Annotated in this window: 21 protein-coding genes and 2 pseudogenes (2 of these 23 running past the window's edge); 8 read left to right on the forward strand and 15 right to left on the reverse strand. The window is 70.1% G+C overall.

The features are described from left to right. From ACFFQA_RS36075 to ACFFQA_RS36090, 4 genes and pseudogenes are all read right to left on the reverse strand, one after another. A pseudogene (locus ACFFQA_RS36075) lies at positions 1 to 8190 on the reverse strand (type I polyketide synthase); its annotated part reaches 1884 nt to the left of the window's first position; the annotation flags it as partial. A 31-nt stretch (positions 8191 to 8221) separates the two neighbouring features. Next, the gene (locus tag ACFFQA_RS36080) at positions 8222 to 13120 is read right to left on the reverse strand and encodes a type I polyketide synthase (protein WP_377862323.1); all 4899 of its coding nucleotides are present in this window, start codon (positions 13118 to 13120) and stop codon (positions 8222 to 8224) included. A gap of 285 nt (positions 13121 to 13405) precedes the next feature. Continuing rightward, positions 13406 to 18226: pseudogene (locus tag ACFFQA_RS36085) on the reverse strand (type I polyketide synthase); the annotation flags it as partial. A gap of 21 nt (positions 18227 to 18247) precedes the next feature. After that, positions 18248 to 31375 (reverse strand): type I polyketide synthase, encoded by a 13128-nt coding sequence (locus tag ACFFQA_RS36090; protein ID WP_377862294.1) that lies wholly within the window; start codon positions 31373 to 31375, stop codon positions 18248 to 18250. Positions 31376 to 31931: 556 nt separating this feature from the next. Between ACFFQA_RS36090 and rfbA the strand changes: the two genes are divergently transcribed. From rfbA to ACFFQA_RS36120, 6 genes are all read left to right on the forward strand, one after another. Next, entirely contained in the window at positions 31932 to 32807 is an 876-nt protein-coding gene (gene rfbA / locus ACFFQA_RS36095) for a glucose-1-phosphate thymidylyltransferase RfbA (RefSeq protein WP_377862295.1), read from the forward strand. Between the two features lie 12 nt (positions 32808 to 32819). Continuing rightward, positions 32820 to 33812, forward strand: coding sequence for a dTDP-glucose 4,6-dehydratase (rfbB, locus tag ACFFQA_RS36100; protein WP_377862296.1), 993 nt, complete (start codon positions 32820 to 32822; stop codon positions 33810 to 33812). 54 nt (positions 33813 to 33866) lie between these two features. Next, positions 33867 to 34457 carry a dTDP-4-dehydrorhamnose 3,5-epimerase family protein gene (locus ACFFQA_RS36105; protein WP_377862297.1) on the forward strand — a complete coding sequence of 197 codons (591 nt, stop codon included), beginning with the start codon at positions 33867 to 33869 and terminating at the stop codon, positions 34455 to 34457. A gap of 199 nt (positions 34458 to 34656) precedes the next feature. After that, a complete protein-coding gene (locus ACFFQA_RS36110; RefSeq protein ID WP_377862298.1) occupies positions 34657 to 35598 on the forward strand; it encodes an NAD-dependent epimerase/dehydratase family protein in 942 nt (313 codons plus the stop codon). A 161-nt stretch (positions 35599 to 35759) separates the two neighbouring features. Beyond that, positions 35760 to 37229: an NDP-hexose 2,3-dehydratase family protein gene (locus tag ACFFQA_RS36115; protein WP_377862299.1), complete on the forward strand. Its 1470-nt coding sequence runs from the start codon at positions 35760 to 35762 to the stop codon at positions 37227 to 37229. Positions 37230 to 37814: 585 nt separating this feature from the next. Continuing rightward, entirely contained in the window at positions 37815 to 38390 is a 576-nt protein-coding gene (locus ACFFQA_RS36120; protein ID WP_377862300.1) for an endonuclease domain-containing protein, read from the forward strand. 63 nt (positions 38391 to 38453) lie between these two features. Here ACFFQA_RS36120 and ACFFQA_RS36125 read toward each other — a convergent pair whose 3' ends face one another. The 11 genes from ACFFQA_RS36125 to ACFFQA_RS36175 form a co-directional block, all read right to left on the reverse strand. Further along, entirely contained in the window at positions 38454 to 39704 is a 1251-nt protein-coding gene (locus ACFFQA_RS36125; protein ID WP_377862301.1) for an activator-dependent family glycosyltransferase, read from the reverse strand. Positions 39705 to 39768: 64 nt separating this feature from the next. Next, positions 39769 to 40878: a DegT/DnrJ/EryC1/StrS family aminotransferase gene (locus tag ACFFQA_RS36130; RefSeq protein ID WP_377862302.1), complete on the reverse strand. Its 1110-nt coding sequence runs from the start codon at positions 40876 to 40878 to the stop codon at positions 39769 to 39771. 73 nt (positions 40879 to 40951) lie between these two features. Next, a complete protein-coding gene (locus tag ACFFQA_RS36135; RefSeq protein WP_377862303.1) occupies positions 40952 to 42649 on the reverse strand; it encodes a 3-hydroxyacyl-CoA dehydrogenase family protein in 1698 nt (565 codons plus the stop codon). 27 nt (positions 42650 to 42676) lie between these two features. After that, positions 42677 to 44026, reverse strand: coding sequence for a crotonyl-CoA carboxylase/reductase (ccrA, locus tag ACFFQA_RS36140; RefSeq protein WP_377862304.1), 1350 nt, complete (start codon positions 44024 to 44026; stop codon positions 42677 to 42679). Between the two features lie 379 nt (positions 44027 to 44405). Next, a complete protein-coding gene (locus ACFFQA_RS36145) occupies positions 44406 to 45011 on the reverse strand; it encodes a response regulator transcription factor (RefSeq protein WP_377862305.1) in 606 nt (201 codons plus the stop codon). Continuing rightward, positions 45008 to 46201 (reverse strand): sensor histidine kinase, encoded by a 1194-nt coding sequence (locus ACFFQA_RS36150; protein WP_377862306.1) that lies wholly within the window; start codon positions 46199 to 46201, stop codon positions 45008 to 45010. The genes ACFFQA_RS36145 and ACFFQA_RS36150 overlap by 4 nt, the downstream gene beginning before the upstream one ends. Positions 46202 to 46214: 13 nt before the next feature. Beyond that, positions 46215 to 46961, reverse strand: coding sequence for an ABC transporter permease (locus tag ACFFQA_RS36155; protein ID WP_377862307.1), 747 nt, complete (start codon positions 46959 to 46961; stop codon positions 46215 to 46217). Between the two features lie 14 nt (positions 46962 to 46975). Then, on the reverse strand, positions 46976 to 47920 hold the full coding sequence (locus ACFFQA_RS36160; protein ID WP_377862308.1) for an ABC transporter ATP-binding protein: 945 nt from the start codon (positions 47918 to 47920) through the stop codon (positions 46976 to 46978). A gap of 175 nt (positions 47921 to 48095) precedes the next feature. Continuing rightward, positions 48096 to 50969 carry a helix-turn-helix transcriptional regulator gene (locus ACFFQA_RS36165; RefSeq protein WP_377862309.1) on the reverse strand — a complete coding sequence of 958 codons (2874 nt, stop codon included), beginning with the start codon at positions 50967 to 50969 and terminating at the stop codon, positions 48096 to 48098. Positions 50970 to 51838: 869 nt separating this feature from the next. Continuing rightward, complete coding sequence (locus ACFFQA_RS36170; protein WP_377862310.1) at positions 51839 to 51985, reverse strand: aldo/keto reductase; 147 nt, start codon at positions 51983 to 51985, stop codon at positions 51839 to 51841. A 325-nt stretch (positions 51986 to 52310) separates the two neighbouring features. Next, the gene (locus ACFFQA_RS36175) at positions 52311 to 52973 is read right to left on the reverse strand and encodes a hypothetical protein (RefSeq protein ID WP_377862311.1); all 663 of its coding nucleotides are present in this window, start codon (positions 52971 to 52973) and stop codon (positions 52311 to 52313) included. 388 nt (positions 52974 to 53361) lie between these two features. On the opposite strand from ACFFQA_RS36175, the gene ACFFQA_RS36180 reads away from it, so the two are divergent. Both ACFFQA_RS36180 and ACFFQA_RS36185 read left to right on the forward strand, forming a co-directional pair. Further along, complete coding sequence (locus ACFFQA_RS36180; RefSeq protein ID WP_377862312.1) at positions 53362 to 57108, forward strand: S8 family peptidase; 3747 nt, start codon at positions 53362 to 53364, stop codon at positions 57106 to 57108. Between the two features lie 195 nt (positions 57109 to 57303). Continuing rightward, positions 57304 to 57671, forward strand: partial view of a LuxR C-terminal-related transcriptional regulator gene (locus ACFFQA_RS36185; RefSeq protein ID WP_377862313.1) — the 5' portion only. It continues 997 nt past the right edge of the window; 368 of the gene's 1365 nt are visible here — the first part of the coding sequence; it begins with the start codon at positions 57304 to 57306; the stop codon falls past the right edge of the window.

Consider the following 57671-nt stretch of genomic DNA (forward strand, 5'->3'; position numbering starts at 1 on the left):
GTCCGAAGTGGACAGTGGAGTCCAGTCCAAGGTGTAGAGACCCGAGCCGTCGGCAGCCGATGCGGCCTTGATGCTGTCCGTGGAGACCGGGCGCAGGACCAGGGACTCCACCGACACCACGGGCTGACCGGCCGGATCGGTGACCTCGACCCGCACGGAGTCCTTGCCGTTGGCGGTGATCCGGACCCGCAGCTCGCGGGCGCCGACCGCGTGCAGCGCGACACCGGTCCACGAGAACGGCATCAGGCCGCCCTCAAGTCCTTCGAGGCCGCCGAAGGCGAGGGTGTGCAGTGCCGCGTCGAGCAGAGCCGGGTGCAGGCCGAACTTGGCCGCCGCCGACCGCTGCTCCTCCGGCAACGCCACCTCGCCGACGATGTCCGAGCCGTCGCGCCACGCCGACTTGAGGCCCTGGAAAGTCGGACCGTAGCCGAAGCCACCGGCCAGCATGCGGTCGTACAGGCCGTCGGTGTCCAGCTTCTCCGCACCGGTGGGCGGCCAGGCGCCCGTCATGCGCTCGGCGGGCTCGGACTCGGTGGTCAGGGTTCCGGTGCCGTGCCGCAGCCAGGTGTCACCGGATCGCGAGTGCACGGTCAGGGAACGGTTTCCGCGCTCGTCCGGGCCGCTCACGGAGAGCTGGAGAGCCACAGAACCCTTCTCCGGCAGCACGAGCGGCGCTTCGAGCGTCAGCTCGTCGACGACCGGCGTTCCGACCTCGGCGGCCACGTGCAGCGCAAGCTCCAGGAATCCCGTGCCAGGGAAGAGAACCGAGCCCGCGACCGCGTGGTCGAGCAGCCACGGGTGGGTCTTCGCGGAGATCGTTCCGGTGAACAGGTAGCCGTCGCTGTCGGCCAGCTCCGTCACCGCTCCGAGCAGCGGGTGCTCTGTGACGCTAAGCCCGACGCTGGCGACATCGGCGGTCTGCTGCGACGCGTCCAGCCAGTAGCGCTGCCGCTGGAAGGCGTAGGTCGGCAGGTCCACGCGGCGGGCACCGTCGAAGAGCACGTCCCAGGTGATCGACGCCCCACGCACGTGCAGCTCGGCGAGCGCGGTCAACAGGGACTCTGCCTCGGGGCGGTCCTTGCGCAGAGCGGGGGCCAGAACCGCTTCCCGCTCAAGGCAGTCGCGGGCCATCGACGCCAGCACTCCGCCGGGGCCCAGCTCCAGGAAGGTCCCGACGCCGTTGTCCTCCAGCCAACGGATGCCGTCCTGGAACCGCACGGCCTCGCGGACGTGCCGGACCCAGTAGTCGGCGTCGATCTCCTCGACCAGCTCACCGGTCAGGTTGGACACGATGGACAGTCGCGGGCTGCCGTAGGTCACCGACTCGGCGACCTCTCGGAACTCGGCGAGCATCGGCTCCATCAGCGGTGAGTGGAACGCGTGGGAAACTGTGAGCTGCTTGGTCTTCACCCCGCTTGCGGCGGCGACCTTGAGAACGGCCGCCTCGGCTCCGGCGATGACCGTCGACAGTGGACCGTTGAGCGCGGCGATGCTGACCTCGTCCTCGAAGCCTTCGAGCAGCGGCAGCACGTCCGCCTCACCGGCCTGGACCGAGACCATGGCGCCGCCTGCGGGCAGAGCCTGCATGAGGCGGCCACGCGCGGCGACGAGCTTGGCGGCGTCGGCGAGGCTGAGCACACCGGCCACGTGGGCGGCGGCGATCTCGCCGATGGAGTGACCGACGAGGTAGTCCGGCTGGACGCCGAAGCTCTCCGCGAGCCGGTACAACGCCACCTCGACCGCGAACAGGGCGGGCTGGGTGTACCCCGTCTGGTCCAGGTCCTCACCCTCGAAGATCACGTCGCGGATGGGTCGGTCCAGATGCGCCTCAAGGTGCGCGCACACAGCGTCGAAGGCCGACGCGTAGACCGGGAACGCGTCGTACAGCTCGCGTCCCATGCCCGTGCGCTGCGAGCCCTGGCCGGTGAACATCACCGCGAGGCGACCGCCCTGGCCGACCAGACCGCTGGCGACGCCACGCGCCTCGCTGCCCTCCGCGAGGGAAGCGAGGCCGGCGCGCATGGCCGCGAGGTCCTGGCCGACGACGACCGCGCGGTAGTCCGAAGTGGACCGACTGCTCACCAGTGAGTACGCGGTGTCGACCAACGCGTCGTCAGGGTTGGCGTCCACATGGGACAGAAGCTGCTCGGCCTGACCGCGCAGACCGGCGCTGCTCCTGGCGGAGAGCACCCACGGCGTGGCGGGGAGTTCGGGAGCGACCCGGTCCTCCTCGACGACGGCGGGCGCCTCCTGGAGGATCACGTGCGCGTTGGTGCCGCTCACCCCGAAGGCGGAGACACCCGCGGCGCGCGGGTGGCCGTTGCGCTCCCACTCCACCGGCTCGGTCAGCAGCGCGATCTCTCCGGCCGACCAGTCGATGTGCGGCGACGGCGTCTCCGCGTGCAGCGTTCGCGGCAGCAGGCCGTTCTGCAACGACAGCACCATCTTGATGACACCGGCGATGCCGGAGGCCGCCTGAGTGTGCCCGATGTTGGACTTCAAGGCGCCGAGCCACAACGGCTTCTCACGGTTCTGACCGTAGGTGGCGAACAGCGCCTGCGCTTCGATCGGGTCGCCGAGCGAGGTTCCGGTGCCGTGGGCCTCGACCGCGTCCACCTCCTGCGGGGTCATGCCCGCGTCGGCGAGCGCGGCGCGGATCACGCGCTGCTGGGCCGGACCGTTCGGCGCCGTGAGGCCGTTGGAAGCGCCGTCCTGGTTGATCGCCGAGCCCTTGAGCACCGCGAGGACGGGGTGGCCGTCGCGCTGCGCGTCGGAGAGCCGCATCAGCAGCAGCATGCCGACGCCCTCGGACCAGCCCGCTCCGTCGGCCTTGTCGGAGAACGCCTTGCAGCGACCGTCCGGGGACATGGCGCGCTGCCGGGAGAACTCAATGAAGCTGTCCATTGTGGACATAACGACGACGCCGCCCGCGAGTGCGGAGTCGCACTCGTTGTTGCGCAGGGCCTTCGCCGCGAGGTGCAACGCGACCAGCGACGAGGAGCACGCGGTGTCCACCGACACTGCCGGGCCTTCGAGGCCGAAGGTGTAGGAGAGGCGGCCGGAGGCGACGCTGCTGGAGCTGCCGAGCGCGAGGTAGCCCTCGAACTCCGGCGGTGCGGTGTCGAAGCGCGAGCCGTAATCGTTGTAGCTGGAGCCGATGAACACGCCGCCCCTGCTGCCCTTGACCGACATCGGGTCGATGCCCGCGCGCTCGAAGGTCTCCCACGCGGTCTCCAGCAGCAGCCGCTGCTGCGGGTCCACTGCGAGGGCCTCGCGCGGGCTGATGCCGAAGAACGCGGGGTCGAAGTCGGCCGCGTCGTGGAGGAACCCTCCGCCCGTTGCGTAGAAGGTCCCGGGCTTGTCGGCGTCCGGGTCGAAGCGGCCGTCGAGGTCCCAACCACGGTCGGTGGGGAACTCGCCAACCGCGTCGCGCCCTTCGACCAGCAGCTCCCAGAACCTCTCGGGAGTGCTCGCACCACCGGGGTAGCGGCAGCTCAAGGCGATGATCGCGATCGGCTCATCCGTGTCCACACTGGACACGACCGGCGCGGCGGATTCGGCGACCGCGCCGACGAGCTGGGAAGCCAGGTGCTCGGCGAGCGCCGTCACGGTCGGGTAGTCGAAGACCAGGGTGACCGGCAGCCGCAGGCCGGTGGCCTCGGCGATCCGGTTGCGCAGGTCCACGGCGGTCAGCGAGTCGAAGCCGAGGTCGCGGAACGCCTTGGCGGGCTCGATCTGGTCGCCGCCGGAGTAGCCCAGCACGGCGGCCACCTGACCGGCGACCACGTCGATGAGGGCCTTACGACGGTCCTCTTCGGACAGTGCTCCCCACCCGTCGGCACTCGGTGCCTCGGCGGCCTGCGGAGCCGCCTTGAGCGCCCGGACCTCGGCCAGGTCACCGAACACCGGGTTGGTCTTCACCGTCGGCGAGCTCTGCGCGAGGGTCGGCCAGTCGATGTCCACAACCGCGACGTAGGCGTCCTCGTCGTCCAGCGAACGTTGGATGGCGGCGACCGCGAACTCGGGCTGCATCGCGGGAATGCCGCCGCGCTTCAACCGCTCGGCGGTCGCGGCGTCCACCAGACCACCGCCCGCCCAGGCACCCCACGCGATGGAGGTCGCGGGCAGTCCGTCGGCACGCCGCTGAAGTGCGAGCGCGTCAAGGAAAGCGTTGGCGGCGGCGTAGCTGCCCTGCCCGGAACCGCCTGCGGTACCGGCGAAGGACGAGAACAGCACGAACGCGTCGAGTTCCTTGTCGAGGGTCAGCTCGTGCAGGTGCTGCGCGGCGGCGACCTTCGGCGCGAACACGACGTCGGTCCGCTCCGGCGTCAGGGTGTCGATCAGCCCGTCGTCGAGCACACCGGCGGTGTGCACCACGGCTCGCAGATCGTCGATCCCGTCGATCAGGGCCTTGAGGGCGTCCCGGTCCGACGCGTCGCAAGCCGCGACGGTGACCTCGACGCCCAGCCCCCGCAGCTCCTCGGCCAGCTCAGCGGCTCCGGGCGCATCGCTCCCACGCCGACTGGTGAGCACGAGGTGCTCCGCCCCACGCCCCACCACCCACTTCGCCACATGCGCGGCCAACCCACCAGTCCCCCCAGTGACCAACACGCTCCCCCGCGTGGTCCACCCCTGGCCATTCGCGGGCTTATGGACGCTTTCAGAGGCGCTGAGAGGTCCATTAGCCCGCGAATGGCGGACAAGGCGGCGGGTGAAGGTTCCGGAGGGGCGGACGGCGGACTCTGGGGAGAGGGCGGGGGTGGTGAGCAGGGTGGTGATGCGGCGCAGGGCTCGCGAGTCGAGGGTGTCCGGGAGGTCGATGAGGCCGCCCCAGCGGTGCGGGTACTCCAGGGCGGCGATGCGGCCGAGGCCCCAGATCGTGGCCTGGACCGGGTTCACGACGCGGTCGGCGCGGGAGACCGAGACAGCGCCGCGCGTGGCGAACCACAGCGGCGCGTCCACAGCGGCGTCGCCGAGGGCCTGGGTCAGCGTGACCGTGAGCGCTACGCCGACGGTCTGGCCGGAGGCGGAGTGCGGGCGCTCGTCCAGGGCCAGCAACGACAACACACCGTCTACTTCGGACAGCTCGGCCAGCTCGGTGATGCGGGCGGCCAGGCGGGCGCGGTCGATGTCGGCGGTGTCGAGCTCAAGGGTGATCACCGTCGCGTCCAACCCACCGAGGAGGTCGCTGCGGTGTCCGGCCGGAACCACGGCGAGCCAGGTCCCAGCGGACGCGGGCGCGGCATCCGCGAGCGGCTCCCAGGTGACCTTGTACCGCCAGGAGTCCACGGTGGAGGACTCCTGCTTCGCCTTGCGCCACCTGGCCAGAACGGGCAGCAGCGCACCGAGCGAGTCCTCGGCCTCGATGCCCAGAGTGGCGGCGAGAGCGTGCAGGTCCTCACCCTCGACGGCGGACCAGAAGTCGTCGTCCGGAGCACCGGAGGTCACCGCCGAGACGGTGGCGGAGGACTCCATCCAGTAGTTCTGCCGCTGGAAGGCGTAGGTGGGGAGCTCGACCTTGCGCGCCAACGTGTCGGCGAAGATCGGGTCGAAGTCCACGGAGCCGCCGCGCACGTACAGCTCGGTCAGCGAGGTGAGGAACCGGTCGAAGCCGCCCTCGTCGCGCCGCAGCGAGCCGACAACGACGCTGGAGGAACCCTTGTCCGTGGTGAAGAGCGTTTCCTGGATCGCCGGCAGCAGCACGGGATGCGCGCTGGTCTCGACGAACGCCTCGTGACCGTGCTCGATGAGCAGGCGGGTGACGTCCTCCAGCTCCACGGTCTGGCGGAGGCTGCGGTACCAGTAGTCGGCGTCCATCTCCGGACCGGCGATCACCTCGCGGGTCACCGTCGAGTACAGCGGGACCGCGGGCGTGCGCGGCTGAACCGGCGCCAGGACTTCGAGGATCTGGTCGCGGATCTCCTCCACGTGGGCGGAGTGCGACGCGTAGTCCACGTTGACTCGGCGAACACGGATCGAAGCGGCCTCAAGGGCTGCCTGGAGTTCGTCCAGCGCGGAGGTCTCGCCCGACACCACAACGGAGTTCGCACCGTTGACAGCGGCGAGGGAGACATCGGAACCACGCTCGTCGAGCCACGGCTGCACGTCCGCACGGGACAGTGCGACCGACATCATGCCGCCACGGCCCGCGATCGCGCTGATGGTCTTGCTGCGCAGCGCTACGACCCGCGCACCATCCTCAATGGACAGAGCACCGGCGACAACGGCAGCGGCGATCTCGCCCTGGGAGTGGCCGACGACCGCCGAGGGCTCGACACCGTGCGCCTGCCACAGCGCGGCGAGGGAGATCATGACCGCCCACAGCACCGGCTGGACGATGTCGACCCGGTCCATCCAGGACGTGTCAGGGCCATCGAGCACGTCCAGCAGACGCCAGTCGGCGAAAGGCGCGAGAGCGTCGTGACATTCGCGCATCCGTGCGGCGAAGACCGGCGAGGTGCTCAGCAGCGAGCTGGCCATGCCCGCCCACTGCGAGCCTTGGCCGGGGAAGACGAAAACGGTGCGGTTGATGTCGGTGACCGATCCGCGCACCACGGAGCCCGCGGGCTCACCCTTCGCCAGTGCGTCCAAAGAGGACAGAACGTCCTCGCGGGTACTGCCCAGAACGACCGCGCGGTTCTCGAAGCGGGCGCGCGTGGTCGCCAGAGAGAAGGCCACGTCCAGCGGCTGGATGCCGGGGTTGTTCTCGATGTGGTCGCGGAGGCGCTGAGCCTGCTCGCGCAGGGCGGCCTCACTGCGGGCCGACAGCAGCCACGGGATGTGCTCGGGAGCGTTGCGCTCGGCCGAGGGCTCCTCAACTGCCGGAGCCTGCTCCAGGATCACGTGCGCGTTGGTGCCGCTGAGGCCGAAGGAGGAGACGGCGGCGCGGCGGGGCTCGCCGGTCTCCGGCCAGGACCGCTGCTCGCGCAGGACCTCGACGTTGCCGGTCTCCCAGTCGATGAACGGGGACAGCTCCTCGGCGTGCAGCGACTTCGGCAGGACGCCGTGCCGCAGCGCCTGCACCATCTTGATCACACCGGCCACACCCGACGCGGCCTGCGCGTGCCCGATGTTGGTCTTGACCGAACCGATCCACAGTGGACGGTTGTCGGCGCGGGCCTGGCCGTAGGTCTCCAGCAGCGCGTGCGCCTCGATCGGGTCGCCGAGCTTGGTGCCGGTGCCGTGCGCCTCGACCACGTCGATCTGCTCGTGCTTCAGCCGCGCGTTGGCCAGCGCCGCGTTGATCACCTTGCGCTGCGCGGGACCGCTCGGCGCGGCGAGCCCGTTGGACGCGCCGTCCTGGTTGAGCGCGGAGCCCTTGATGACCGCGAGGACCTCGTGCCCGTTGCGCTCGGCGTCGGAGAGCCGCTCCAGCAGGATGACCGCCGCGCCCTCACCGAGGCCCATGCCGTCGGCACCCGCGCCGAAGGCCTTGCCGCGCCCGTCCTCGGCGAGGCCGCGCTGCCGGGCGAAGCCGACCAGGGAGATCGGCGCGGAGATGATCGCGGCACCGCCTGCGACGGCCAGCGAGCAGTCCCCCTGGCGCAGCGCCTGGATCGCCATGTGGATCGCGACCAGCGAGGACGAGCACGCGGTGTCGATGGTGACGGCGGGGCCCTCAAGGCCCAGCGTGTAAGCGATCCTGCCGGAGATGATGCTGGTGGACATGCCGGTGACGAGGTGGCCTTGGAGCCCGTCCGGCGCGTCCCGCCAGCTCTCGCCGTAGCCCTGGTAGGCCGCGCCGATGAACACCCCGGTCGGGGTTCCCTTGAGCGCCTGGGGAGTCAGGCCCGCCCGCTCGAACGCCTCCCACGAGGTCTCCAGCAGCAGCCGTTGCTGCGGGTCCATGGTGGCGGCCTCGCGCGGGGAGATCCCGAAGAACGCCGGGTCGAACCGGTCCGCCTCGTAGATGAAGCCGCCCTGCGTGGTGTAGCAGGTGCCCTGCACGTCCGGGTCCGGGTCGTACATGGCGTCCAGGTCCCAGCCGCGGTTGGCGGGGAAGGAGCCGACGACGTCGCGGCCATCGGCGACGATGTCCCACAGGTCCTCGGGCGAGCCGACCCCGCCCGGGTACCGGCAGCTCATGGCCACGATCGCGATGGGCTCGCGGGAGGCGGCACTGAGCTGCTGGTTGGCCTTGCGCAGCCGCTCGGTCTCCTTCAGGGACGCGCGCAGCGCGTTGACGACCTGCTGGTTCGAGTCCGACATCTTCCGCTCCGAACTAGTTGTCGGTGTCGAGGGCCATGGCGACGAGAGCGCTCACGTCCATGTCGTCGATGGAGTCGCTCTCCTGCTCCTCGTCGGGAGCGCCGTTCGCCATGCGCAGCAACGTGTCCAGCAATCCGGCTTCGCGCAGCCGGTCCAGCGAGATGGTGGACAGCAGCGCCAGCGTCTCGTTGCTCTCCACCGGGGCGATCGCAGCTTCCGGCAGCAGCTGCTTCTCGACGTGCTTGGCCAGCTCGACCACGTTGGGGTGGTCGAAGACGACGGTCACCGGGAAACGCAGCCCCGTCGCCTCACCGAGGCGGTTGCGCAGGTCAACGGCGGTCAGCGAGTCGAAGCCCAGCTCGCGGAAGGCGCGCCCGGTCTCCACCGACTCCGGCCCGGGGTACTTCAGCGACGCCGCGACCTGGGTCCGCACCACGGAGGCGATGGTCAGCGACCGCTCGGCCGGGCTGAGCGTGGCGATGCGGTCCTTCAGCGAGGCCTCACCGGTGCCGACCTTCGCCGCGGCGGCCTGTTCCCGTTGCAGCGCGGCGCGAACCTCGGGAACCGTCTCCAGCAGCGGGCTCGGACGGGCCGCGGTGAACACCGGGACGAACTTCGTCCAGTCCACCTCGGCGACGACCTCGACCGCGCGGTTGTCGTCGCTGAGCACGCGGTGGAAGCCGTCGATGGCCAGGCGCGGGTTCATGAACGGGATGCCCCGGTCGCGCAGCGCCTGCTCCACGAGGTTGGCCGCCATGCCGCCGCCCTCCTCGGGGTCCCAGATGCCCCACACCAGCGACAGCGCCGGGCGGCCGCGACCGCGCCTGCACTCCGCGAGCCCGTCCAGGTAGGCGTTCGCCGCGGCGTAGGCGCCGTGGTCACCGGAGCCCCACACCGCGGAGATCGACGAGAACAGGATGAACTCGGCGACCTCGTCGGTGTCGAACACCGCGTCCAGCACCGCGGCACCGGCGATCTTGGCGTAGGCGGTGTCGGCGAACTCGTCGAGATCGGTCGCGCCGAGTCCATTGAGGACACCGGCACCGGCGATGTGCATGACCGAGGTGATCGGCCAGCCATCGGCTTCCATCCGGCGCTTGAGCTCGACCAGCGCCTGCTCGTCGCCGACGTCGCACGCCACGACGATGGCCTCGGTGCCCAGCTCGGCGAGCTCGGCGACCAGGTCGCGGGCGCCGGGGGCGTCGATGCCGCGCCTGCTGGTCAGCACCAGGCGGCGCGCGCGGTGCTTGGCCAGCCAGCGGGCGATCTGCGCGCCGACCCCGCCCGTGCCACCGGTGAGCAGCACGCAGTCCTGCGGCTTCCACGACGCCGGGGTGCTCTCCGACTCGACGCGGACCAGGCGGCGAGCGAACAGCCCGCTCGCGCGGACCGCGACCTGGTCCTCGTCGCCGTGTCCGGCGAGCACTCCGGCCAGCCGGTTCACCGCCGACTCGTCGAGCTGCTGCGGCACGTCCACCATGCCGCCCCACCGCTGCGGGTACTCCAGCGCCGCGACCCGGCCGAGGCCCCACACGGCGGCCTGGGCGGGACTGGTGAGCTTGTCCTGTCCGGCAACGGAAGCGGCTCCGTTGGTGACCAGCCACAGTGGAGCGTCGATCTCCGCGTCACCGAGCGCCTGGACCAGCGCGAGCGTCGCGGCGAGACCGTTGGGCAGGCCGCGGTGGGTCATGTGCCACCGTTGGTCCAGCGCGAGCAGCGAGAGCACTCCCCGGAACGGGGCGCCGCCCGCGTCGCGCAGCCGCTTCGCCAGCAGCTCGCGGTCGGCGTCCGCCTCGGCGAGGTCGAGTACGACGGCACGGCCACCGTGCTGCTCCACCGTGGCGCGAACACGGGCCCGCAGCGAGTCGTACCCGGCGTCTACCGGGGCGAGCACGAGCCAGGTGCCGTCCAGCTTCGCCGGGGCGGGCTCGTCGATCGGCGTCCAGTCAACGCGGTAGCGCCACGAGTCCACAATGGACTGCTCGCGCCGCTTCGCCCGCCAGTCGGCGAGGTCGGGCAGGAGCGCGCTCAGTGGCTTGTCGGTGTCGAGACCGACCGTGCTGGCCAACGCGGCGAGGTCACCCTGCTCCACGGCCTGCCAGAAGTCGTTGTCCAGCCCGGACTCCGCCGCGGCGGCCTGCTCAACCGGCTTCTCCGGTGCTTCGAGCCAGTAGCGGCGGCGCTGGAACGCGTAGGTCGGCAGGTCGATCACAGTGGCGTCGTGCCCGGCGAAGACCGACGTCCAGGCCACGGAACCGCCGCGCGCGTGCACTTCGGCGACCGACGCGAGGAAACGGTCGAGCCCGCCCTGGTCCCGGCGCAGTGAACCGACGGTCACTCCGTCGCGCCCCATCGCGTCCAGGGTCTCGCCCAACGCGGGCAGCAGAACCGAGTGCGGGCTGACCTCGATGAAGACGTCGTGTCCGTGCTCCACGAGCAGCCTGGTCGTCTTCTCCAGCTCCACGGTCTGCCGGAGGTTGCGGTACCAGTACTCCGCGTCCACGGAGGTGGTGTCGATCTGCTCGCCGAGAACCGTGGAGTAGAAGGGGATCTCGCTCTGCTTCGGGGTGATCGGGCCCAGCACGTCCAGCAGCTCGGAGTGGATCTTCTCCACGTGCGCGGAGTGCGAGGCGTAGTCCACCGGAACCCGCCGCACGCGGACCCCTTCGCCTTCGAGCTGAGCCTGAAGCGCGTCGAGGGCCTGGTTGTCGCCGGAGATCACTACGGAACCGGAGCCGTTGACCGCCGCGAGGGACAGGCCCTCCTTCACGTAGGACAGGGCCTGCTCACGGGGAAGCTGAACGGACATCATGCCGCCCACTCCGGCGATCGCCCTGATCGCCTTGCTGCGCAGAGCCACGACGCGCGCACCATCCTCAATGGACAGAGCACCGGCGACAACGGCGGCGGCGATCTCGCCCTGGGAATGGCCGATGACCGCTGCGGGCTCGACACCCGAGGCACGCCACAGCGACGCCAGCGAGACCATCACGGCCCACAACGCGGGCTGGACCATGTCCACCCGCTCCAGCCACGTCGCGTCGTCCTGGTTGCGCAGGACATCCAGCAGCGACCAGTCGGTGAAGGGCGCGAGCGCGTCATGGCACTGCTGAAGCCGCTCCGCGAAGACCGGCGAGGTCTCCAGCAGCTCCACCGCCATTCCCGCCCACTGCGCGCCCTGGCCGGGGAAGACGAACACGGACTTGCCCACATCGGCCGCGACCGCGCGGACGAGACCGTCGCGCTCCTCGCCGAGCGCCAGCGCGTCAAGTCCAGCGAGCATGTCGTCGCGGTCAGAGCCGACGATCACGGCGCGGTGCTCGAAGCTCGACCGCGTCTTGGCCAACGAGTAGCCGACGTCCGCGACGCTCTCTTCACCGTCCAAACGGGACCGGAGGCGACGGGCCTGCGCACGGAGGGCGTCCGCGCCGCGCGCGGAGAGAACCCACGGCAGGGCACCGGCGCTGACCTTGGTGGCCGGCTCGGCGACGACCTCGGGCGCGTCCTCGTCCGGCACGACCTCCGGAGTCTGCTCCAGGATCACGTGCGCGTTGGTGCCGCTCGCGCCGAACGCGGAGACACCGGCACGGCGCGGGTGTCCGTCACGGGTCCACGGCCGCGCCTCGGTCAGCAGCGACACCGCCCCGGAGGACCAGTCGATCTTCGGCGAGGGCTCGTCGACGTGCAGCGTCTTGGGCAGCACCTCGTTCCGGAGGGCCATCACCATCTTGATCACGCCGGCGACCCCGGCAGCGGCGGCGGCGTGCCCCAGGTTGGACTTCAACGATCCCAGGAACAACGGCCGCTCCGCCGGGCGGGCCTTGCCGTAGGTGGCGAGCAGCGCGTGCGCCTCGATCGGGTCGCCCAGCGTGGTGCCGGTGCCGTGCGCCTCGACGACATCGACCTCGTCGGCGGGCACCCGCGCGTTGGCCAGCGCCTGCTGGATCACCTTGCGCTGCGCGGTGCCGTTCGGAGCGGTCAGGCCGTTGGACGCGCCGTCCTGGTTGATGGCGGAGCCGCGCACCACGGCGAGCACGTTGTGGCCGTTGCGGCGCGCGTCGGACAGGCGCTCGACCACGAGCACCCCGACGCCCTCGGCCCAGCCGGTGCCGTCGGCGGCTGCGGAGAACGCCTTGCAGCGGCCGTCGGAGGCGAGCGCGCCCTGCCTGCTGAACTCGGTGTACCCCTCTGGGGTTGACAGGACGGTGGTGCCGCCCGTAACGGCCATCGAGCAGTCGCCGCGCCGCAGCCCCTCGCACGCCAGGTGCAGCGCGACCAGCGACGACGAGCACATGGTGTCGATCGTGACGGCGGGCCCGTGCAGGCCGAGGAAGTAGGCGATGCGGCCGGAGGAGATCGCGCCGGAGCGGCCGATCATCACGTTGCCTTCGAGCTCCTCCGGCAGCTCGGTCATGCCGCGGCCGTAGTCGTGGTCGGTGGCGCCGAGGTAGACGCCGGTCTGGCTGCCGCGCAGGGTGGCGGGGTCGATCCCGGCGCGCTCGAAGCACTCCCAGGCGGTCTCCAGCAGCAGCCGCTGCTGCGGGTCCATCGCCAGCGCCTCGCGCGGGGAGATGCCGAAGAACCCGGCGTCGAAGAGCGCGACGTCGTCGAGGAACGCGCCCTCGTTGACGTAGCTGCTGTTGCGGCGCTCGCCGGTCGGGTCGTAAAGAGCGTCCAGGTCCCAGCCGCGGTCGCTGGGGAACGGGCCCATCAGGTCGCGGCCATCGGCGACGGCGGCCCACAGGTCCTCCGGACCGCGGACACCGCCGGGGAAGCGGCAGGCCATGCCCACGATGGCGATGGGCTCACTGGCCTGGTCCTCGACCTCGCGCAGGCGGCGCTTGACCGCGCGCAGGTCGGCGGTGGCCCGCTTCAGGTAGTCCCGGAGCTTCGCCTCGTTGTTGTCCATCAGCCCGCCAGCTCCTTCCTGTCCGGCCGCCTACGACCGCGCCCCTATAGCACCGCCTCTCCCCCGCCCGCCGCTACGGAACCGAGCCAAGTGAGGGGTGCAATCAGGGGTGCCTGGGGTCCCCACCCGGAACCTCCCCATCCCCGGTTTCGCGTTTTGTAGGCTTAATGCGATTGGGAGCGCTCCCATTGCGCATCAAGCCTACAAAACGCGAGGTCAGGACCCCGCCGACGCGCGAATAGCGCACCCGTCGCGGTGAGTGCGACGAATGCGCTATTGGCAAGTGGGTCAGGCGAATCCGAGTTCTTTGTCCAGAAGGTCGAATACTTCGTCGTCCGTTGCCGCGTCCAGCTCGTCCGCTTCCGTGGCCGACGTGCCCTTGACAGCCGCGCTCTGGGCGGCCGTGCCCTCCCACTTCCACATCAGCGTGCGCAGGCGGGCGGTGATCGCGTCGCGGGCTTCGGCGTCGTCGGCGGGGACCGAGGTCAGGGTCGCTTCGAGCTTGTCCAGCTCCTCGCGGACCAGGTCGGCGACGCCCGACGAGCTCGGGGCCAGCTCCTCGTAGAGGTGCTCGGCGAGGGCGGCCGCATTGGGGTGGTCGAAGGCCAGCGTCACCGGCAGGCGCAGCCCGGTGGCATCAGAGAGCCGGTTGCGCAGCTGCACGGCGGTCAACGAGTCCACACCCAGCTCCTTGAAGGAGCGCGACGCGGGCAGCGAACCGCCCTCGTAGCCGAGCACGGAGCCCGCCTGCGCGATCACCACGTCCTGCAGCATCCGCAGACCGGCCACCTTGTCCACAGTGGACAGCTTCGTGCGCAGCTCACCAGCGGACGTGTCCTCTGCCTCTTCGCTGACCGTGACCACCTCGGAGAGCAGCGGGGTCGCCGTGACGGCACCGCTGTCCAGGAACTTCTCCCAGGTGATGTCGGCGACGACGAGGAAGGTCTCGTCGACGTCCAGCGCGCGCTGAAGGGCGGCCGTCGCGAGGTCGCGGGACATCGCGGGGATTCCCCTGCCCTTGAGGACCTCGGCGGTGGCCTCGTCGACCATGCCGGAGCCCTCCCAGGCGCTCCAGGCGACAGTGGTCGCTGGAAGTCCCTGCGACCGGCGGTGCTGTGCCAACGCATCCAGGTAGGCGTTGGCCGCCGCGTAGTTTCCCTGTCCCGCAACACCGATCGTGCCTGCGACGGCGGAGAACATGACGAACGCGGACAGCTCCATCGAGGCGGTCAGCTCGTGCAGGTTGCGCGCGGCCGTGGCCTTGTTGCGCACCACGGCTTCCAGGCGCTCCGAGGTGAGCGCGTCCACCGGCGAGTCGTCCAGCACACCGGCCGCGTGGATCACAGCCGTGATCGGAGTGGGCGCCTGCTTCAGCGCCGTCTCAAGCTGATCGCGCTCGGCGGCGTCGCACGCCACGATCGTCACGCCGACGCCAAGCCGCTCCAGGTCCGCACGAACCTTGTCCGCGCCAGGGGTTTCCTGCCCACGGCGGCCCAGAAGCAGCACGTGTTCGGCGCCAGCGCCCGCGACCCACGTGGCCAGGTGACCGCCAAGAGCTCCGAGACCACCAGTGATCACAACGGTGCCGGAGGGCGTCCACTCACGCGACCCACGCCGGGCCGCCGCACGGACCAGACGGCGGGCGAAGACACCCGACTGCCGGACGGCGTACTGCTCACCGGGCTCGGAACTGCCAAGGGCCGCGACGAGCTGGCTCAACGACCGCTCATCGACCTGCTCCGGCAGGTCCACCAGGCCACCCCACCGCTGCGGCCGCTCAGCGCCGTAGGAACCGGCGAAGCCCCACACCATGGCCTGGTCGGGGTTGGCGATGGGTTCGGCGGCGCTCAACGCCACCGCGCTCTGCGTGACACACCACAGTGGAGCGTCGATCTCCGCGTCACCAAGGGCCTGCGCCAGGGTGACCGTGGCGGTGAGCCCGGCCGTCCGCGCCGAGTCGTCCAGAGCGAGCAGCGAGAGCACGCCGTCGAAGTACGGGTTGGCGTCGCGGATGCGCTCCGCGAGGGCCGCACGGTCAGCGACGTCCGTCGCGTCCACGTCGATGCGGGTGACCTCGGCTCCCGCAGCGGTGAGCAGACCGAGGACGTCCTTGACCGACTCCGCACCGCTTGCGGGTGTGACGACGAGCCACTCACCGCCCAGTGCGACCGGCGAGTCCGCAGAACTAACTGTGCGCCAACCGATCTCGTAGCACCAGTTGTCCACTGCGGACACTTCGAGACGACGGCGGCGCCAGCTGGACAGGCTGGTCACGACCTCGCCGAGCTGGGCGTTCTCGCCGACCCCCAGGGTTTGCGCGACCGACGTGAGGTCTTCGGCGTCCACCGCGTCCCAGAATCGGGTCTCCACCGGGCTGACCGTGGACCGAGCGGGCGGGGTGTACCAGAAGCGCTGCCGTTGGAAGGCGTAGGTCGGCAACGCGATCTTGCGCGCGGGCAGCTCCGCGAAAGCCGCCGACCACGTCACCGGCGCACCGTTGACGTACGCCTCGGCGACCGAGCGCAGGAATCGCGCCGGACCGCCTTCGTTGCGGCGCAACGATCCCACGACCACAGCATCGGCGTCGGCGGACTCGGCTGTTGACTGCAGCGCCATCCCGAGCACCGGGTGCGGGCTGGCCTCCACGAACAGGCGGTGCCGCCGCTTAAGGGCCGCGCGGGTCGCGGTCTCCAGCAGGACGGTCTGCCGCAGGTTGGTGACCCAGTACTCGGCGTCGAGCTTGGCGGTGTCGATCGGCTCACCGGTCACCGTGGAGATGAACGAGATGTCCGAGGAGCGCGGCTTGATCGGCGCGAGCACGTCGAGGAGCTCGGCGCGCAGCTCCTCCACCTGGGCGGAGTGCGACGCGTAGTTCACGTCGATCATGCGGGCGCGGACGTCCTGCGCCTCGGCCGCCTGCTGCACTCCGACGAGCGCCTGCGGCTCACCGGAAACGACCACGGAGGACGGCCCGTTGACTGCCGCCACGGAGACCTTCTCGCCCCACTTGGTGATCAGCTGCTCCGCGTCGGAAAGCGGCATGGACAGCGACAGCATCCCGCCGCGGTCGGACAGCGCGATCAACGACCGGCTCCGCAGGGCGCACACCCGTGCGGCGTCCGAGAGCGACAGCGCGCCGGAGACAGCGGCGGCGGCGATCTCGCCCTGCGAGTGACCGATCACCGCGGAGGGCTCGACACCGAAGGAGCGCCACAGCTCCGCGAGGGAGACCATGACCGCCCACAGCAGCGGCTGGATCACATCGACGCGGTCAGTCGACGGCGCGCCCGGCTTGCCGCGCAACACATCGACCACCGAGAAGTCCACGAACTCCGACAGCGCCGCGTCGCATTCCTTGATGCGCTTGGCGAAAACCGGCGAGGAGTCGATCAGCTCGACCGCCATGCCCGCCCACTGCGACCCCTGGCCGGGGAAGACGAAGACCGGGCGCGGGTCACCGACGGCTTCACCCACGACGACGTCCTCGGCGGACTCGCCCTGGGCGAGCGCCGCGAGTGCGGTCGTGAACCCGGAGTTGGTGCCGGTCAGCACGACGGCGCGGTTCTCGAAGGCCGACCGGGTGGTGGCCAGGGAGTAGGCCAGGTCAACCGGCTCCTGACTGTCCACAAAGGACCTGATGCGGTTCGCCTGCGCCTTCAACGCCTCCGCACCACGACCGGAGACTACCCACGGCATCACCGCAGGGGCCTCGACCACGCGGTCGGTGGGCTCGTCCGGCGCGGGAGCTTCCTCCAGGATCAGGTGCGCGTTGGTGCCGCTGACACCGAACGCCGAGACACCGGCGCGGCGGACGCGCTCACCGGCTGTCCACGGCACCTGCTCGGTCAGCAGCGAGACGGCGCCCGCCGACCAGTTGATCTCCGAGGACGGGGCGTCGACGTGCAGGGTCTTCGGCAGCAGCCCGTGCCGCAACGCCATGACCATCTTGATGACCGAGCCGGAGCCCGCGGCGGCCTGGGTGTGCGCGATGTTGGACTTCAGCGACCCGAGCCACAGTGGACGGTCGGTCGGACGCTCCTTGCCATAGGTGTTGATCAGCGCGTTGGCCTCGATCGGGTCGCCGAGCGTCGTGCCGGTCCCGTGCGCCTCCACGACGTCGACGTCCTCGGCCTTCAGGCCCGCGTTGGCGAGGGCCTGCCTGATCACGCGCTGCTGGGCGCGGCCGTTGGGGGCGGTGAGGCCGTTGGAGGCACCGTCCTGGTTCCAGGCGGATCCGCGCAGCACTGCCAGAACCGGGTGACCGTTCTTGCGCGCGTCGGAGAGCTTCTCCAGCAGGACCAGCCCGACGCCCTCACCCCAGCCGGTGCCGTCGGCGGCCTCGGCGAAGGACTTGCAGCGCCCGTCGGCGGCGAGGCCGCGCTGACGGCTGAACTCCACGAACACGCCCGGCGTCGACATGATCGCGGCGCCACCGGCGAGCGCCATGGAGCACTCGCCGCGCCGGAGCGCCTGTGCGGCGAGGTGCATCGCGACCAGCGACGAGGAGCACGCCGTGTCGAAGGTCATCGACGGGCCTTCGAGGCCGAGGGTGTAGTTGACCCGGCCGGAGAGCACGCTGGTCACGTTGCCGGTGATCAGGTGCCCGCCGAGCTCCTCGGGCGCGCCGAGGTAGTCGCCGCCGTAGTTGAACGAGGTCGCGCCGACGAACATCCCGGCCTTGGTGCCGCGCAGGGAGAGCGGGTCGATGCCCGCTCGTTCGATGGCCTCCCAGGCGACTTCGAGCACGAGCCGCTGCTGCGGGTCCATGGCCAGCGCCTCGCGCGGGCTGATGCCGAAGAACGCCGGGTCGAACTCACCCGCGTCGTAGATGAACGCGCCCTGCTGGGTGTGCGAGCCCTTGACGTCGCTGTCCCCCGCGTCGAGCAGGGAGCCTTCCCAGCCGCGGTCGGTCGGGAAGCCGCCGACCGCGTCCCGGCCTTCGACGACGAGGTCCCACAGGTCCTCCGGCGAGCGAACGCCCCCGGCGAAGCGGCACCCCATCGAGACGATGGCGATGGGCTCGCTCTCGGCGGCTTCCTTCTCCTGCAACTGCTCGCGCGCCTTGGCGAGATCGCCGGCTACCCGCTTGAGGTATGCGAGAAGTTTCTCGTCGTCGCTCATCGTGGCTCCCTACGACCCCAACTCGTCAATGAACCTGAAGACGTCATCCGCGCTCGCGTCCTCGCTCAATCGGTCATCCACAGTGGACTGACCACCGCCGAGGCGGCTTGCCAGGTCGGCGAACCTGGCCGCGAGCTCGGCGCGCAGCTTCTCGTCGGCCTCGATGCCGGGCAACGCGGACTCGATGCGGTCGAGCTCGGCGAAGACCGACGGCGTCGCCTCGGGCTGCTCCGGCAGCAGCTCACCGCGGACGAACTCCGACAGCGACTGCGGATCCGGGTAATCGAAGATCATCATTGCGCTCAGCCGCAGCCCGACCGCCTTGTGCAGCCGGTCCCGCAGCTCCACGGCCATCAGCGAGTCGAAGCCCAGCTCCTTGAAGGCCCGATCCGCCGCGACCGCGTCGGCCGACGAGTGCCCGAGCACCGCGGCGGCCTGCGCCCGCACCATGTCCAGCAGTTCCCTCGCCTGCTCGGAGCGCGGCAGCCCGGCCAGGTGCTTGGCGAAGTCGAACGCGTCCGGAGCGGGCTCCGGCCGCGCCGCCTCGGCCTGCATCGCGCGCACCTCGGGCAGCTCGTCGAGCACCGGCCGCGCGCTGCCCGCGGTGAAGCCGGGGACGAAGCGCTCCCAGTTCATGTCCGCGACGGCGAGGCACACGTCGTCGTTGTCCAGAGCCACCTTCAGCGACGTCACCGCCAGCTCCGGCGCCATCGGCACCAGGCCGCGGCGGGCCAGGTGCTCCTCGACGCCCTCGCCCCGGATCATGCCGTCGTCGGCCCACGGGCCCCACGCGATGGAGGTCGCGGCCTGCCCCCGTGCCCGGCGTCGTTCGGCGAGGCCGTCCAGGTAGGCGTTGGCCGCCGCATACCCACCCTGTCCACCGCTGCCCCACAAAGCGGCGACAGAGGAGAACAGGATGAAGGCGTCCAGGTCCCGCTCGGCGAACAGCTCGTCCAGGTTCACCGCGCCGATCACCTTGCCCTCGGCCACTTCGGCGACCTCGTCGAGCCCCGTCTCCGCCAACGGAGCGAACCGCACGACACCGGCGGTGTGCACGACAGTCCTAATAGGACCGTCCTCCTCCACCTCCGCGACCAGCGCGGCCAGCTGCTCCTTGTCGGCGGCGTCGCACGCGGCGACGGTCACCCGCGCTCCGAGCTCCTCCAGCTCCGCCACCAGCTCGGCGGCTCCCGGCGCCTCCGCGCCCCGCCGGCTCGTCAGCACCAGGTGCTCGGCCCCGTTGCCCGCCATCCACCGCGCGACATGCCCGCCGAGTCCACCCGTGCCACCCGTCACCAACACCGTCCCCCGCGCACTCCACTCGCCATTCGCGGGCTTATGGACGCTTTCCGGGCTTCCGACAGGTCCATTAGCCCGCGAATGGCGGGGGGTGTCGGCGTGGGTGAGGCGCTGGGCGAAGACGCCGGAGGGGCGGATCGCCAGCTGGTCGTCGTCGGTCGGGGCGGACAGGACGCTGGCGAAGCGGTAGAGCGTGCGCTCGTCGAGGTCCTCGGGCAGGTCGATCAGCGCGCCGAGGCGGTGCGGCTGTTCCAGCCCGAGAACCCGGCCAAGGCCCCAGAGCGTGGCCTGCTGCGGGTTGATCGGCTCGTCGGCTTCGCCGGTCGCCACCGCCCCCGAGGTCGCCAGCCACAGCCGGGCGCGGGCGTCCATGTCGTGCATCGCCTGCACCACACCGATCGTCACCGCGAGGCCGACCGACAGCGAGGGGTGCGCCGGATGCGGCCGCTCGTCCATGCCCAGCAGGGACAGCACGCCGCTGATCGGCTCGACCGCCGTCGCCTCCTTCAGCTTGGCAGCGGCCAGGTCGCGGTCGGAGTCCGCCGCGCCGAGCTCCACAGTGGTCACTCGCGCACCGAAGGTCTCCAGCGTCTTCACCGCGGCGGAGACCGCGTTCCCGGCGATGCCCGGCTCCGGGGTCAGCACGACCCAGGCCCCCGGCAGCGCGGGCTCGTGCTCCTCCGGCTGTGGCCGCCACACCGCGCGGTACCGCCAAGAGTCCACAGTGGACCGGTCTTGGTTGCGGCGGCGCCACGTGGACAGCGCGGGCAGCAGCTCGGAGAGCGGACGATCACCGTCGATGTCCAGGGAGGCGCGCAGCGCGTCGGCGTCGCCGTTCTCCACGATCTCCCAGAACTCCGCGTCGGTCGAGCCCGCGGCGAGCGAGACCTCCTCCTTCGGCGGCTGGTACCAGAACCGCTCGTGCTGGAACGCGTAGGTGGGCAGGTCGATCCAGTGCGCGCCGGTGTCCGCGAAGAACGCCGTCCAGTCCAGTTCGGCTCCGCGCCCGTACAGCTCGGCGACACCAGTGATCAGGGTCCGCGCCTCGGACCTGTTGCGGCGCATGGTGGACGCGGTGACCACCTTGTCGTTGTCGTTGGCGAGGCAGTCCCGCGCGGCGGGCGTGAGGACCGCCTCCGGGCCCAGCTCCAGGTAGCGGGTCACACCGCGCTTCTCCAGGAACCGCACCGCGTCGAGGAACCGAACCTCGTTGCGGACGTGGGTGACCCAGTACTCCGGGTCGGCGGGCTTCGCGATGTCGCCGGTGACCGTGGAGACGATCGGGATGTTCGGCTCCGAGTAGGTCAGCGAGGCGACCACCTCGCGGAACTCCGCGATCATCGGCTCCATCAGCGGCGAGTGGAACGCGTGGGAGACGTTGAGCTGCTTGGTCTTCACTCCCTCTGCGGCGAAGAGCCCGGCGATCTCCAGCGCGACCGCCTCGGTGCCCGCGATCACCGTCGACAGTGGACCGTTGAGCGCGGCGACGCCGACCTGGTCCTCTCGCCCGGCCAGCAGCGGCAGGATCTCGGACTCGGAAGCCTGGATCGAGACCATCGCGCCACCGGCGGGCAGAGCTTGCATCAACCGGCCGCGCGCCGTGACGAGCTTGGCCGCGTCCTCAAGGGACAGGACACCGGCCACGTGCGCGGCGGCGATCTCACCGATCGAGTGCCCTGCCAAGTAGTCCGCTTCGATGCCCCACTCGGAGACCAGGCGGAACAACGCGACCTCGACCGCGAACAGCGCGGGCTGCGTGTAGCCGGTCTGGCCCAGCTCCTCGCCGTCGGCGATCACGTCGGCGATCGGCTTGTCGATGTGCTTGTCCAGCTCTGCGGCGACCTCGTCGAAAGCCTTGGCGTAAGCCGGGAAGGCGTCGTACAACGTCCGCCCCATACCGGCCCGCTGCGCCCCCTGGCCGGTGAACAGGAAAGCCGTCTTGCCCTCGTTCACCACACCCACAGCGGTGTTCGGCGTGGGTTCGCCCTCCGCCAGCGCGGCCAGCGCGGTCAGCAGCTCGTCGCGCTCGGAGCCGATCACCGTGGCCCGGTGCTCGAAGGCGGTACGCGTCGTGGCCAGCGAGTACGCGAGGTCGAGCATGCTCTCCTCACCGGAGGAGACCCGCTGGTGCAGCAGGGAAGCCTGCTCCCGCAACGCCTTCTCCGACCGGGCCGACAGCGTCCACGGCAGCATCGGTAGCTCGCGCCCGGCCACGACCTCGGCAGCGTCGTCGGCGGGCGCCTGCTCGATGATCGCGTGCGCGTTGGTGCCGCTGATCCCGAAGGCGGAGATGCCCGCGAGGCGGGTTCCGTTGCGCTCCGGCCACTCCACCGGCTCGGTCAGCAGCGACACGTCTCCCGCGGACCAGTCCACGTGCGTGGACGGGACCTCGGCGTTGAGGGTCTTCGGCATGATGCCGTGCCGCATCGCGAGCACGAGCTTGATCACGCCCGCGACGCCCGACGCCGCCTGGGTGTGGCCGATGTTGGACTTCAGAGCGCCCAGCCGCACCGGCACGTCGCGGTCCTGGCCGTAGGTGGCCAGCAGCGCCTGCGCCTCGATCGGGTCGCCCAGCACCGTTCCGGTGCCGTGCGCCTCGATGAGGTCCACTTCGGACGGTGCGACGCCCGCGTTGGCCAGCGCCTGCCGGATGACCCGCTGCTGCGAGGGGCCGTTCGGCGCGGCGAGCCCGTTGGACGCGCCGTCCTGGTTGACCGCGGAGCCCTTCACCACCGCGAGCACGCGGTGACCGCGGGCGCGGGCGTCGGAGAGCCGCTCCAGCAACAGCATTCCCGCGCCCTCGGACCAGCTGGTGCCGTCCGCGGCGTCGGAGAACGCCTTGACGTGGCCGTCGCGGGCCAGGCCGCGCTGCCGGGAGAACTCGACGAACAGGCTGGGCATGGACATCACGGTCACGCCACCGGCGAGCGCCAGGTCGCACTCGCCCTGCCGGAGTGCCTGGCACGCAAGGTGAATCGCGACCAGCGAGGACGAGCACGCCGTGTCCAGCGTGATCGACGGGCCCTCGGTGCCGAGGATGTAGGAGATCCGGCCGGACACCACGCTGGCGGCCTTGCCGGTGAGCAGGTAGCCCTCCAGGTCGGCGGGCATCTTCGTCAGGTGCCCGGCGTAGTCCTGGCCGTTGGTGCCGACGTAGACGCCGACCTGCTCCCCGCTGACCGACGACGGGGCGACCCCGCCGCGTTCCAGGGCCTCCCACGCGGTCTCCAGCAGCACCCGCTGCTGCGGGTCCATGGCCAGCGCCTCGCGCGGGCTGATCCCGAAGAACGCCGGGTCGAACTCCCCCGCGTCGTAGAGGAAACCGCCGAGCCGCGAGTAGGTCTTGCCGTGGCTGTCCGGGTTCGGGTCGTAGAGGTCGGCGTCCCAGCCGCGGTCGGTCGGCAGCAGACCCATCGCGTCGCGGCCCTGGGTCAGCATCTCCCACAGCTGCTCCGGCGACCGGACACCACCGGGCAGGCGGCAGCTCATCGACACGATCGCGATCGGGTCGTCGTCCTGGACCACCCTGGTGACCGTCGCCGGGGCGGCGGCCGCCTTGCGCTCGCCGAGAGCCTGGCTCCGCAGGAACTCCGCGAGCACGGCGGGCGTCGGGTAGTCGAAGAGCAAGGTGGTCGGCAGCTTCAGGCCGGAAGCCTCGCTGAGCCGGTTGCGCAGCTCCACTGCGGTCAGCGAGTCGAAGCCGACCTCCTTGAACGCGCGCTTGGGCTCCAGGGCGTCCGGGTCCGGGTGCGCGATGACAGCGGCGGCCTGCGTGCGGACCAGGTCCAGCAGCGCGCGGTCCTGGTCCGCGGGCGACAGACCGGCGAGGCGGTCGGCCAGCGCGGACCCACCGGCGGCGGGCTTGCTGATCGCCGTCGCGGCGTTGCGGCGCTGCGGAACCTTGACCAGGCCGCGCATCAACGGCGACATGGCCGGGTCGCTGATGCGGTTGCGCAGGGTCGCGGTGTCCAGGCGGACCGGCAGCAGCGCCGCGTCCTCGGCACCGGCCGCCGCGTCGAAGAGCGCGAGACCTTCTTCCGAGGCGAGCGGAACGACACCGGACCGCGCCATCCGCTGGACGTCGGCGTCGGTCAGGTGGTCGCTCATCCCGCTGCGCTGCGCCCAGAAACCCCAGCCGAGCGAGACACCGGAGAGGCCGTTGGCCCTGCGGTGCGTGGCGAGGGAGTCCAGGAAGGAGTTGGCCGCCGCGTAGTTCGCCTGCCCGGGGTTGCCGAACGAGGCGACCATCGAGGAGTACAGCGCGAACAGCGGCAGGTCCAGGTCCTTGGTCAGCTCGTGCAGGTTCAGCGCGGCATCGACCTTGGGGCGCAGCACCGTGTCCACCCGCTGCGGGGTGAGCGCGGAGAGGATCCCGTCGTCCAGCACACCCGCCGTGTGCACGACACCGGTGAGCGGGTGCTCCGGGTAGATGGAGTCCAGCAGCACCTCGACCGCGTCCCGGTCCGAGGTGTCGCACGCGGCGAACCGCACCGTGGCGCCGAGTTCGGCCAGCTCCAGCGCGAGCTCGACGGCTCCCTCGGCGACCAGGCCGCGACGGCTGGCCATGAGCAGGTGCTTGACGCCGTGCTCGGTGACCAGGTGGCTGGCCAGCAGCCCGGCGAGCACACCGGTCGCACCGGTGATCAGGACCGTGCCCTCGGGGTCGAGCCCCAGCTTCGCCGGCTTCGCCTCGACCCTGGCGAGCCTCGGCACCAGGAGCTTTCCGCCGCGCAGAGCCACCTGCGGCTCGTGCACCGCCATGACGCGGCGCAGCGCCTGCCGGGACTCGGAGGTGCTCGTGGTGCCGTCCAGGTCGACGATCACGATGCGGCCGGGGTTCTCCGACTGCGCCGACCGCACGAGGCCCCACAGGGACCCACCGGCGAGGTCGGTGACGTCGGCGCCCGGCTCGGTGGCCATCGCGCCCTTGGTGACCAGCAGCAGCCCCGAGTTCTCGAACCGCTCGTCGGCCAGCCAGCTCTGCATCAGCTCCAGCGCGCGGTAGTTCACCGTGCGCACGGAGGTGGCCAGGTCACCGTCGTCGAGCGGGTCCGGTCCGAACTGGACGACCACGACGTCGGGAACGTCGGCACCCGCGTCCACCGCCGCGACCAGATCGTCCAGAGTGGACAGATCCCCGCCCGTGCCGAGCACGGCGTCCAAGCCGAAGCAGTCCGCGCCGATCCGGGACCAGCGGCCACCGGCGGGCTCGGACGGAAGCGGGACCGGCTGCCACGCGGTGCGGAACAGCGCGTCGTCGGCGGGCGAACCCGCGGTGCGCAGCAGGTCGATGTCCAGTGCGGCGAAGCGAACCGAACGCGCGGTCACCACCGGGAGACCGGTCGGGTTGGCCACGGTCATCGAGTACGTGTACTCGCCGGTCGGCACGAGCCGCACGCGCAACGCGGTCGCGGCGGTCGCGTGCACTACAACGCCCTGCCAGCCGACCGCGAGCATCGGCTCACCGGGATCGGCGGGCATGTTGACACCCGCCGCGTGCAGTGCCGCGCCCAGAAGTGCCGGGTGCAGGACGAACTCGGCGGCGTCCGCGTGGTGCTCGGCGTCGATGGCGACCTCGGCGAAGACCTCCTCACCGCGCCGCCACACCGTCCGCAGGCCCTGGAGCGCCGGGCCGCAGCCGAGGCCGCGTGAGGTCAGGTCGGTGTAGACGCCGGTGACGTCAACGGGCTTCGCGTCCGAGGGCGGCCAGCTGGTCATGTCGAAGTCGGGCTGCTCGGCGCCGACCGCCACGACGCCGGTGGCGTGCTGCGTCCACTGCTGGTCGTCGACCTCGACCTCGGTGTCGGGCCGCGAGTAGATGCTGATCCTGCGGCGACCGGAGTCGTCGGGTCCGCCCAGCACGACCTGGACCATGCGCGCGCAGGAGGGCTGCACGACCAGCGGATGGTCCAGCGTCAGCTCTTCGACCTCGTCGCACCCGAGCAGATCCCCCGCGGCGACGGCGAGCTCCACCAGCAGCGACGGCGGCGCGACGACCACGCCCGCGACCTGGTGGTCGGCCAGCCACGGCTCCTCGCGGAGCGAAAGCCTTCCGGTGAACAGGAATCCGTTGCTGGCGGGCAACGCGGTCCCGGTGCCCAGCAGCGGGTGGGCGGTACCGCTGAGACCGGCCGCGCCGAGGTCTCCCGCGGCCTGGGTGCCTTCCAGCCAGTAGCGCTGCCGCTGGAACGGGTAGGTCGGCAGGTCGACGGTCGCGCCGACGCCGAAAGCCTCGGGCCACAGCACGTTCACGCCACGCGCGTAAGCGTCGCCGAGCGAGAGCATCAACCGCGTGCGGTCGCCCTCCTCACGGCGCAGCGTGCCGACGGTGACCGCGTCGGTTCCAGTCGCCTCAATGGTTTCCTGCATCGCCATGGCGAGCATGGGGTGCGGGCTGACCTCGATGAAGGCGGTGTGCCCTGCGGCGAGCAGGGCGCGGGTGGCGCGCTCGAACTCCACCGGCTCGCGCATGTTGCGGTACCAGTAGTCGGTGTCCAGCGCCTCGCTCGCCAGCAGGTCGCCGGTGACCGTGGAGTAGAACGGCACGCTCTTCGACGTGAGCGGCTCGATGCCCGCCAGCTCGGTGTAGAGCTGCTCGCGCAACCCGTCCACCTGCGGCGAGTGCCCGGCGGTGTCGACGCCGGGAACGCGGCGGCACTTCACCCCGAGCTCGGTCAGCTCGGCGGCCAGCGCGTCGAGCGCCTCGACGTCGCCGGAGATGGTCGCCGAGCTGTGGCTGTTGACCGCCGCGACGCCGAGGACCTCGCCCCACTGTTCGAGGTGCGGCCGGATCTCCTCGACGGGCAGCAGGATCGAGAGCATCCCGCCCTTGCCGCTGAGCCGGGACCACGCCTGGCTGCGGCGGGCGATGATGCGGCAGGCCTCGTCCAGGCTGAGTGCGCCCGCGATGAACGCGGCGGCGACCTCGCCCTGCGAGTGGCCGACCACGGCAGCGGGCTGGACGCCGTGCGCCCGCCACAGCTGCGCGAGGCCGGTCATCATCGCGAACAGCACGGGCTGGATGACGTCGATGCGCTCCAAGGACGGCGCGCCGTCCTTCTTGAGCAGAACGTCCACAAGGGACCAGTCGATGTAGGGCCGCAGCGCCTCGTCGCAGGCGAGGACCTGGTTGCGGAAGGACGGGTAGTGCTCCCACAGGTCCAACGCCATGTCGAGCCACTGGGAGCCCTGGCCGGGGAAGACGAAGACGACCTTGCGCCCGTCGGCGCCACCTGCGCGCACCACGGAGGCCGACGGCTCACCGCTGGCCAGCGCGTCCAGGCTCTGCAACAGGCCCTTGCGATCGTCGACGACGACCGCCGCCCGCTGCTCGAAGGAGCTGCGGGTGGTGGCGAGCGACCGGCCGAGGTCGATCAGGTCCAGATCGGGATTTCCGTCCACAAAGGACCGCAGCTGCGCGGCCTGGGCCTTCAGCGCCGCCTCGGACTTGCCGGAGAGCACGAACGGCACCGGGCCGCCGGGCTCCAGGTAGGAGTCCGGCTCCGGGGCGGGCGGCGCCGGCGGCGCCTGCTCGATGATCGCGTGCGCGTTGGTGCCGCTGATGCCGAAGGAGGAGATGGCCGCGCGGCGCGTGCGCTCGCCCTCCGGCCACGGCTGCGCCTCGGTCAGCAGCCGGACGGACCCGCTCTCCCAGTCCACGTGCGGGGTCGGCTCGGTCACGTGCAGCGTCTTCGGCAACGTGTTGTGCCGCATGGCCATGACCATCTTGATGATGCCGCCGACACCGGCTGCGGCCTGGGTGTGCCCGGTGTTGGACTTCAGCGAGCCCAGCCACACCGGGCCCTCGCGGTCCCTGCCGTAGGTGTTGATCAGCGCGTTGGCCTCGATCGGGTCACCGAGCTTGGTGCCGGTGCCGTGCGCCTCCACCGCGTCGATGTCCCCGGCGGTCAGGCCCGCGTTGGCCAGCGCCTGCCGGATGACCTTCTCCTGCGCCAAGCCGTTCGGCGCGGTGAGCCCGTTGGACGCGCCGTCCTGGTTGGTCGCGGTGCCCCGGATGACCGCGAGCACCTGGTGACCGTTGCGCTGCGCGTCGGAGAGCTTCTCCAGCACCAGCATGCCCGCGCCCTCGGCCCAGCCGGTGCCGTCGGCGTCGGCGGAGAACGCGCGGCATCGGCCGGTCGGCGACAGCGCCCGCTGGCGGGTCAGCTCGATGAAGATGCCCGGGTTCGGCATGACCGTGACACCACCGGCCAGCGCCAGCGTGCATTCGCCGTTGCGCAGCGACTGCACGGCCATGTGCACGGCCACCAGCGACGACGAGCACGCGGTGTCCACAGTGACCGCAGGGCCTTCGAGGCCGAGAGTGTAGGCGATGCGGCCGGACGCGACACTGGTCGTCGTGCCGGTGAGCAGGTAGCCCTCGACGCCTTCGCCCGCCTCGTACATGCGGGGGCCGTAGTCCTGCGGCATCGCGCCGATGAACACACCGGCCCGGCTGCCGCGCAACGACTGCGGCGTCAGCCCAGCGCGCTCAAGGGACTCCCACGCGGTCTCCATGAGCACCCGCTGCTGCGGGTCCATCGCCATGGCCTCGCGGGCGGAGATCCCGAAGAACGTCGGGTCGAACTCGTGGGCCTGCCGGAGGAACCCGCCCTCGCGGACGTAGCTCTTGCCGAGCTTGTCGGCGTCCGGGTCGTAGATCGAGTCGATGTCCCAGCCGCGCTCGGCCGGGAACTCCCCGACCAGGTCCCGGCCGCCCGCGAGCACCTCCCACAGCTGCTCCGGCGAGTTCACGTCACCGGGGAAGCGGCAGCCCATCGACACGATCGCGATGGGTTCGCTGTGCGCCACAACCACGTCAGCCGCTTCGTGGTTCTCGGAGTGGCCGAGGATCGCGGCGAGGGTGTGCCGGGCGAGCAGCGTGGGCGTCGGGTAGTTGAACAGCAGCGAGCTGGGCAGCTTCAGCCCGGTGGCGGCGGAAAGCCGGTCCCGCAGCTCCACGGCGGTGAGCGAGTCGAACCCGAGGTCCTTGAACGGCAGGTCCGGGTCGATCGCCTCGGGGTTGGCGTAGCCGAGCACCGCGCCGATGAGCGCCCGCAGCATGTCCAGCGAGATCCGCTGCTGCTCGGCCTCGTCGAGGACGTCGGCGACCTTCTGCCACAGGACCGGGCGGTCCTCGATCTTCGGCTCCTCCGCCAGGACTGCGGTCTCGTCCCCGGTGGGTACGTCGCCGGTCGCGACGACAGCGGCGTCCAGCCAGCAGCGCTGCCGCTGGAACGCGTACTTCGGCAGCTCCACGCGACGAGCCCCGGTGTTGGCGAAGAACGACTTCCAGTCGATCGCGACACCGTTGACGTGCAAGGAGACCAGCGCGCTCAGCGCGGCCTCGTCCTCCGCGCGGTCCTTGCGCAGCAACGGAACGAGGGTGATGCCGTCCGTGTCCCGCAAGGACTCCTTGGCTGCCGCGGTCAGCACGCCGTGCGGGCCGAGCTCCAGGTAGCGGGTGACCCCGTTGGCTTCGAGGTGGTGGACGCTGTCCAGGAACCGCACGGTGTCGCGCACGTGCTGGACCCAGTACTCGGCGGTGAACTCTTCGACCTCGCCGGCCGACACGACGGGAATGCTCGGCGCGGAGTACGTGATCGACGCGGCGACCTCGTGGAACTCGGCGAGCATCGGCTCCATCAGCGGCGAGTGGAACGCGTGGGAGACCGTCAGCCGCCTGGTCTTCACGCCCCGCTCGCCGAACTCGGCGGCGACCCGGAGGACGCTGTCCTCGTCACCGGCGATGACCGTCGACTGTGGACCGTTGAGGGCCGCGACGCTGACGTGCTCCTCGCGCCCTTCCAGCAGCGGCAGGACGTCGGCCTCGGAAGCCTGGATCGACACCATGGCGCCGCCAGTCGGTAGCGCCTGCATCAGCCGGCCGCGCGCGGCGACGAGCTTGACGGCGTCCGGCAGGGAAAGGACACCGGCAACGTGCGCCGCGGCGATCTCACCGATCGAGTGCCCCGCCAGGTAGTCCGGCCGCACACCCCAACTCTCCACGAGGCGGAACAGCGCGACCTCGACCGCGAACAGCGCGGGCTGGGTGTACGCGGTCTGGTCGAGCTCCGCGCCGTCGGCGATCACCGACGCGAGCGGCTTCACCAGGAGCTTGTCGAACTCAGCGGCGATCTCGTCGAAAGCCGTTGCGAAGACCGGGAAGTTCGCGTGCAGCTCGCGGCCCATACCGAGACGCTGAGCGCCCTGCCCGGTGAACAGGAACGCGGTCTTGCCCTCACCGGCACGCCCCTCAACGAGACCCGCTCCCGGCATCCCGTCGGCGTAGGCCCGCAGTCCACGGAGCAGCTCGTCGCGATCCCGACCGACAACACCGATCCGGTGGGTCAGCGCGGCGCGCGTCGTGGCGAGCGAGTTGGCGACGTCCAAAGCGGACAGATCGCTGTTCTCATCCACATAGGACAGAAGACGGGTCGCCTGCGCACGGAGAGCCTGCTGCGACTTGGCGGAGAGCAACCACGGCTGGACACTCGGCGCGGCTCCGGTCTCGGCCGCTTCGCGCTGGGGCGCTTCAGTGAGGACGATGTGGCAGTTGGTGCCGCCCATGCCGAAGGAGGAGACACCGGCGACGATGTCCTCGCGCGGCCACTCGCTCAGCTCGGTCTGCACCCGCAGGTTCAGCCCGTCCAGGTCGATGTCGGGGTTGGGCGTCTCGAAGTTCAGGCTCGGCGGCAGCTCACGGTTGCGCACCGCCAGCGCCGCCTTGATCAGACCGGTGACACCGGCCGCGCCTTCGAGGTGACCGACGTTGGTCTTGGCCGAACCCACCAGCAGCGGCGCGTCGGCCGATCGGGCGGCACCGAGGACCGCACCGAGCGCACCGGCCTCGACCGGGTCACCGACGCGGGTGCCGGTCCCGTGCAGCTCGACGTACTGGACGGCGGACGGGTCGACACCGGCGCGCCGGTAGGCCGCCCGCAGCAGCTCTTCCTGGCCTGCGCGGTCCGGCGTGGTGAGCGTGTCGCCACCGCCGTCGTTGTTGACCGCGCCACCGGCGACGACGCAGTAGATCGGGTCACCGTCGGCCAGCGCCGCGCTCAGCGGCTTCAGCACGACGACACCGCCGCCCTCACCACGGACATAGCCGTTGGCGCGGGCGTCGAAGGTGTAGCAGCGGCCGTCCGGTGACAGCGCGCCGAACGCGGCGGCGCCGAGCGTGCTCTCCGGCGCCAGGTTCAGGTTGACACCTCCGGCGATGGCGATGTCCGCCTCACCGTTGCGAATGCTCTCGCACGCCAGGTGCACGGCGACCAGCGATGACGACTGTCCACTGTCGACAACCATGCTCGGCCCGCGCAGACCGAGCAGGTAGGACACCCGGTTGGCGATCAGGCCGCGGTTGAGCCCGGTCAGCGTGTGCTGGCCGATCGCCCCGGCCCCCGCGCGGTGCAGCAGGGTCGCGTAGTCGTCGCCGATCGCGCCGACGAAGACACCGGCCCGCCGCCCGGCGAGCGCGTCCGCCGGGACTCCCGCGTCCTCCAACGCCTCCCAGCTCAGCTCCAGCGCGAGCCGCTGCTGCGGGTCCATCGCCGCGGCCTCCCGCGGCGAGATGCCGAAGAAGGCGGGGTCGAAGCGGTCCACGTCGGCGAGGGTCCCCGACCGGCGCGGGGCGCCGGTGCCCGGCCCGGTCGCGTCCTCGCCGAGCCCCCACCGTCCCGCGGGCGTCTCGGTGATCGCGTCGGCACCGGCGCGCAGCAGCCCCCAGAACGCGCTCGGGTCACCCGCCTGTGGCAACCGGCACGCGATGCCGACGATGGCAATGCCCTCGAATCCCTTGCCGGTCCGGGTCTGGTCCTTCGCGCCTTCAGCCACCATCGCCCCTAGTCCCCACATACTCGGTCGATCGAGAAGGAGAACAACCTCGGTGTTGTCCCGCCCTACGCCCTAAAGCGAGACTCGTATCAAGAAAACTGATTCGCCCAGCAGTTGTTGTTCACAGTTGTGTGTCCACGCGCGGTTGAGTCTGAAACTAACTGCCGCCCCACCCCTAGCAACAACCCCTAACGTTCCGCCTGACAGGCGATCGACACACCTCGCGACGAGGGAAAAGGTTCTGAACACGATCCACCGGACGGTGGACCCGAAAGGGCGCGACAAGCCGCCGTTCGGAGCAATCTCGAACGCCACCGGAAATGCCTCGCTTTACCTCGGTTCAGGAGCGGTGAATCGGGTGTTTCACGACCTCACAGGGGCTGTGAAAATACGCCGTCCACCCGGGCCGGGACGGAAAAGTCCGGTCAAGTACCCACCCCTGACCCTTCCGGGCGCGGCCCCTTAATTCGTGGAAGAGCCTGGCCCGCCGCCCGGCCTCCGACATAGCTTGCTGGCGGGGCCGCGCTGACGGGCAGCCGAACCCCGGGAGGTGCTCACCGTGAAGGGAATCGTGCTGGCCGGAGGGTCGGGCACCCGCCTGCACCCGGTGACGCTGTCGGTGTCCAAGCAGCTGTTGCCGGTCTACGACAAGCCGATGATCTACTACCCGCTGTCCGTGCTGATGCTGTCCAACATCCGGGACATCCTGCTCATCTCCACCCCGCAGGACCTTCCGCTGTTCCAGCGGTTGCTCGGCGACGGCGCGCAGCTCGGGCTCACCATCACCTACGCCGAGCAGGCCGAGCCGCGCGGGCTCGCCGACGCGTTCGTCATCGGCGCCGACCACGTCGGCGACGACACCGCGGCGTTGATCCTCGGCGACAACATCTTCCACGGCCAGCGGTTCTCCGAGATCCTGGAGGTGACCGCGAAGGACGTGCGTGGCTGCGTGCTCTTCGGCTACCCCGTGCAGGACCCGCACCGCTACGGCGTCGGCGAGACCGACGCCACCGGCAGGCTGATCTCCATCGAGGAGAAGCCGGAGAACCCGCGCTCCAACCGCGCGATCACCGGTCTGTACTTCTACGACAACGACGTGGTGGACATCGCCAAGAACATCCGGCCCTCCGCGCGAGGGGAGCTGGAGATCACCGACGTGAACCGGGTCTACCTGGAACGCGGTGACGCGAGACTGATCGACCTCGGCCGCGGATTCGCCTGGCTGGACACCGGAACCCACGACTCGCTGCTGCAGGCGGGCCAGTACCTCGCGACGCTGGAGAACCGGCAGGGCGTGCGCATCGCGTGCCTTGAGGAGATCGCGCTGCGCATGGGTTTCATCGACGCCGACGCGTGCCACGCGCTCGGCGAGAAGCTGGCGAAGACCGGATACGGCCGCTACATCATGGACGTGGCAAGGGAATTCCGGAGCTAGAAGGGTCTCAGCGTGCGAATCCTGGTCACCGGCGGCGCGGGCTTCATCGGCTCGCACTTCGTCCGCGAACTGCTCGGCGGGCGCTACCCCGCGCTGTCCGGCGCGGAGGTCATCGTGCTGGACAAGCTCACCTACGCGGGCAACCTGGCCAACCTGGCGGAGGTCACCGATCGGCCGGAGCTGCGCTTCGTGCGCGGCGACATCTGCGACCCGCAGCTCGTGCGCGAGCTGATGACCGGCGTCGACCTGGTCGTGCACTTCGCCGCGGAGTCCCATGTGGACCGTTCCATCACCGGCTCCGCGGAGTTCATCCGCACCAACGTCCTCGGCACGCAGACCCTGTTGCAGGGCGCGCTGGACGCGTCGGTCGGCAAGTTCGTCCACGTCTCCACCGACGAGGTCTACGGCTCGATCGACTCCGGCTCGTGGCCCGAGGAGCACCCGCTGCTGCCGAACTCGCCGTACTCGGCGTCGAAGGCGTCCTCGGACCTGCTCGTCCGGTCCTACCACCGGACCCACGGCATGCACACGTGCGTCACGCGCTGCTCCAACAACTACGGGCCGTACCAGTTCCCGGAGAAGGTCATCCCGCTGTTCGTCACGAACCTGTTGGAAGGCATCAAGGTTCCGCTCTACGGCGACGGCGGCAACATCCGCGACTGGCTGCACGTCGACGACCACTGCCGTGGCATCGCGCTGGTGGCCGAGGGCGGCAGGCCGGGCGAGGTCTACAACCTCGGCGGGGGAACGGAGCTGAGCAACCGCGAGCTGACCGAGAAGCTGCTGGAGCTCATGGGCGCCGACTGGTCGATGGTGCGCCAGGTGCCCGACCGCAAGGGGCACGACCGGCGGTACTCGGTGGACATCGCCAAGGCCGAGCGCGAGCTGGGCTACGCGCCGCTGAAGGACTTCGCCACCGGCATCGCCGAGACGGCCGCCTGGTACCGCGACCACCGCGAGTGGTGGGCCCCGCTGCGGGACGGCGCCGCGCTGCCCGCGAGCTGAGAATGCGTTTTTGGCCGCATTTTCCGAGCGACCGGAAATATGTAGTCTACGGTCATGCAAACACGTGAGCTGGCCGTCGAAGGTGCATTCGAGTTCACCCCGACGGTCTACCCCGACAGCCGTGGTGTCTTCGTTTCCCCGTTCCAGGAGCCCGCATTCGAGGCGGCGGTCGGGCACAAGCACACGGTGGCGCAGACCAACCACAACCGGTCCTCGAAGGGCGTGGTGCGCGGCATCCACTTCACCAGGACGCCGCCCGGCCAGGCGAAGTACGTCTACTGCGCGCGCGGCAAGGCGCTGGACGTGGTCGTCGACCTGCGGCTGGGCTCGCCGACCTTCGGCAAGTGGGACGTGGTGGAGATGGACGACGTGTCCTTCCGGGCCATGTACTTCCCGGTCGGCGTGGGTCACGCGTTCGTCGCGCTTGAGGACAACACGGTGATGTCGTACGTGGTGACCAGCTTCTACAACCCGGCGAACGAGCTGTCGATCGACCCGCTCGACGCCGACCTCGCGCTGCCGTGGCCGAAGGACCTCGACTACCTGCTCTCCGACCGCGACACCGCCGCGCCGAGCTTCAAGGAGGCACAGGCGCAGGGCCTGCTGCCGAAGTACTCCGACTGCCGCGAACTAGGGCATGCCTGAGGGGTCTCGTTCGATGAGAGCCGGGATCCAGGTCGTTCCTGGGAAGACAGCGGGTAGTCCGCGTACCGGTGCCGGTGGCACAGCCAGGGGCGGGCTGGGCGCGGCTGTCGCGAACACGGACTCCACAGGCGCGCCCTAGCCCCCTGACCTGCATAGTTAGGGGTTGTCGGCCGGTTTGGGGAGTGGTTGCCTCTCCCGCATGACCAGAACCGACCGATTCGCCCGCCCGCGCGTGGCGGTGCTGGGCGCGACGGGCTGCGTCGGCAGGCAGGTCTGTGCGGCCTTCGCCGACGCCGACTACGAGGTCATCGCGGTGGCCAGGCGCTTCGCGCCGCAGATCGCGCGCTACCGCTACCGGTCCCTGGACGTCGGCAACCCGGACGTGCCGCGGCTGGCCGACATGCTGGCCGCGGAACGGGTGAAGGTGGTCGTCAACGCCACCGGCGGCTGGGGCAGCACCGAACACGAGATGACCTACTCGCACGTCGACCTGGTCAAACGCCTGATCGAAGCGCTGACCGAGGTCCCGGAGCGGCCGCGCCTGGTGCACGTGGGCACCATCCACGAGTACGGCCCGGTCGCCCCGGGAACCGCGATCGACGAGCACGTGGTCCCCGCGCCGCGAACCATGTACGCCAGCACCAAGCTGGCCGGTTCGGAGGCCGTCCTGCGGGCGACGGAGGCCGGCGACATCGACGCCGTGGTGCTGCGGCTGGTGAACGTGTTCGGCCCGCATCCGTCGCCGGAGAGCTTCCTCGGTTCCCTCTCGGCAAGGCTGCGCGCGGTTTCCCCAGGCCAGCAGCTTGAGCTGAGCATCGCGGAGGCCCGGCGGGACTACGTGGACGCCCGCGACGCCGCCGAGGCGGTGCTGCGCGCGGCGCACGCCAGGGTGACCGGCGAGGTGATCAATGTGGGGCGCGGCGAGGCGATCGAGCTGCGCGAGCTGGTGTACGCGCTGGTCACTGCGGCGGGACTGGAGCCGTCGGCGGTGCGCGAGCTCGGCTCCACAGTCACCAGCAAGGGCGGAGACTGGACGCAGGCGTCGATCACGAAGGCACGCGCGGTGCTCGGCTGGGAACCGGAGCGCACGGTGACGGAGTCGGTACGGGCGATGCTCGGCGCGGCCGAGGTGCCCGCCTGAGCGCAATTTCGCCCCCTAACCCCACCCCTATTCTCCGCACCATCGGGTTCCCCGATTATGAATTCACCCTAGGGTGTGGGTCGAACCGTCACGAATCGCATTCCTGATAATGGCGCTATCGCTTCTTCGGGCGTCATCGCCAGCGGACGAAGGACTATCCCGTGACCGAGACTTCGACCCACTCCGCCGTGCCGCTGCGAACCGCGGACGCCACCATCGCGCTCCGGATCGCCGAGTCCGCGCTGGCCGTGGACGGCGTGACGCCCATGGCGGAGTTCCGCACCTGGTTCGACGACTGCGGCTCCCGCAACTACACCGAGGTGGAGCTGGTCCCGCTCGACAAGCTGGCGAGCTGGTCCGCCGACCCCGTGACGGGCAACATCGGCCACGCCAGCGGCAAGTTCTTCACCGTGGAGGGCCTGGAGATCTCCCGGCCGGGCCACTGGGTCGAGCGCTGGGCGCAGCCGATCATCAACCAGCCGGAGATCGGCATCCTCGGCATCGTGGTCAAGGAGTTCGACGGCGTCCTGCACTGCCTGATGCAGGGGAAGGTGGAGCCGGGCAACTGCAACGGCGTCCAGCTCTCGCCGACCGTCCAGGCCACCCGCAGCAACTACACCCGCGTGCACAAGGGAAAGCCGGTCCCGTACCTCGAATACTTCATGGACACCAAGCGGCACAAGGTGATCGCGGACGTGCTCCAGTCCGAGCAGGGCTCCTGGTTCTTCCAGAAGCGCAACCGCAACATGGTCGTCGAGGTCACCGAGGACGTCGAGCTGCTCGAAGACTTCTGCTGGCTGACCCTGGGGCAGCTGCACCAGCTGCTGCGCGAGGACGACCTGGTGAACATGGACGCCCGCACGGTGCTGTCCTGCCTGCCGTTCTCCGGGACCGACCTCGCCACCATCCTCCCGGCCGCGGAGCGCGACGCCTTCACCACCTCGATCATGCGCTCCTGCACGGAGAGCGAGGGCGCGGTGCACACCACCGACGAGATCCTCAGCTGGATCACCGGCGCCCGCACCCGCCACGACATCACCGCGAACCGCGTGCCGCTGAAGAACATCGACCAGTGGAAGCACACCGACTCCGGCATCTCCCACGTGACGGGCCGTTTCTTCAGCGTGATCGGCGTGGACGTGCGGGCGGGCGGCCGCGAGGTCCTCCAGTGGTCCCAGCCGATGCTGGAGCCCAGCGGCGACGGCCTGTCCGCCTTCCTGGTCAAGCAGATCGGCGGAGTCCTGCACGCCCTGGTGCACGCCCGCGTCGAACCGGGCTACCTCGACGTGGTGGAGCTGGCCCCCACGGTTCAGTGCACAGTGGACAACTACACGCACATGCCGCCGAGCGACCGCCTCCCGTTCCTCGACGCGCTCCGCACCGCCCCGGAGTCCCAGATCCGTTACGACACAATGCTTTCCGAAGAAGGCGGCCGCTTCTACCACGCCAGGACCCGCTACCTCGTGGTGGAGACCGAAGAGGACGTGGACCTGGAGAACCACCCGGACCACCGCTGGCTCCCCCTGCACCAGCTGGTGGGACTCCTGCGGCACAGCCACTACGTCAACGTCCAGGCCCGCAGCCTCGTGGCCTGCATGCACTCCCTCTTCGCCCCCCACCCCACCACCTAACCCTCTCCCCCTCTCCCCCTCTCCCCCCTCCCCTCACCCCTCCTCCCCCCACCCCTCCTCATCCCGAGCCGGCGTGGTCCCGTTCTCGCGTTTTGTAGGCATGATGTCCATAGAGAGCGCTCTCTTTCGCATTATGCCTACAAAACGCGAAGTCAAGGGGGCCAGCGGAGGTTGTGGACAGCGAGGTTCGATGTGGACAACTCGCGCTGAGTACACGTGGTCGGACGGAGTCGTCGTGTCGCTCGGGGCACTGTTGACAGCATGCGAACCTCCAGACCGAAACTCGAAGTCGAACTGTTCCGTGGCAGTGACGCTGTGGCCGCTGGCGTGCTGACCAAGGCGGACCTGCGTACGGATCGCTTCGTTCGCTTGTTCCGAAACGCTTACGTGGTCCGAGGCGTCCCGATCACCCACGAGTTGCGTTGTCGTGCCGCGGCGTTGGTCTTGCCGAAGAACACCGTCCTCACAGGACGGTCAGCCGCGACCGTCCTCGGGGTCCCACTCACTGGGCCGAACGATGCCATCGACATGGTGTCCCCGGAGATCCATCGTGGACACTGGCGTCCTGGGCTCAGGATCCGCCGGGTGCGCATCGGGGATGAGGAGTCGGAGCCCTGGGAAGGGATTCGCATCGCGACCCGGTTGCGGATCGCCTTCGACCTTCTCATCGGCAGGTTGTCTCTGGCGCAACGAGTCGCTTACACCGACGCTTGGCTGCGCTCCGGCGCGGTCGACGTGGACGAGCTGCACGAGCTGGTGTCACGACGGCACGACCACGGCGTCCGGTTGGGTCGACAGGCCATGGAACTCGTGGATCCGCGGGCAGAGTCGATCCCCGAGTCGGAGCTCCGAGTCCTGCTGCGCATGGCGGGCTTCTCCCCGGTCCCGCAGTTGGTTGTCCGTGCGGGAACGAAGTTCGTGGCACGGGTGGACCTGGGCTTCGAAGAGGAACGGGTAGCCGTGGAGTACGACGGCGCATGGCACGGCGAGACCGCTCAGCTCACCCGTGACCGCCAGCGCCTCAACGACCTGCAGGAGGCAGGCTGGCGCGTCGTCTCGATCACGGCTGCCCTGCTCCGCAAGAACCCTGGCTGGGTCGTCGCGGCCGTCCGCGACGCACTCCTCCAGTCCCGCGACTACCAGCGCGTTTTGTCACCTTGATGCGAAATGGAGCGCTCCCAAATCACATCAAGGTGACAAAACGCGAGAAACGACCACGGTGGCTCAGGTGCGGTGGGCGGCGGTGAGGTCCTCAAGGGTGGGGACGATGTCGTTGACCGTGGGGGTTTCGAGGATGCCGTGACGGAGGTTCTTCGCGCCTTCGGCGAACTCGGATTCGTCCAGGAGGCGGCGCACGCCCTCGCGAAGGCTCTCCGCCGTGGTCTGGGTGGGGTGGGAGTAGAGGCCCGCGCCGACCTTCGCGGTCTGCTCCGCCTTGATCCACATATCCGCCATGCGGATCGGCAGGATGAACTGCGGCACACCGTAGAGCGCCGCCGTTGACCACGTGCCGAAGCCGCCGTGGTGCACCACGGCGGAACAGGTCGGCAGCGCCGCGTGCATCGGGACGAAGTCCACAACGCGGGCGTTGTCCGGGAAGGTGCCGACCGCTTCGCGCTCGCGCTCGCTCAGCGTCGCCACCACTTCGACGTCCAGTTCGGACAGTGCCTCGAAGGACTCCTTCAGCGGCACGAAGGTGCTGCCGAGCGCCTTGCCGAAGGACATGCCCGGGGTGAGCAGGACACGACGGCGCTCCTGCGGCTCGTTGAGCCAGGAGGGGATCACCGAGCGCCCGTTGTACGGGGTGTAGCGGACCGGGACGCGCTTGACCGACAACGGGATCTGGATGCTCGTCGGGACCTGGTCGACCGTCCACTGGCCGTTGACCACGTCCTCGTGGAAGTCCGATCCGTAGCTCTCCAGCTGCGCGCCGAGCCAGTCGGCCATCGGGTCGCTGCGCTGCTCCGGAGGCTGCTGCGCCGCCAACTGGTGGAAGACCTCGCGCATCGTCGAGTAGATGTCCAGGCACCAGTTCAGCCGCGCGTGCGCCGCTCCGACCGCGCGCGCCGCCACACCGCCCGCGAAAGTGATCGGGTCCCACAGCACCAGATCGGGCTTCCACGACCGCGCGAAGGACACCAGGTCGTCGACGATCGTGTCGTTGTACGGCTGGAACGCGTAGCCAACCGCCACCTGGTACTTCAGCAGCAGCATCTCCCAGTTCTGCTTGTCCAGGAACGGTTCGCTCCAGTCGGAGAACTCGTTCTCGACCGTGTCCTCCTGCGCGAGCGCGTCGTGCAGGGCGTGGTCGGTGCCGACCGGGACCGCGGACAGGCCCGCGTTCGTGATGGTGTCCGTCATCGCCGGGGCGCTCGCCACGCGCACCTCGTGGCCGGCGTTGGTCAGCGCCCACGCCAGCGGTGCCATGGTCAGGACGTGCGACTTCTCCGAGACGGTGGTGAGCAGAACGCGCATGGGGAGCCTTCTCCGCGATGAGATAAGGAAAACGGGGGTGGCCTGAACCACCCCCGTCACGGGGTCAGACGGTGGCGAGGACCTCGCGCACCGCCGCGATGACCTTCTCCTGCGTGCCGACCGGCAGCGACGGGTACATCGGCAGCGAGAAGATCTCCTTGGCGAGCTTCTCGGTCACCGGGAGCGAACCCTCCTCGTAGCCGAGCTTGTGGAAGCCCGACTGCCGGTGCACCGGCCACGGGTAGCTGATGTTGAGGTGGATGTCGTAGGCCTTGAGCGCCTCGATGATCGCGTCACGCTTGGGGTGCCGGACGACGTAGACGTAGTACACGTGCTCGTTGCCCTCGTTGACCTTCGGCAGGACGAGGTCGGTGTCGCCGAGGCCTTCGAGGTAGCGCTGCGCCACGTCGCGACGGCCCTGCGCGTACTGGTCGAGGCGGGTCAGCTTGCGGCGCAGGATCTCCGCGTGCAGCTCGTCCAGGCGCGCGTTGTGGCCGGGGGTGGAGACGACGTAGTAGGTCTTCTCCATGCCGTAGTAGCGCAGGCGCCGCAGGTTGGCCGCGGTCTCCTCGTCGGAGGTGATCGTGGCACCGCCGTCGCCGTACGCGCCGAGGACCTTGGTGGGGTAGAAGGAGAACGCGGCCGCCTTGCCCATGGTGCCCGCGATCTTGCCGTGGTGCCGGGCGGCGTGGGCCTGGGCGCAGTCCTCCAGGATCGGGATGCCGTGCTTGTCGGCGATCGCCTGGAGCGGAGCCATGTCCACGCACTGGCCGTAGAGGTGCACCGGCAGCAGCACCTTGGTCTTGTCGGTGATCTTGGCTTCGACCTGGCCGACGTTCATCAGGTAGTCGTCCTCGTGGACGTCGACGAACACCGGGGTCGCGCCGATCTGGTCGATCGCGATGACGGTGGGCGCCGCGGTGTTGGACACCGTGATCACCTCGTCGCCGGGGCCGACGCCCAGCGCGCGCAGACCGAGCACGAGCGCGTTCGTGCCGTTGTCGACGCCGATGGTGTGCTCGACACCGTGGTAGGCCGAGAACTCCTCCTCGAAGCCACGCACGCTGTTGCCGAGAACCAGCTGTCCGGAGCGGAAGACGGTCTCCACGGCGTCGTGGATGTCCTCCCGCTCCTGCTCGTACTCGGGCATGTAGTCCCAAACGCGAGTAACCATGGGTACGCAGAACCTCCAAGCCAGCGAGAACCGCCGCGATCAGCCAATCTCAGCGGGTGGACGACAACAACCCCTAGGCACCCCAGAAACCGGCACCGGTCTTGCGCCCCAGGCGGCCGAGCTCGACCAGGCTGGTCAGCAGCGTCGCGGGCTTCACGTCCGGGTCGTAGTTGATTTCGTGCAGCCGCCACTGGATCGCCTCGGAGATGTCGAGGCCGATGGTGTCCAGCAGGGTGAAGGGCCCCATCGGATATCCGAAACCGCTCTCGATCGCGGCGTCAAGACCCGGTACCGTCGCGGCCCCGGACTCCACCAGCCGGATGGCGTCGTTGAGGTACGGGAACAACAGGTAGTTCACGATGAACCCGGCGCGGTCCGAACAGTCCACAGTGGTCTTCCCGAGCCGGGACGCCAAGGCGTGCACGGAGGTCAGCACGTCGTCGCCGGTGAACTCGGTGCGCGAGACCTCGACGAGCCTCATCGCGGGCGCCGGGTTGAAGAAGTGCATGCCGATCACGTCGGCGCGCCGCGAGGTGGCCTCGGCGCACGCGGTCACCGACAGGCTGGACGTGGTGGTCGCCAGGATCGCGCCCGGCTTGCAGATCTCGTCCAGCTCGGCGAAGACCTCCGTCTTGACGTCGATCTCCTCCGCGGTGGCCTCGATGACCAGGTCGCACTCGGCGACAGCGATCCGGGAGGCGCTGGGGATCAGCAGCGCGAGCGCGTCGCGGCGCTGGTCCGGCGTGACCCGGCCCCGGCGCACCGCGCGCACCAGCGAGTCGTCGATGGCCCGCGCGGCGGCGTCGGCCTTGTGCTCGTCCCGTGCCACGAGCACGGTCTCCAGCCCCGCCTGCGTCGTCACCTGGGCGATGCCGCGCGCCATGGTTCCCGAGCCGATGACACCGATGCGGTTGACGGTCCTGGCCGGCACGGTGCCGCCACGGTCGCAGCGCTCCGGTTCCGAGTCGATCCCACCGGAGGCGGAGTAGGTGTAGAAGCCTTGCCCCACCTTGCGTCCGAGCAGTCCCCCGTCGACCATCCGGTTCAGCAGGCCGGTGGGCGCGTGCGTGGCGATGTCCGTGCGGGCGTGCAGGTCGGCGAGCGCCTTCTGCGCCACGTCGAGCCCGATGCGGTCCAGCAGCGCCAGCGGTCCGGTGGGCAGGCCGCAGCCGAGGCGCATCGCCGTGTCGATGTCCTCGCGCGTGGCGTAGCCCGCCTCGTAGAGCGCGACGGAGCGGTTCAGGTACGCCAGCACCAAGTCCCACGCGAGCCCGCGCGCCGCACCGAGGTCCTTCTGCGCGATGGGCAGGAGTCCCAGCAACGCCTTGGCCTTCGCGGTCGTCTCCGCGGTGGACATGGCCGTGGTGACCAGCTCGACGCCGATGCGCTCCGCGGGCGGAGCCAGGAACCCGAGGCCGACGACCTGGCCGGGGCGGCCGGAGGCGACCGCGAGCGAGGCCAGCGACAGCGACGCCGTGGTGCTGACGAGAACGGTGTCCGACGGGCAGACCTCGGCGACCGCGCGCAGCACCGCGGCCTTGATCTCGTAGTGCTCCGGCACCGCCTCGATGATCACGTCGGCGGTGCGCAGGGCCGCGTAGTCGTTGCCCGGCAACACCGATCCGGGGGCACGGCCGCGGGCGCGGGTCACCGCGCCGGGGTCGCAGTCGAGACCGGCCACGGTCAGACCCGCCCCGCTGAGCAGTTCGACAAGCGCCTGGCCGACCGAGCCGAGGCCGACAACGGCGACCGTCGAGATCTGAGCTGTCATGGCGTGGCTCGCCTCTTCCTGGTGCGGTCAGGAGCTGGGGTTGTGGTTCTGGAAGCGGGTGATCTCCGGCAGGTGCCGCTGGCGCAGCTCCGGGTCGGTGACGCCGAGACCGGGCTCGGGGGCGAGGCCGAGCACGCCGACCTTGCCGCTGTGCTGGTTGGCGTGCACCTCGCTGGCCGCGCGCCCCGTCTCCGCGAGCGGGTACACAGTGGACAGTGTGGGGTGGATCATTCCCTTGGAGATCAAGCGGTTCGCCTCCCACGCCTCGCGGTAGTTCGCGAAGTGCGAGCCGACGATCTTCTTCAGGTGCATCCACAGGTACCGGTTGTCGTAGCTGTGCTCGAACCCCGAGGTGGACGCGCAGGTGACGACCGTGCCGCCGCGCCGGGTCACGAACACGCTGGCGCCGAAGGTCTCCCTGCCCGGGTGCTCGTAGACGATGTCCGGGTCGTCACCGCCGGTGAGCTCACGGATCTTCGCTCCGAACCGCTTCCACTCGCGCGGATCCTGTTCGCGCTCGTTCTTCCAGAACCGGTAGCCCTCCTCGGAGCGGTCGATCACGCACTCGACCCCCATCGAGCGCACCAGATCCGCCTTCTCCCGGTTGGAGACCACGCACACCGGGATGCCACCGCCGTTGAGCACGATCTGCGTCGCGTACGAGCCCAGACCGCCCGCGGCGCCCCAGATCAGCACGACGTCGCCCTGCTTCATGCGCGCGCCGTTGGCCGAGACGAGCTGCCGGTAGGCGGTGGAGTTGACCAGCCCGGAGGCGGCGGACTCCTCCCACGTGAGGTGCGCGGGCTTGGGCATGAGCTGGTTGGCCTTGACCACGGTGAGCTGCGCGAGACCGCCGTAGTTGGTCTCGAAGCCCCAGATCCGCTGCTCCGGGTCGAGCATGGTGTCGTCGTGGCCGTCCGGTGAGGTCAGCTCGACGTTGAGGCAGTGCGCGACCACCCGCGCGCCGGGCTTCCAGTGCCGCACGGCGGAGCCGGTGCGCAGCACGATGCCGGACAGGTCCGAGCCCACGACGTGGAACGGCTGGTCGTGGTGCGCCGCGCCCGGAATGGAACGGGCGTAGCGCTGGAGGAAGCCGAAGGTCGGCAGCGGCTCGAAGATCGAGGTCCACACGGTGTTGTAGTTGATGGAGCTGGCCATGACGGCGACGAGCGCCTCGTCCGGGCCGAGCTCGGGGGTGGGCACGGGCTGGATGTGCAGCGACTTGGCCGGGTCCTTGTCGCGGCTGTCCATTCCGGCGAACATGTCGGATTCCTCGGCGAGCACAACAGCGCCGAGATAGCTCTCCGGGATCGGCAGCGCGGCGAAGTCCGCGCCGTCGGCGTTCTCGGAGAGGACCGCGTCGACGATCTCCTGCACGACGATCCTCCGGGGTTCGAAGGGCGCGCCGGCGCGGCGTACTCGCAGGTCAGAAGCTGACCACGCTGGTGCCCCCAGGACCATGCTCATACATACAAGCGTGAGCGCCATCGACAGTAGCCATGACGGGATGACGAGAGTCACCCCTAGAACCCGGGGCAACGCCCCTAAGAAGAACCTTGCCTGGACAGGGCTCGCCCCGGTAGCCGCGGGCGGCCGGTCGCGCAACCCCTCAATCGACCGCAACCCGTTAACCGCACGGAAGCGGACATAAAGAACGACGCGGGACGGCCTGCTCAGGAGATTAGGGGGGCGTATCCTCCTGTGCGTCGCCGTCCCGCGCCGAGCCCCGCGAAGGGGCGTCCGTGAGGGCGAAAGGCTAGAGCCAGCCGCGTTCCTCCGAGATCCGGTAGGCCTCTCCCCTGGTCCTGGCGCCGGTCTTGCCGATCGCCGAGGAGAGGTGGTTGCGCACGGTGCCCTCGGTCAGGTGCAGTGCCTTGGCCACCTTGGCCACGGTACTCCCGTCGGCCACCGCGCCGAGCACCTCCCGCTCCCGCACGGTCAGCGGATTCGGTCCGGTGGCAAGGGATTCCGCAGCCAGAACGGGATCGACGACGCGGAGTCCATTGTAGACACGGCGGACCGCGTCGACGAGCTGCTCCGGAGGGGCGTCCTTGACGATGAAGCCCGACGCGCCCGCCGCCATGGCGCGCACCAGGTACCCGGGCCGCCCGAAGGTGGTGCAGATGAGGATCTTGCACGACGGCAGCTCCGTGTGCAGCTCCTTGGCCGCGGCCAGGCCGTCCTTGCCCGGCATGTGCACGTCCATCAGCACCACGTCCGGCCCGGACTGCCGGGCGGCGGGCAGCACGTCGTCCCCGGAGCCGACCTGGGCCACGACGGTGATGTCCGGCTCCAGGTCGAGCATCGTCGCCAGGGCGCCGCGCACCAGCGCCTGGTCGTCGGCGACTAGAACCCGAATCACGCGTGTCCTCCCGTGCTCTCGTCGGCATTGTCCGCCTCGGCGCTCGCCGGGGGTCGCTGGGGTTCGGGAACCGGCGCGCTGGCCCTGACGACGAACCCGCCCTTGCCCGGGACGCTGGTCTCCAGGGTGCCGTTGACCGCGGCCATCCGCTCCCCGAGTCCGCGCAGCCCGTTGCCCTCCGCCCCCTGCGGCGCGCCGACCCCGTCGTCGGCGATGCTGATCCAGTCGTGGCCCAGCCGCACGCTGACCTTCTGCGCGCCGGAGTGCCGGACCACGTTGGTGACCGCTTCCCTGAGCACGTAACCGAAAACCTGCTGGAGCTCGGGTGCGACGTCGTCGACGGCGCGGGGCAGGTCGGCCTCGATGCCCGCCGCGCGCAGGGTCTCGTTGGCCCCGGCGAGCTCACCGGCCAGTGTCACGACCCGGTACTCCGAGACGGTGGCCCGCACGTCGGCGAGCGCTTGTCTGCCAAGTCTTTCCACGTCGCGGATCTCGGTCATGGTGCGGTCGAGGTCGCCGGTCTCCAGCACCCTGCGGGCGAGCCCGGCCTTGAGGGTGATCGTGGTGAGGCTGTGCCCGAGGATGTCGTGCAGGTCCCTGGCGAAGCGCGCGCGTTCCTTGGCGACGGCGAACATCGCGATCTGGTCGCGCGCCTGCTTGAGCTCGACGTAGGCGTTTGCCAGTCCCACCATCAGCGCCGCGGCCGCGGTCACCGAGAAGACCAGCACGAAGTTGGGCAGCTGCTTCTCGAAGTTGCCGACGTAGAGCGCGCTGACCGACAGCCCGACCAGCGTGACCAGGGTGACCACCCCGGTCACCACCGGCGGCATCAGCGCGGCGACGATGCCCAGCGCGCAGACCAGCACCCAGGAGTTGTCCAGCCCGGTCAGCACGACGAAGGCGATGCCCATCGCGAGCAGCGCGAGGCACACCACCACCTGCGAGGCCCAGGTCACCTTGCGCGCCAAGGGAACCGCGAGGATGCAGGCGATGCTGTAGGAGACGCCGACGAACGCGGAGAGGGCCCACAGGTCCGGGTGCACCTGGCCGAGCGCGTCGATCCAGGCGGGGATCATCATCAGGCTGAACAGCACCGCGAGCGCGGGCGCGGCCTTCGAGCCCTCATCCGGGTCCGGGGTGGTGGCCCGGAGTCCCGGTCCACCACCCCAGTCGAGCAGCTTGCGCATCATGCGGCCGACACTATTAGTTCCTGGCCGAGTCGCGCTGGTAGCGCCACACCACACCGGCGCTGAGCACGACGGCCCAGCCGAGCAGGACCAGGGCGGGCGTGAGGATGTTGCCGTGGCCGGGCAGCACCCCGACGCGGCCGATCTCGGCGAGCCAGTAGCTCGGCACGAACTGGGCCAGGTCGTTCCACCACGGCGGCAGCATGTCCAGCGGCATGAACAGGCCGCCGAACATGGCCAGCAGCAGCATGCCGATGATGACGAAGTTCTGCACGTTGTCCTTGTTGGACAGCTGGCCGATCAGCAGGCCCATGATCGCGAACGGCAGCGAGCCGAGCCAGACGAACACGGTCGCGTGCAGCCAGCCGACCGGGCTGAGCTGGACGTTCTCCACGAGGACCGCGACGACCGGGACGACGATGGCGGTGGGCAGCGCGACGGCCATGCCGACGGTCACCTTGCCGACCAGGAAGCCGCCGCCGGAGAGCGGGGTCAGCCGCAGCTGGCGCTGCCAGCCCGCGGTGCGCTCGTGCACCACACGGGTGCCGATGAGCAGACCCGCGGTCATCACGCCCCACGCGCACAGGCCGACCATGATCGTTACCGGGTAGTCGGCGGCCGCGCCCGCGCCCGCTCCGGCGACGTCCTTGAACAGCATCATCTCCAGCAGGTAGAACATCGCCGGGAAGCCGATGGTGAACAGCAGGGTGCCGGGAGCGCGCAGCGCACGGCGGATCTCCAGGCCGAGGTATCCGAGGTTCATGGCTGGTACTCCTCTCAGCTGTTGTTGATGTTGCTGGTGAGCGTGATGAAGGCTTCGTCGAGGCTCACACCGGCGATCTCGATGTCCCGCGCGTTGGGGAAGCGGGACAGCAGCGCGCGCAGCGTGGTGTCCGAGGCGGAGCTGACGATCACGACCTTGTCGTGCCGGACCTCCACGTTGGCCACGGCGGGCAGCGCCTCGATCTCGGCCTGCGAGGCCCCGGGGATCTTGGCGTGCAGCGTGCGGCCGGAGGCCAGCGCCTGCACCTCGGCGACCGAGCCGTCCGCGACGATCTTGCCCGCCTTCATGAAGATGACCCGGTCGGCGAACTCCTCCGCCTCCTCCAGGTAGTGCGTCGCGAAGACCACGGTGCGCCCGGCGGCGGTGAACTCCTGCATGGAGTGCCAGAACTCGCGGCGGGTGCCGACGTCCATGGCCGCGGTCGGCTCGTCCAGGATGAGCAGGTCGGGGTCGCTGACCAGCGCGACGGCGTAGCGCACGCGCTGCTTCTGGCCGCCGGAGAGCCGGGTGGAGCGGCGCTTGACCAGGTCGGCGATGCCCGCGCGGCGCAGGGCCTCCTTGACCGGCATGGGCTTGCGGTGCAACGAGGCGACCATGCCGACCATCTCGCCGACGGTGGCGTCGTCCAGCAGCGCGCCGCTCTGCAGCATCGCGCCGATGGTGCCAGAGGCGACCGCGTCCTTGGGGGTCTTGCCGAAGATCCGGACCTCGCCGACGTCCGGCTTGGTCAGTCCGAGGATCATGTCGACGGCGGTGGACTTGCCCGCCCCGTTGGGGCCGAGCAGCGCCACGACCTCGCCCGGGGCGATGGACAGATCGATGCCGTCGACCGCGCGGACCGCACCGTAGTGCTTCTGCAGCCCGCTGATGTAGATCGCAGCACCGTTCTTGTCGGCCACCTGCCGCCCGGTGCTCTCCGAAGCCAGAACCTCTTCCATGGCACTAAGAATGGGGGCGGGTGCCCGCGCGTGGGTAGGTCGGCCGTAACGAGCTTGCGATGACAGTTGTCATGCACCGAAGTGAGCCTTTTCCGCTGGTCAGAGCCCTGAAGAACGCCTCGTGGGGCCACCTGTGCGCCCAGGTGGCCCCACGAAGGTGTGAACGCGCGACGGACTAGCTCGCCGCGGTGTTCTCCATGTTCAGCTGCAGCTCCCTCGGCAGCGCTGCCCGGCTGCCGACGTTGAGCTTGCGGTAGACCCTGGTCAGGTGCTGCTCGACCGTGCTCACCGTGATGTAGAGGTGCCGGGAGATCTCCCGGTTGGTGTAGCCGTGCGCGGCCAGCTCGGCCACCCTGCGCTCCGAGCTGGTCAGGCTGGACACCCTCGCCTCGGACGCGTGCGGCTTGTCCTCGGCCCGCGGCGCGGGCGCCGCCGATGCCGTGTCGGGCTCCGGCCGAGGCTCGGCGGGGGGCTCCGGCCGCAGCTCCTTGGCGAGCTGTTCGGCGCGGTGCTTGAACATCCGCGCCTTACCGGGCTCGTTGAGGGTGTGGTAGGTCTGGCCGAGGCCGTGCATGGCCTTGCTGAGCATGAACCGGTCGCCAGCGGCGTAGAGCGAGTCGATCGCCTGGCGGAACACCGCGACCCGCTTGCCGACCTCCTTGGTCTGCGCCAGCAGGAACAGCGAGATCCCGCGCGCCCGGTGGCTGGCCGCGCAGGTCAGGTCCAGCTGCTCGGTCAGCAGCTCCTGGGCCTTCTCGTGCTCGCCGAGCCGCAGGAGCACCTGGGCGGCGTCGGAGCGCCACGGCAGGAAGCTCGGCGAGTCCACGCCCCACTCCCGCATCAGCGCGCCGCAGAACTGGAAGTCCGCCAGCGCCGCCTGGAGCTGGTCGGTCGCCAGGTAGTAGTGCCCGCGCGCCTGCAGGTAGTGCAGCCCGAACCGGCTCTGGAACACCGAGTCGGGGACGTGGAACTCCAGCTGGTCGGCGGCCGTGTCGATCTCGCCCATGGCCAGGGTGGCCAGCGCGAGCGTGGCCAGCGGGGCTCCCGCGGCCACTCCCCAGCTCTGCCGGGGGATGCTGGCGAGCGCGCGCTCGGCGTACCTGCGGGCCGCGGGCAGGTCGCCCTGGCGCAACGCGATCTCCGCGCGCACCCCGGAGAGCACGCCCTGCCAGGTGCGGATGCCCCGGCTGGTCGCCTCCTCCAGCAGCTCGTCGCACAGCGGCCCGGCCTTGTCGGTGCGCTCGCCGTAGACCAGGGTCAGCAGCGCGGACTCGACCGCCTCGACGGTGTTGTCGGTCAGCTTGGACCGCTGCAGGAACTGCAACGCGTTCTCGGTGACCCGGTTGCCCGGCCCGTCGGTGAGCACGCTGTGCAACGCGCCCGCCGCCTGCGCGCACCGGCTGACGTTGGCCGACGCGAAGGGCTCGATGACCGGCAGCTGCTGCGCCCGGTGCACCACCTGCCGCAGCGGCGGGTAGGAGTTGACCAGGAGCTGGCAGGCGGAGCCGAACTGCAGCCCGACCCGCGACCGCTCGGCGTGCGCGGTGCGCTCGATGGCCTCGGCCGCCTTGTCGATGCGGCCGTGCCACAGCAGGTAGCGCAGCAGGGTGCTGGCGTCGGCGTCGCTGAGCTGGTTGCGCGTGAACGCCTCGAACAGCGGCGTCAGGTAGCGCAGCGCGGTCCCGGGGTTGAGCCGCCACTCCACCCGGGCCAGGGCGGCGCGGATGCGGGTGCGGTGGTCGTCGTCGACGCACGCGGCCTCGGCGAGCTCCAGGTAGCGCGACGCGTTCTCGGTGTCGTCATCGGCCAGCGCCTGGTCGGCGGCCTCCAGCAGGACCTCGACCTCCCAGGAGGAGCCCGCGTGGCCGATCGCGACGAGGTGCGTCGCGATGCGCCCGGCCGGCGCGCCCTCCAGGTGAAGCAGTTGTGCCGCACGGAAGTGCAGGTGTGACCGGTGGTTCCGGTCGAGGTCGTCGAGCACGGCGGCGCGCCCCGCCGCGTGCCGGAAGGCGAGGGCCTGACCGGTGCCGAGCACGCCCATGGTGTCCAGCACCCGCAACGCGTTGTCGACGGTGGCGGGGTCGGTGTCGAGCACCCTGCGCAGCAGCACCTTCGCGTCCGCGACGGACCCGGCGGCGAGCGCTCCTGAGCTCTCCAGGACCGCGGCCGCCCGTGCCACGTCCAGGGTCTGCGCCTCGCTGCGCTCCAGGCAGGCGAGCACCGCCTGCCGGAAACCGTGTCCGGGTGCGAACTCCACCGACGCGGCCGCCGTGGTGGTGGCCACGATGGCGGTCTGCACGTCGTCGATCAACGCTCGCACCAGCAGCGGATTGCCTCCGGTGCAACGGAAGTAGTCCCCGGTGAGCCGGTCGGCCGCGTCCGTGCCGAGGTGCTCCGCGGTGACCGCGCGCACGGCGGCCTCGGAGAGCGTGCCCAGCCGGACCCGGCGGCAGATCCGCGAACGCAGGGTTTCGGTGTGGAACACCGGATGCACGGGCGCGGAGTGGGTGGATTCCGTGAGCACCAACATGATCCGCGAGCCCTGGAGGTTGTCGACCAGGTGCCGCAGGCAGTTCAGCGACGCGAAATCGGCGTACTGGATATCGTCGACGGTCACCAGGACCGGCGCGCTCTGCGCGAGGTCGAAAAGGATCTCAGCGATGTCGTGGACGAGGTTCAGCGGAAACTGCCGACTATTCCGCGAACTACTGTCGATTACCTCGTCCACCTTCCTGGCGTTGGCCAGGATTTTTTTCACGAGCGCCGCGTGCTCGCTTTTCAGCGGAGCCCGCGACAACAATTGCTGAAGGACCCCGAGTGGAATTCCCTGTTCCATCGAGGAGCCGTTGGCATTGAGATGAATAGCACCCGATTCAGCAGAGTGTTCCACGACGCTGCGGAGCAGTTCGGTCTTTCCACTGGCCACTCCGCCGCTGACGACCGCGACTCGCCCACTGCCGCGCATCACGTCCGCGAACAGGCTTTTCAGGGTGCCTAACTCCTGATCCCGCTCAACTAGTAGCACGTACTCCACCTCCCCCAGCCACATGCACCACGCGCCCTACGTGATGCTCGTCGAAGGCTGACAATATGTTCCACCGAGCGGAGACACCGCGAGGCTACGTGATCATCACTTAGTGCACTAGTGACTATCAATCTATCCACGGACAAACCTTGTGTAACGCCTGGATGACGCACAGAGAAGTATTTCCACTAGGCGCACAGCGATGTATCCGGGCCCGCAACGGAGGTGAGATGCGCGTACATTGCGACTCTTGCGGCCCAAAAGCCAACCATCAGACTGCCGCACCCATGACAACTGTCATAGAGGCGCTTCAGCCTTTTCTATATAAAGGGATGCTTCCAAAGCGTTCGAGCTGACCCGCAAGGGGTCTCCGGGCACGGGAGGGACACGATTTCGCTGCATAGGGTGCCCAATGGTCATCTCTAGGTCACCGCACTTCGATGACCTTTTCGGCGTAGTTGTACGCCGATTGGCGTAGAGCGGTCCCGGGATACTCCCGAGGCCACCCGGGACCGCCGCGCCCACTCGGGCCGCTCGGCGGCTGTGTCGCGAGACGGCCGAGCGCGCAGGCCACGCGAGGCGTACCCGGTGCGGCACGACGCCGGGCGATTACCGATCGGGCCGAAGCGGTAATCGCGCCGCCAATGGCAAGGGGAAGAAAACACCCTCCGGTAATGACCTCGCATCCGGCCGATGGGCGGCCTTCGTTGTCGCCGAAACGCACGTACCCACCGCGCCACGTGGGCGAGGCGGGTACCGAGTGCGACCAAAAATGAATGCATGGGACAGTGATGCGCCGATCGAGTGAACGCGGTGCGTCTGGCTCGACGTAGCGTCATTACGGCCATATCAGCCGCCGGATGGTGGGCAAAACCATCGGTCGGCCGTGAAAATCACGGCCGGCGCAGCGCGGACAACCGCTCGAACTGCGCGGGCTCCAGCCGGATCGCGGCGGCGGCCACGTTCTCGTCGAGGTGCGCGCGCGAGGAGGTCCCTGGGATGGACACCACCACGGGCGAGCGCGCCAGCAACCGGGCCATCGCCACCTGCGTCGGCGTGACCGCTTTCCCTTGCCCGCCAACGTGACCAGTGCGGTGCTCGCGTCGGCGTCGGCCCCGCCCGCGGCGATGGGCGGCCACGGCACGAACGCGATGCCCTCGCGGAGCCGGGCGATCGCGTCGAACTGCTCGTCCTCGGCAACCTTGGGGCGACACGGTGCCGCTGGATCAGGTCGATCCGCTCAGCGCCCAGCCCGGAAGAGTCGGCGGTGTGGACGAAGGTGGAGTCACTGTTCACACGGGCCACGTTGGCCGCCGCGATCCCCGCTCCGCGACACGGTGGGCGCCAGTTGGATCCGCTGCTCGATCAGGAGTCGGTGCGGAGGTGCGGGAGCTGCTGTTCCAGGAGGCGGAGCTGCTCGTCGACACGGCCCAGGTCGGGTTGGGCCGCCGCCTGCCCGACCACGTCGGCGATCTTGCGCTCGGCCGCGGCGAACTGCTCCGCCGCCGCCTTGAGGCGCAGGTACAGCGGCGTCGTGGTGATCGACGGGGTGTGCGGCGGGTGCAGCCGCCGACCCGTCTCCGCGAGGGAGCGCGCGTCCGGCAGCTCGGCGCGCATCGCCTCGACGATCTGGATCAGCCAGTCCCGCACCGGGGACGGAGCCATCGCCTCGGTGACGCTCTCCGCGCGCCGCACCGGTTCCTCACACGCCTCGAGCAGCCGGCCCCACGCGTCGGGAGCGCGGCGCGTCACCGCCAGCGCGGGCACGAACGGGGGCGGAACCTGTTGCTGCGCAACGGGTCTGACGGGCCGAACCAGGTCGATGACAAGGCCGATGGCAAGGCCGGGCAGGCCGCCGATCAGCGCGGGACCGATCAGCAGCGCGAGGACCTGGACCACCGTGCTCTCGTCCGGGTTCCACACTTCACCGATGACCAGCAGGAACATGGCCATGGCGATGCAGTAGCCGACCAGGAGACCGGTGCGCCAAGCGGTGAAGCGCCGTCGAGGGCTGGGGCCGGGAGTCACGCGGACAATCTACGACCTCCCGGAAGCTCCACGGATCCCGTAGGTCGTGTCCTGCTTGTGGCAACACCACCCCCCTGACGCCCTCACCCGCGTGCCCCTCAGTTCGCGTTTTGTCACCTTAATGCGATTTGGGAGCGCTCTTTCGCGCATCAAGGTGACAAAACGCGAAAACCCCGGCCGCGCCAGCCGGGCCGCGGGCGCACGGGGACACGGGGCGGCGCAACCTCACAGATCCCCTAGGGGCACCGGGACCGGTGTTTCAGGGCTTTAGGGGTGCTAGCACGGTATCCGCGCGCTTCCGCTCGCGACCACAGTGGAGTGTCTCCACCACAGTTGATCTTGTCGCACCGGCCCGCCCTGCCAGGAGGAGCCGGCCCGAAAGGAAGACATGCATCGCAGAAGACCGCTGGTCGGCCTGGTCACCGTGGCCGCGCTGGCCACGCTCGGCGTCGGGGCACCCGCCTCCGCCGCGCCCGCCGACGGCAGCGCGCCGACAACGCCCGCGACCACCACATCCGCCACGCCCACCGGCCGAACGGTCACGCTCATCACCGGTGACCGGGTGCACGTGGACGCCGAAGGCGTGCCGCTGCACACCGAAGCCGGGCCCGGCCGGTCCGGGACCAGGTTCACCACCAGCACGCGCAACGGCCACCACCACGTCGTTCCGGAGGACGCCAAGGCACAGCTGGAGTCCGGTCGGCTCGACCGCAGACTGTTCGACATCACCCTGCTGATCCAGTACGGCTACGAGGACTCGAAGGTCGGCGACATCCCGCTGCTGCTGGCCCAGGGCACGGCGCGATCGGCGCCGGTGGTGCCCAACGGCAGCAGGCGCTCCGGCCAGGTCTCCCCGCTCGGCCTGGTTTCCATGCGCACCAACAAGTCCGAGGCCACCACGACGTGGAACCAGTTGCGCGGGCCGAGCGGCGCGCGCACGATCAGCCGTGCGGACAAGGTGTGGCTCAACGGCAAGATGAGCTACTCGCTGGACAAGAGCGTGCCGCTGACCGGAGCGCCCGCCGCGTGGCAGGCCGGGTACACCGCCAAGGACGTCACCGTCGCGGTGCTGGACTCCGGGGTCGACACCACGCACCCGGACCTGACGGGCGTGGTGGCCAAGGACTTCTCTGGTTCGAAGTACGGCACGAAGGACCTCATCGGCCACGGCACGCACGTCACGAGCACCGTCGGCGGCACGGGCGCGGCCAGCGGCGGCAAGTACGCGGGCATGACCAAGGGCGCGAAGCTGCTCCTGGGCAAGGTCGGTGACTTCGACGTCACCGACGAGGCCGCGCTGGCCGCGATGGCATGGGCATCGGTGGAGAACAAGGCCAAGGTCGTCAACATGAGCTTCGGCGGCGAACCGGGCGAGGAGAGCCCGCTCGACGACGCCATCGAACGGCTCACCAAGGAACAGGGCACCCTGTTCGTCGTCGCCGCGGGCAACAACGGCAAGGACGGCGGCGTCGGCACGCCCGGCACCACCGACGCGGCGCTCGCGGTGGCCAGCTCGACGAAGAGCAAGCAGCTCAGCGAGTTCTCCTCGCGCGGCCCCCGCTACGGCGACCACGCGGTCAAGCCGGACATCACCGGTCCGGGCTCGGAGATCGTCGCGGCGAAGGCCGAGGGCAAGGCCGGCGCGGCGGGCGTGCCCGAGCGGTACACCGTGATGGACGGCACCTCGATGGCCGCCCCGCACCTGACCGGAGCCGCCGCGATCCTCGCGGGCCAGCACCCGGACTGGAGCCCCGGGCGGATCAAGGCGACGCTGATGAACACGGCGAAGCCCATCGACGGGACCACGGTGTACGGCCAGGGCGCCGGGCTTGTCGACCTGGCGAAGGCCACGGCGCAGACGCTGACCGCCGACCAGGGCAGCCTCTCGCTCGGCTACTTCACCTGGCCGCACAACGGACAGGAACCTTCCACAAAGGACATCACCTACCGCAACGACGGCGACAAGCCGGTCACCGCAAAGCTCGAACTGTCCACTTCGGACAAGGAGGGCAAGCCTGGTGACAGCGGCCAGTTCCGACTGAGCGCCAACGAGGTCACCGTGCCCGCCAAGGGCACCGCGAAGGTCTCCGTCACCGTGGATCCGACCAAGCGCCCTGGGCTCTACGGCGGCTGGCTGACCGCCACCGCGGGCGACACCGTGGTGCGCACGGCGGTCGGCGCGCACGTCGAGGGCCGGATGCACGTGATCAACGTCAAGGCCACCGGACTGGACGGCAAGCCCGCCGAGCCCATGGTCACGGTCGTCGGGCTGCACAAGGACAGCACGTTCCAGGAGACCGTCGAGATCGACGCGAACGGCGTCGGCAAGGCGCGGCTTCCCGCCGGCGACTACATGGTGACCAGCGAGATGTACGAGGACGGTCCACGTGGCACGTACCCGTCCGACCCGCTCGCCCTGGTCCACCAGGTCGCGCCGAAGATCCACCTGGACGCCGACACCACGCTGGACATCGACGCGCGCAAGGCGAAGCCGATGCGGGTGGAGCTCGACGATCCCAGCATGAAGATCATCCGTCAGGACGTGAGGGTGCTGCACGGCACGGGAGGCGCGTCGCGACCGTGCTGCGTCTCGCAGCGCGCGGCGGCGTTCACCGACAGCGACACCCCCGTGCTGCTCGGCACGCTCGGCGGCGACGACCCCGGTTTCCGGCACATCACCAACGTCACCGCCGTCAAGCCGGAGGTGACCTCGGAGATCGTTGCCCCGCAACGGGTTCCGCTGAACAACCTGAGCCGTGACTCCTGGTCGCCGAAGCTCGTCGGCGAGCACAGGATGACGGTGGTCGACGGCAAGCGGGGTCGCGCCGAGGACCTGAGCGGACTGGACCTGAAGGGCAAGCTGGTCCTGCTCACCCTCGACCCGAAGGCCGACGACACCGCGAAGGCCGTGCAGGCCGTCGCCGACGCCGGCGGCAAGGCCGCGCTGGTCGTCCAGCCCGCGAGGGGGGTCTTCGCACCGATGCCGATCCCGGTGTTCAACGCCGCGGAGCACCGGCTGACCAAGCTCGTCGAGCTGCTCGCCGCGGGGCAGCCGGTCGAGCTGAACCTGGTGGGCGCCAAGGACAGTCCGGTCAGCTACGACGTCGCGATGACCTCATCGGGCACCATGCCGGACGGTGGGACCCACCAGGTCCGCAAGCAGGACCTGGTGAAGATCGACGCCAGCTACCACAAGGACGGCGCCAACTTCGGCATGCGACCGCACCTGCGGCCCCAGCTCGACGGGCCCAGTCCGGCGTTGGTGCCGATCTCCCACCCGTTCCGCGCACCCGCGCCGGTTGTGGAGCTCGGCACGACTCGCACCGAGTACGTCAGCCCCGGTTGGTGGAAGCACGAGCTGGGTGTCGTGGACAAGCCGGCCAACGGCTACTCCGGCAACAACCGGTACGACGCGATCGGCTCGACGAAGATCACCCCGGACGGCCCGCACCGGATGGACTTCAACTCCGGCCCGTTCGGCCCGGCCATCGGCACCCTGTCGTTCGGCCGCGCCGGGAACATGATCGTCGCGTCGCCGACGATGTTCGCCCCGCGCGCCTCCGGCACGACGCCCGGTGGCTGGTCGAACCTGAGCGGCCCTGGTGGGCAGGTGACGTTGTCGCGGAACGGCAAGGAGATCGGGAAGTCCGACAACGGCAGCATCAGCGCACTGGTCCCGGAGGGCAAGGGCCGCTACGAGGTGACCGCGAAGGCCAGCCGTGAGGCGAAGCCCGGGTTGCTCGGCACCTCGGCCGAGGCCACGTGGACCTTCACCTCCGGCCGCACCGGCAAGCAGGGCTACGAGCAGCTGCCGGTGCTGGTCCTCGACCCGCGGTTGACGTTGGACGTCACCAACGCCGCGCCGGCGGGCGCGCCGCTGCCCATCGAGGTCCTCGCCGGGCAGCACCCGATGTCGCCGAGCAAGGCGAAGGTGACCGAGCTGCGGCTGTCGGTGAGCTACGACGACGGGGCCACCTGGGTCGATGTCCCGGTGCGGCAGAACGGCGAGCGCTGGCAGGCGACGCTGCCCGTCGGCGGGAAGGCCGGCGGACACGGCTCGCTCCGAATCTCGGCGAAGGACAGCGACGGCAGCACCGTGGCCCAAACAGTGCTGCGCGCGTATGCCCTGAGCTGAGCGTATTTATTTCCTGAAAGCGGCGTTCGCCCGGCCGATCCGGGTGGACGCCGCTTTCACCCCATCCGGGAGCGTCACGTCCGCGCCAGATCTCCGGGGTACTCTCGCCGCAGTTCGGTTCACGGCGCGAGGGCGGGTCACCCATGCCGAAACACAATTCTCTTCGGGCTCCCGAAGTCCGGAAGCATGGTGGCAATGGTGCTGTCGCCGTTCGATAGCGTCACGACCGCGGCCGAGCTGAGCGCGCGCCGGACCGCGGACGACAACCTGGAGGAGGCGCGCGCCGCGATCGACGAGGGCCGCGCGTGGGAGGCGCTGGAGTTCGCCGAGAAGGCCGCGGCGGGCTACGCGTGGCTCGGCGACCCGGTCGGCGTCGCCTACTCCGCCGTGGTGCAGGCCGTCACGCTGGCCAAACGCGGGCTGTGGGCGCCCGCGCTCGACGCGCTCGCCGAGATCGAGCGGTTCGCGGTGCGGCGCAGGACCATCGAGCTGCAGGCACGGATCAACCTGGCGCGCTCCTCGATCGAGGTGAAGGTCAACTCCACCGAGCGCGCGCTGGCCAC

This window comes from Allokutzneria oryzae (genome assembly GCF_042429765.1).
Taxonomy (GTDB): domain Bacteria; phylum Actinomycetota; class Actinomycetes; order Mycobacteriales; family Pseudonocardiaceae; genus Allokutzneria; species Allokutzneria oryzae.

What these genes read in the sequence shown, in the direction of transcription:
- ACFFQA_RS36170 (WP_377862310.1), bottom strand. Translation starts at nt 51,985, where the DNA reads ATGGCCCGGTTGCTGGCGCGCTCGCCCGTGGTGGTGTCCATCCCAGGG.
- ACFFQA_RS36110 (WP_377862298.1), top strand. Translation starts at nt 34,657, where the DNA reads ATGACCAGAACCGACCGATTCGCCCGCCCGCGCGTGGCGGTGCTGGGC.
- ACFFQA_RS36165 (WP_377862309.1), bottom strand. Translation starts at nt 50,969, where the DNA reads ATGTGGCTGGGGGAGGTGGAGTACGTGCTACTAGTTGAGCGGGATCAG.
- ACFFQA_RS36130 (WP_377862302.1), bottom strand. Translation starts at nt 40,878, where the DNA reads ATGGTTACTCGCGTTTGGGACTACATGCCCGAGTACGAGCAGGAGCGG.
- ACFFQA_RS36150 (WP_377862306.1), bottom strand. Translation starts at nt 46,201, where the DNA reads ATGATGCGCAAGCTGCTCGACTGGGGTGGTGGACCGGGACTCCGGGCC.
- ACFFQA_RS36105 (WP_377862297.1), top strand. Translation starts at nt 33,867, where the DNA reads ATGCAAACACGTGAGCTGGCCGTCGAAGGTGCATTCGAGTTCACCCCG.
- ACFFQA_RS36160 (WP_377862308.1), bottom strand. Translation starts at nt 47,920, where the DNA reads ATGGAAGAGGTTCTGGCTTCGGAGAGCACCGGGCGGCAGGTGGCCGAC.
- ACFFQA_RS36180 (WP_377862312.1), top strand. Translation starts at nt 53,362, where the DNA reads ATGCATCGCAGAAGACCGCTGGTCGGCCTGGTCACCGTGGCCGCGCTG.
- ACFFQA_RS36090 (WP_377862294.1), bottom strand. Translation starts at nt 31,375, where the DNA reads ATGGTGGCTGAAGGCGCGAAGGACCAGACCCGGACCGGCAAGGGATTC.
- ACFFQA_RS36125 (WP_377862301.1), bottom strand. Translation starts at nt 39,704, where the DNA reads ATGCGCGTTCTGCTCACCACCGTCTCGGAGAAGTCGCACGTCCTGACC.
- ACFFQA_RS36135 (WP_377862303.1), bottom strand. Translation starts at nt 42,649, where the DNA reads ATGACAGCTCAGATCTCGACGGTCGCCGTTGTCGGCCTCGGCTCGGTC.
- ACFFQA_RS36155 (WP_377862307.1), bottom strand. Translation starts at nt 46,961, where the DNA reads ATGAACCTCGGATACCTCGGCCTGGAGATCCGCCGTGCGCTGCGCGCT.